Source organism: Klebsiella sp. HMSC25G12 (assembly GCF_001807705.1).
GTDB classification, from domain to species: domain Bacteria; phylum Pseudomonadota; class Gammaproteobacteria; order Enterobacterales; family Enterobacteriaceae; genus Klebsiella; species Klebsiella variicola.
The window spans coordinates 1-57,331 of sequence record NZ_KV789823.1 but is presented as its reverse complement, the minus strand read 5'-3'; the positions used below and the strand labels follow the sequence as shown (position 1 = coordinate 57,331).

Below are 57,331 nucleotides of genomic sequence, written 5' to 3'. Positions count from 1 at the left end.
CTTTGGTGGGTCAAGACAGATATCGCAGTTGCCGCACGGCTCCTGGCGCCCTTCGCCAAAGTAGTTCAGCAGCACCAGACGACGACAGGTTTGCGCTTCGGCAAACGCCCCCATCGCATTCAGCTTATGCCGCTCGATATCCTGTAGCGGTCCGGCGGGTTTTTCCTCCAGACAGCGGCGCAGCCACGCCATATCCGCCGGATCGTAAAACAGCATCGCTTCCGCCGGCAGGCCATCACGCCCGGCGCGGCCGGTTTCCTGGTAGTAGGATTCAATATTGCGCGGGATATCGAAGTGCACCACAAAGCGGACGTTCGGCTTGTTGATACCCATCCCGAAGGCCACCGTCGCCACCACGATCTGCAGATCGTCGCGCTGGAATTTCTCCTGCACGTCGGCGCGAACGGCGTTTTCCAGACCAGCATGGTAAGCCGCCGCGCTGATGCCGCGGCTCTGCAGACGCGCGGCGGTATCTTCCACTTTCGAGCGGCTGTTGCAGTAGATGATGCCCGATTTGCCGCGCTGATCCTGAACGTAGCGCATCAGCTGGTCGAGCGGTTTGAATTTCTCCATCAGCATATAGCGGATGTTCGGCCGGTCGAAGCTGCTGACCTGAATCAGCGGATCGTTAAGCCCCAGCAGACGGACGATATCACGGCGGGTGGTGTCATCGGCGGTGGCGGTCAACGCCATAAACGGGATCTGCGGCAACCGCTGACGCAGCTGGCCCAGCGCGGCATATTCCGGACGGAAGTCATGGCCCCACTGGGAGATACAGTGCGCTTCGTCTACCGCCAGCATCGCCAGGTTCCAGTTCGCCAGATGCTCAAGAAAGTTATCCAGCATCAACCGTTCCGGCGCGATATACAGCAGACGAACCTGCCCGCTGCGACAGCCGGCCATCACTTCCTGCTGCTGCTCGCGGCTTTGCGTCGAGTTCAGACAAGCCGCCGCCACGCCGTTGGCCAGCAGTTGATCGACCTGGTCTTTCATCAGCGAGATCAGGGGTGAGACCACGACTGTCAGACCGCCCATGACCAGCGCCGGCACCTGATAGCACAGCGACTTGCCGCCACCGGTCGGCATGACCACCAGGCAGTCCCGGCCCTCAAGCACCGTCTCGATAATCGTTTCCTGGCCAGGACGGAACTGCTGGTAGCCGAAGGTCTCTTGTAAAACCTGCTTCGCCAGCGATTCCTGATTTAATACTTCCGCCTGTGCCACGTTGACCCCATTTGCCTGAAAAGAAAACAGGCGCTATTTTCAGCGCCTGCGAGCCAGAGTGCAACGATTAAAACAGATCGTTGAGCATTAGCCCGACGCCGACGCGCGTTTGATTGAAGTTGTAGTCGATAAGCGATTCGCCGTAACCGCTGTAGATCTGCGTATAGGCGCGAACATGTTTGGTAATGGGATAGCTCACGCCGAGCTCCGCCCCGCCATAGCCGGTGTTCCAGTTATATTGCCCCTGCGCGCTGAGGATCGCCTCTCCCAGCTGGTAGCCCACCTTCAGCCGGTAATAGCCCATATATTTGGTGATATCCGGGTTATCATCGGTGTTGCCCACCACATACCAGGGCTTCACTTCCACCAGCCAGTTGCCGTTTTGCGCCATCAGGCGGGCGTAAAGCCGGTTCCAGCTGCGCGAGGTGGGGTCGGAACGACCATTCGAGTCGTGGTTATACCCCATCTCGATGTCACGCAGCGTCCAGCCGGCAAACTGGTAGTCGGTCGCAAAGCCCAAAAACAGCTGGGGTTCGTAATTGGTTTCGCGAAACGGCGCCGACTCTTTGCTGTTGGAGAGCTGCCACCAGGATTTCTGGGTGTACGATGCGCCGAGCAGCGAATTATCGCCCAGGATGCCGCGCCACAGCGGGAACGCCAGACTCAGCTGAAATTTCACTTCATCTTTACGGGCATTTTCGGCCCAGTCATAGCTGCGGATCGCCTCTTTATTGAGGTCGCTGGTCCATGTGTAGAGCAGATAGTTGCTCTCATAAGGGTAGAGCAGGAAAGGATTATCATGGTCCTGGAGCAGGTTGGCGATAATGCTGCCGCGCACTGCCGGTTTGTCGTGAACCGACGCATCCTGCGCCATAACACCGGCCGGTAGCGCGCACAGCGCCACCAGGCAGGCCAAAGAGATACGCATGCTGGTCTCCTGATAAATAGTTTTTATTTTTGTTTAACCTGAAGCCATTCTACCTGTTTATTAATCACCTGCCCCCTAATCCGCTCCGAAAGTGGAAATCAATATTTTAGAAGCATAAAATCAACATTTTGTTAACGAATGGAACCGGTGTTATGTCTGAACTTACTGCCGAAGCAGCGCTGAAACTGGTGGGGGAGATTTTCGTCTATCACATGCCGTTTAACCGTGCCCTCGGTCTCGAACTGGAGCGCTATGAAAAGGCGTTTGCCCAGCTCAGCTTTAATAATCAGCCGATGATGGTCGGCAACTGGGCGCAGAGTATTTTGCATGGCGGAGTGATCGCCTCCGCGCTGGACGTCGCCGCTGGCCTGGTCTGCGTCGGCAGCACCCTCACCCGCCATGACACCATCAACGAAGAAGAGCTGCGCCAACGCCTCTCCCGCATGGGAACCATCGACCTGCGCGTAGACTACCTGCGTCCGGGCCGCGGTGAACGGTTTACCGCCACCAGCAGCCTGCTGCGCGCCGGCAATAAAGTGGCGGTAGCCCGCGTGGAACTGCATAACGAAGCTCAGGTCTATATTGCCAGCGCAACGGCCACCTATATGGTGGGTTGATTGGCCAAAATCGAGTAACATCACTCTCTTTGGCAATGGATTTTACCGATGGATGCGAAACAGACGCGGTTGGGGATCATTCTGGCCCTCGCCGCCTACTTTATCTGGGGTATCGCGCCAGCGTACTTCAAACTTATCTACTATGTTCCCGCCGATGAAATTCTGACCCATCGCGTGATCTGGTCCTTCTTCTTCATGGTGGCGCTCATCAGCGTCAGCCGCCAGTGGCCGCAGGTGAAAAAGCTGCTGAAGACGCCGCGCAAGATCTTCCTGCTGGCGCTCTCGGCAGTGCTGGTCGGCGGTAACTGGCTGTTGTTCATCTGGGCGGTGAATAACCACCATATGCTGGAAGCCAGCCTCGGCTACTTTATCAACCCGCTGGTGAATATTCTGTTGGGAATGATTTTCCTCGGCGAACGCTTCCGTCGCCTGCAGTGGCTGGCGGTGATCCTCGCCTTTTGCGGCGTGCTGGTCCAGCTGTGGACCTTTGGTTCGCTGCCGATAATCGGCCTTGGGCTGGCCTTCAGTTTTGCCTTTTACGGCCTGGTGCGGAAGAAAATTGCTGTCGACGCGCAGACCGGCATGCTGGTGGAAACGCTGTGGCTACTGCCGGTGGCGGCAATCTGGCTGTTTGGCATCACTGATAGCCCGACCAGCCATATGGGGGAGAACCCCTGGTCGCTCAATCTGCTGCTGATGGCCGCGGGCGTGGTCACGACCATTCCCCTGCTGTGCTTCACTGGCGCGGCAACGCGCCTGCGGCTCTCCACGCTGGGCTTTTTCCAGTACATCGGCCCAACGCTGATGTTCCTGCTGGCGGTGACGTTCTACGGCGAAGTGCCGGGCAAGGATAAAATGGTGACCTTCGGCTTTATCTGGGTCGCGCTGGCAGTATTTATCGTCGATGCGCTGTATACCCAGCGCCGGCTGCGCAGAGGCTAAGCCGGCCTCAGCCAGTAAAAAAGGGAGCCGCCGCTCCCTTTTTTTACAGCCAGTTTTTACGCTTGAAGTAGAGATATGGCGCCAGGCCGGCCAGCATCATAAAGACGATCGCCCCCGGGTAGCCGAAGCTCCAGTGCAGCTCCGGCATAAATTCAAAGTTCATCCCGTAGCTGGACGCCACCAGGGTTGGCGGCAGGAACACCACCGACACCACGGAGAAGATCTTGATGATGCGGTTCTGCTCGATGTTGATGAAGCCCATCGCCGCCTGCATCAGGAAGTTCACCTTCTGGAACAGCGATTCGTTGTGCGGCAGCAGGGATTCGATATCGCGCAGGATCTCCCGCGCCTGTTCCAGCTGGCCCGCCGGCAGGCGCGCCTTACGCACCAGGAAGTTCAGCGCGCGCTGGGTATCCATCAGACAGAGGCGGACCTTCCAGCCGATATCTTCCAGTTCCGCCAGCGTCGACAGCGCTTCATCGTACTCGTCGCCCTGATGGCCTTCCATAATCACGCGGCTCAGCTTTTCCAGGTCGCTGTAGATATTTTCAATTTCATCCGCCAGCTGCTCGATTTTGGTTTCGAACAGGTCGAGCAGCAGTTCGTAGGCGTTACCGTCGACCAGCGTCTGGTTGCGCACGCGCATACGGTACAGGCGGAAAGCGGGCAGTTCGCGCTCGCGCAGCGTGAACAGGCGGCCTTCGCGGATGGTAAACGCCACGGTAGAGTTGCCGGCGTGATCTTCCGCATCTTCAAAAAAGAAGAAGGAATGGATGTGTAACCCATCTTCATCTTCAAAGAAACGCGCGGAGGCTTCGATATCTTCCAGTTCCGGGCGCGTCGCCAGGTTCTGACCCAGTTCCGTCTGCACGCGGCTTCGCTCATCGTCGTCAGGCTCGACCAGATCGACCCACACCGAGCTGGCGAGGTGCTTGATCTCATCGGCTTCCAGGCGCGTTAAACGATTGTTTTCCAGTTGAAATGCGCTCAGCATGACCGGGACTCCCAATGCAAAAAAATTATCGGACAGTTCGGTGGGCACACAGAAACAAATTGGGTTTCAGACCATTAAGCCTGACTCAGCGCGACGGGAATAGGGCAGGTCGCTGACAACCGCTAAGGCTATCAGCATAAGAGGATAGCCTTAGGAGTTGTTCCTGAATGACAGGAAGTTGAGCCAGCATCTACTGGGTGTGTCCAAGGCGAATGTCCTCTTAGCGTAATCGTGCGCGCATGTTACGCCAGCGCAAAATCGGCGTCAACACGCAACGGAACGCGAAAGCGCAAATCAGGCGCCTTAACGTATAAAGGTAGCAGAATATTACAAAATAATGATATTTTTCTTAAAGTTACACCGTCTCAAGCCGCGCGTAAGCCGCCACCAGCCATTTGATTCCCTGGCCCTGAAAAGCCACCTGCAGCCGGCTGTGCTCGCCGCTGCCTTCGAGGTTGACGATAGTGCCTTCGCCAAACTTCGGATGACGCACCCGCTGACCTAACTTGTAGCCGGTATCGCTCTCGGCAATCGGCGCCCCCAGTCGCTGGTGGTTTACCGGACGGCTCACCGTGGCCCGCAGACGCACTTCTTCTACGCACTCCTGCGGCAGTTCTCCAATAAAGCGCGACGGGCGATGGTAAACCTCTTTGCCGTACAGACGGCGGGTTTCGGCGTAGGTCAGCGTCAGCTTCTGCATGGCGCGCGTCACGCCAACGTAGGCCAGACGACGCTCTTCTTCCAGGCGGCCGCCTTCATCAAGCGCCATCTGGCTCGGGAACATCCCTTCTTCGACGCCGACGATAAACACCTGCGGGAATTCCAGCCCTTTCGCCGAGTGCAGGGTCATCAGTTGAACCGCGTCCTGCCAGGTGTCCGCCTGCCCCTCGCCCGCTTCCAGCGCGGCGTGGGAGAGGAACGCCTGCAGCGGCATCAGGTCTTCATCTTCTTCGTTGTAGCTGAACTGGCGCGTCGCCGTCACCAGTTCCTCTAAGTTTTCAATACGGGTCTGGCCCTTCTCGCCTTTCTCCTGCTCGTACATCGCGCGCAGCCCGGAGTCTTTAATCACCCGATCGGTCTGAACATGTAGCGGCATATCGGCGGTTTCCTGCGCCAGCGCGTCAATCAACTCCATAAATCGCTGCAGAGCGCTGGCGGCTCGGCCAGCCAGCACTTTCTCTTTCAGCAGCTCGCGGCAGGCCTGCCACAGCGTCAGCTGACGATCGCGCGACGTCTGGCGCACCACGTCCAGCGTGCGATCGCCGATGCCGCGGGTCGGCGTATTGACCACCCGCTCAAAGGCGGCATCGTCGTTACGGTTGGCAATCAGGCGCAGGTAAGAGAGCGCATCTTTGATTTCCTGACGTTCGAAGAAGCGCATACCGCCGTAGATACGGTACGGCATGCTGGCCTGCAGGAGCGCCTCTTCCAGCACGCGCGACTGGGCGTTACTGCGATAGAGAATGGCGCATTGCTCCAGCGCGCCGCCGTTCTCCTGCCAGGTTTTAATGCGGTTCACCACGAAGCGCGCTTCGTCGAGATCGTTGAAGGCGCAGTACAGCGAAATCGGCTCGCCGTCGGCACCGTCGGTCCACAGCTTTTTGCCCAGGCGCCCGTTGTTGTTTTCAATCAGGGCGTTGGCAGCGCTAAGAATATTGCTGGTTGAACGATAGTTCTGCTCCAGGCGAATAGTTTCCGCGCCGGGGAAGTCGTTGAGGAAGCGCTGAATGTTCTCGACCTGCGCGCCGCGCCAGCCATAAATCGACTGGTCATCATCGCCAACGATCATCACTTTGCCGGTATCACCTGCCAGCAGGCGGATCCAGGCGTACTGGATGTTGTTGGTGTCCTGGAATTCATCGACGAGGATATTGGTGAAACGCTCACGATAGTGCTGCAGGATATGCGGCTTGTTCAGCCACAGCTCGTGCGCGCGCAGCAGCAGCTCGGCGAAATCCACCAGCCCGGCGCGGTCGCAGGCCTCCTGGTAGGCCTGATAGACCTTCTGCCAGGTCTGCTCGACCGGGTTGCCGTAGCTCTGAATGTGATGCGGGCGCAGCCCTTCATCTTTCTGGCTGTTGATGTACCACATCGCCTGACGCGGCGGCCATTGCTTCTCATCGAGGTTCATCGCCTTAATCAGACGCTTCAGCAGACGGAGCTGGTCTTCGCTGTCGAGGATTTGGAAATCCTGCGGCAGGTTGGCGTCCAGATGATGCGCACGCAGCAGACGGTGCGCGAGGCCGTGGAAGGTGCCTACCCACATGCCGCCCTGGGTAGTGCCCATCAGCTGGCCGATACGGTGGCGCATCTCCGCCGCCGCTTTGTTGGTAAAGGTCACCGCCATAATCGAGTACGGCGAGCAGTTCTCCACGCTCAGCAGCCAGGCGATACGGTGCACCAGAACGCGCGTCTTACCACTGCCCGCCCCTGCCAGAACCAGCATATTGGTGCGCGAGGCCGCTACGGCTTCACGCTGTTTGTCATTAAGGCTGTCGAGCAGGTAAGAAACGTCCATTGGCACCGCCGGAAGAGAAGGGGTTCCATGAACCCCTGTTAATATATACAGAGTGACTGGTGATTATATCAGCGAGGTCAGAGATGCCAACCGTGAAATTTCAATATGCGGCAGCAGGCGGCTGTCCGCGGTGTGCATCAGGTCCGCGCCTTGCGGTTTGATCCAGCAGGCCTGCATCCCGCAGCGTAGCGAACCGGCGACGTCGGTCGTCAGATCATCGCCGACGTGCAGAATGTGCCCGAGCGGTAAATTCAGACGCGCCGCCGCCAGGTGATACATATCGGCAAACGGCTTGGAACGACCATCCGGACCCGCGCGCAGCACGAAGCGGAAATAGTCGCTCAGGCCGAACAGCTCGGGGCGGGCGTTGCCATTGGTAATGGCCACCAGCGGCCACTTCTGTGCCAGCTTCGCCAGCGTATCGTGGGTCTCCTGCGGAACATCGACCCGGCTGCGCCAGTGGGCGAAGTTTTCCATCGCCGCATCGGCGCCGGCTTTTGCCGCTTCGGCGGAGAGCCCAGCGTTACGCATGCCGAGCTCCAGCGCACGATGGCGCCAGACGGTCACGTCGTGGTAGATCTCCGGCTCAGATGCCAGCAGCGTCTGACGCAGTTGGTTAAGCTCATGGGCATCGAACTGGCTGAGCGACGGATGGTAATTGCGCACAAAGGCCAGCGACTCGTGCATCGTCCGGTCAATCACCGGGCGGTTATCATATAGGGTGTCGTCCAGGTCAAACGTCAGTGCGGAAATCTGGCCCAGAGGTCGGTAAAAACGCATTATTTCCCCCGTTTAGCGCGCGGATGCGCGGCATCGTACACCGAGGCAAGGTGTTGAAAGTCAAGATGGGTATAGATTTGAGTGGTGGAGAGGTTAGCATGGCCCAACAGCTCCTGCACGCCGCGCAGATCGCCGCTGGACTCCAGCATATGGGTGGCAAAGGAGTGGCGCAGCTTGTGCGGGTGCACATGGCTGTTCAGCCCCTGCTTAATCCCCCACTCGGCAAATCGCTTCTGCACGTTGCGCGCCGAAATGCGTTTACCCAGCTTCGACAAAAACAGCGCGTCGTCGTCAGTACCGAACAGGCCGCGCAAATCCAGCCAGTGCTCAATCCACGCCACCGCGTTACGACCGATCGGCAAACGGCGTTCTTTGCTGCCTTTGCCCATCACCCAAACCTCACCGCTTTCGAGGTCGAGGTGCTTAATATCAAGGTTGACCAGCTCAGACAGACGCAGACCTGCACCGTACATCACTTCCAGCATCGCCCGGTCGCGCACCGCGAGCGGATCGTTGAGGTCGATATCCAGCAGCCGATTTACATCATCGACATCGATATTTTTCGGCAAGTGGCGGGGAATTTTCGGCGCCGCAATCCCCTTCGCCGGGTTAGCGGCCAGTTCGCCCTGACTGACCATCCAGTCAAAGAAGCTGCGTAGCGCGGAAAGCCGCAGCGCCAGGCTCGCCGGGCCTAAACCCGCACGGCGGCTGCGTACCGCAAAGCTACGCACCTGAGCGGCATCGCACTGCTGCCAGCTTTTCAGCCCCGCCTCATCCGCCAGGGCGATCAACGCGTCCAGCTGACGCTGGTAGTTAGTCAGCGTAATCGGGCTAAGCTGACGCTCAACGCCGAGATAGCGCAGGAAGCGGTCGACGCAGGCGGAAAGCGGAGAGTCGGTCATGCGCGTTCAATCCAGCGCTCCAGCAGGCCAGGGAGCATCTGCGCAATTTCCTGCAGCAACTGCGTCCCCTGCCCTGACTGATAATGCTGCGCATCGCGGCTGCTAAAGAGCATCACGCCCGGAGCGTTATCGCCGCCCAGCATCGACATCGCCACGGATCCAATGGCCTTCGCTTCCGGTAGCACCACCAGCAGCTCCGGACCGTTCAGCGGCCCAAGATAGTGGCGCGCCTGGCCCAGACGTTGAATACGGATCGGCTCAAACGCCTGCCGGCTTAACGCCAAATGGGTAAACTTCGAGGGCGCGCCGAGGCGCCAGCAGTCAGGGAACAGGCGCACCGTGGCGCCAGCTAACCCCAGCTCGCGAGCCCAGCGATGAAGGCGGTTGAGCATATCATCGAGGCTCTCCGCGGCCGCCAGCCGCGTTTGCAGCTGCAGCAGGCGCTGGAACAGGCTTTCATTAGCGACCGCCTGCTCCATCAGCAGCGACATATTCTCTTCCAGCACATGAATATGGTTACGCGCCCGCATCATGTGCCACTCCACCAGCGAAATCGAACCGCGGACCGGATGCGGGACACGGATATGTTCAACCTGGGCGGCATTACGAATAAAAAATTCAGGATGTTGCAACAGATAGTCCACCACCGCCCGATCGTTCAACGCGCTGGTAACCTCCTGCTGTTCTTCCCCGATTGGTTTCATAAATGAATAAATCCATCATAGACATGGGCCGCCGGGCCGGTCATAAACAGCGGCTGGCCCGGGCCTTTCCAGGCGATATCAAGACGACCGCCGGGCAATTCCACGCGTACCGTTTCAGCGAGCAGCCCCTGCTGGATCCCCACCGCCACCGCGGCGCAGGCGCCGCTGCCGCAGGCCTGGGTTTCCCCCGCGCCGCGTTCGTAGACGCGCAGACGGATGTGGGACCGGCCGACCACCTGCATAAAGCCGATATTGGCGCGCTCCGGAAAACGCTCGTGGCTTTCCATCACCGGGCCGAGGGTTTCTACGGCCGCTGTATCCACGTCATCCACCTGGATGACGCAATGCGGATTCCCCATGGACACCACGCCGCACAATACTGTCTGCTCGGCGGCACGCATGATATAGGTCTTTTCCGCTTTGTTGGCGCGGAACGGCACCTGGGACGGCTCAAAGTTAGGCTCGCCCATATTCACCCGCACCAGATCGTCTTCCGTTACGCTTAATACCATACGCCCGTTGGCCGTACTCACGCGAATATCACGTTTATTGGTCAGGCCTTTCAGCCGGACAAAGCGGGCAAAACAGCGCGCGCCGTTGCCGCACTGCGACACTTCGCTGCCGTCGGCGTTAAAGATCCGGTAATGAAAATCCAGATCGGGATCGTAGGGCGGCTCGACGACCAACAGCTGATCGAACCCGACGCCAAGATGGCGATCTGCCAGGCGGCGAATCAACTCCGGCGAGAAAAAAACATTCTGCGTTACCGCGTCAACGACCATAAAATCGTTGCCAAGGCCATGCATTTTAGAGAACTGCATCATCTACTCCAGTTGCGCGGAACAGAACGTTATCGTTAGTAATTGACCTGGCTCGGACCACCGGTATCGCCACGATCGTTACGATCCGGCGTTGAGCTCTGAATACCAGGGTTAACCGGTTTGGTCGGCGGCGGCGCGGTTTTGTCCGCCGGCGGGAAATAGAGAGGCCCTTTCAGACCGCAGCCGGTCAGGCTGAAGATCGCAAACAAAACGGCAAGCGTAGGAAAAACGTTTTTCATTGATAGTTGCCCGTGATTCATTCTTTCTGCTTTCTATCATCGCAGGAGAAGACGTAAAAGCAAGCCTTTAGCATCCGACTGCGCGCGCTTTTGTTTCGCGCTATACTGCCGCCATCTTCAAAAAAGCAGGATAGAACCATGAACGACAGTGAATTCCATCGCCTGGCGGATAGCCTGTGGATGACCATCGAAGAACGCCTGGACGACTGGGACGGCGATAGCGACATCGACTGTGAAATCAACGGCGGCGTGCTGACCATCAGCTTTGAAAACGGCAGCAAAATCATTATTAACCGTCAGGAGCCGCTGCACCAGGTGTGGCTGGCCACCAAACAGGGCGGCTACCATTTTGATCTCAAAGGCGACGAGTGGATCTGCGATCGCAGCGGCGAGACCTTCTGGGATTTGCTGGAGCAGGCGGCGAGCCAGCAGGCCGGTGAGACGGTGAAATTCCGTTAATAACGTGTTTCCCGGATGGCGGCGCATCGCGCCTTATCCGGGCTACCCGACGACTTAGAACCGTAGCCCTGCTAAGCGCAGCGCCAGCAGGGAAGATCTCCGGATAGCGGCTCACGCCTTATCCGGGCCAAATCTACGAGTAGCGCTGCTGCAGCACCGGCGAAGCGGTAACGTCCTGGCTGGTGGGTATCGCGGCGGCAATCGCCTGGGTGCGGAAGGGGATCACCTGGGTGCGCCCGTCTACCTCGACAATCTGATAGAACTGCGGCAGGTTGAAGTTGATAAAGCTGGAGCCGTAGGTGAAACGATCGTGCGATGACGAATAGAAGCGGCTGACGTCGCGCACCAGCTCCTCTTTACTGCCCTCGCAGTGATGATAGACCTCGGCGCGGTTGCTCTCATCAAGAATATAGATGTTAAAGCCGCTGTCGTTGTTATCCGCATCTTCAAAGAAGAACTGAATAATCCCTTCGCTGGCGAAGCCATCCACCACCGCCGGCAGCTTAACGTGATTGGTTTCCACCTGCACCGACAACCCGTGAAGCTTGTTGTGCGAGATAGCGCCGTAGAACTCAATGGCGTTTTCCAGCTTCTGCACCGAAACGTTAAGACGCTCGAAGAACAGCCCCCACGTCTGGCCGGAGACGCGCAGCGCTTTGAAGCGCCCGGTATCCTGGCGGGTACTGGAGAGACGCAGTTCGATGCATTCGGAGATCATCTGCTGCACGCGGGTACGGATCAGGCCGCGCAGGTGCTGGCTATAGCAGAACACCTCCACGCTGTCCGGCGGCGCGGCGTCCTGATGCATTTTGCCGAGGATCGTCTTCAGCGCTTCGATCATCGCCTGCTCGCCGTTAAAGTGCAGCGTACGCACTTCGTTCCACGAGTTGCGATACAGCAGGTCGACGCTGCCGATCAGGCATTTTTGCTCTTCGCCGAAGCTGAAAACATCCAGTTTACGGAAGTCGAAGTGCACCACCTGATTGCGGAAGGCCGCGGTCGGGTCATATTCGAGGTTGACGATAATCGCCAGATGGCGGATTTCGCACGGGCTGTACAGCGCTTTTGGCGTCGGCGCCGGCAGGCGCAGCGGGAAGTGGTGCGACACGTCGGCCACCATCTCCTGCAGCTTCGCCAGATCGACGATGCCGTTGCCCTTAATAAACAGGCGGGTGCGTGAGGTCAGCAGGCCGTTAAACCAGGCCCAGGCCACCAGCTTATTAAGATAACGGTTATATTCCAGCGGCTGATGGCTGATGATCGATTCCATATCCGGCGCGCGGTTATACAGATACCAACCGGTACGATTGGCGCGGCCCGGCGGCACGTGGATAAAGGTCAGGTTCGGTTCCGACAGATCCGGCGAAATTTGCGGGTTCACCAGCGTCACTTTCCCCGGCAGCGCTTCAAAGGCCGCATACAGCTTACGGGTCAGCACGCCAATATCCTGAGGGCTGGCGGAGACGCTAAGGTTATTGCGCCGCGCGAAGCGGATCAGATTACGATAGCTCTGCATCATGGCGTCGAGCAGTTCGTTGTGCGCCTTGCGCACTTCATCAATTTTCCAGTTGGCGCGGTTGTCGAGCATCATCAGACGCTTTTCGTCCCAGCCCCAGGCATTCACCAACTGGCTGACGACTTCGCGACGCCAGCCGACGCAGGCGCGTTCGCGGCTGAGTTTTTCACAAACTTTCAGGTAGAAGCAGCGGCGCACCAGGTCGAGGCGGGTTTCATCTTCGATGGCCTGCAGATAGGTGGTCACGCGCTCCAGCATCATGCAGTACGGGTCGAGGCCGAAGGAGACAATCTCGCCGTCGTGCAGACGCTGTTTGATATCTTTCGCTAACAGGCGGTTATTGGGGTATTCCCAGGAGTAGGCTTCCAGCAGCAGCGTTTTCAGCACCGCTTTATAGGGGGAGTCGATACTCTTATACAGCTGCCACAGGCTGGCGCCGAAGTACTCTTCCGCCGACAGCGAACTGAGGCCGCCGAGATCGAGCCATTCGTTAGGCGTCAGCACGCCCTGAGCATACAGCCCCATGACGTAATCATCGTAATGCTCTTCTTCATCGCACGGCACCATATTCCACAGAATACGCTTGCCGGCGAGACGCACCGCGGTGCGATAGAACTCATCGAGCAACAGGATATGCTGAGTCGAACCGCAGTCTTCGCCGCCGAGGCTGCCGCTTTCATTATGACGGAAGCGGTTTTCGTCGATCAGGAAGAAGCTGACTTCCACGCCGAGCGAGGCCGCCCAGCTCTCAAGCAGGCTGCATTTTCGCTGCAGCAGCTGGCGCTCTTCGCTATCCAGCCAGGCCTGGTGACATACCCAGATATCCAGATCGGAAGAACAGCTTTGACCAACGGAGGAAGTACTGCCCATCGAGTAGACGCCGGTGATCGGTAGCTCGCCTTTCGGCGGCTCCTGGGTCTGCATGCCGCGATGCAGCTCCAGTTCTTCAAGATAGTGGCGTTGGGTTTCATCAGGCGTGTAGAGGCAAATGCCACGGGGAACGTTACCGTCAAGGTAACCCGGCATCAGCGGGTGATGATAATGTAGTAACGTTGGCAGTAGACTGTAAACCTGCTGGAAAGCGGGTCCCATGGCAGCAAGCGCGCGATCCACGCGCAATTGGTTGATGGCATCCAGTCTCTGTTTCAGTGTCTCAATATAGAGGTACAAGACATATCGCCTGATGTTCAAAAACCCGAAGTACAATAGTACGGAGGATTTCAGTATTTCAACAAAAACCGTCACCATTCGTCGTCGGTGTGGTTGTGATGAGCAGCGGACGGACAAATGGTTTAAAACGTGATCAATTTAACACCTTGCTCATTGACCGTAAAGAAAGATGCGCTACATACAAGTGTAGCACCGTTTATTACCTGTAAATTCCTCACTACGCCTCCGGCAACCGCCACGCGCATGAAAGGTTAAAAAAGAGAAGGCCGGAGCCATCTCCCACATAAACCGTGAAAACTAACATCCGTAAGACAACAATGTTAGGATGGATAGTGGTCGACAATGACGGTAACAAGCATGTTAGACAAAGTTTTGAAAATTGCCACACGGCAAAGCCCGCTTGCGCTATGGCAGGCGCAGTATGTTAAAGCGCGCCTGGAACAAGCGCATCCAGGACTGAACGTCGAGCTGGTGCCGATGGTTACGCGCGGTGATGTCATCCTTGATACGCCCCTGGCAAAGGTGGGCGGCAAGGGCTTATTTGTGAAAGAGTTAGAGCTCGCCATGCTCGAAGGGCGGGCCGATATCGCCGTCCATTCGATGAAAGATGTCCCGGTGGAATTCCCGGAGGGCCTGGGGTTGGTCACCATCTGCGAGCGCGACGATCCGCGCGACGCGTTTGTTTCCAATCACTATGCCTCAATTGACGAACTGCCGGCCGGCAGCGTCGTTGGCACGTCAAGTTTACGCCGTCAGTGCCAGCTGGCCGCCACCCGTCCAGACCTGGTGATCCGCTCTCTGCGCGGTAACGTTGGTACCCGGCTGAGTAAACTGGATAACGGTGAGTATGACGCCATTATCCTTGCCGCCGCCGGGTTGAAGCGCCTGAAACTGGAAGCGCGTATTCGCCAGCCGCTGTCGCCGGAGCAATCCCTGCCGGCCGTCGGCCAGGGCGCGGTGGGTATCGAATGCCGTCTTGACGATGCATGGACCCAGGCGCTGTTAGCGCCCCTCAACCATGCGGAAACCGCAGTACGCGTGCGCGCCGAACGGGCGATGAACACCCGCCTCGAAGGCGGTTGTCAGGTGCCAATTGGCAGCTATGCGGAACTCGTCAACGGCGAACTGTGGTTGCGGGCGCTGGTTGGCGCCCCGGATGGTTCGCAGATGGTACGCGGCGAACGGCGCGGGCCAGCAGAGCAGGCCGAAGCGCTCGGCATCTCGCTGGCGGAAGAGCTCCTGGATAATGGCGCCCGCGACATTCTCGCGGCAGTTTATGATGGAGAAGCCCCACGATGAGCATCCTGGTCACTCGTCCACTCCCGCAAGGGGAAGCGCTGGTCAGCCGTCTGCGGGCCATGGGACGCGTGGCCTGGAGCTTTCCGCTGATAGAATTTACGCCTGGCCGGGAGCTTCCCGTGCTGGGCGACCATCTTGCCCATCTGGGGTCCGACGACCTGCTGTTTGCGCTATCCCAACATGCGGTGGAATTCGCCCATGCCCGTCTGCAGCAGCAAGGCCTGCCCTGGCCCACTTCTCCGCACTATTTTGCCATTGGTCGAACGACGGCGCTGGCCCTGCATACGGTCAGCGGGCAGCACATCCGTTACCCGTTAGATCGGGAAATTAGCGAAGTCTTGCTACAATTACCTGAATTACAAAACATTGCCGGGAAAAATGCGCTGATCCTACGCGGCAATGGTGGGCGGGAACTCTTAGGCGCCACGCTGGCTGAACGCGGCGCCAGGGTCACATTTTGTGAATGTTATCAACGTAGTGCAAAACATTACGATGGCGCAGAAGAAGCGATGCGCTGGCAGTCTCGCGGGGTCACCACGCTGGTGGTCACCAGCGGTGAGATGCTGCAGCAGCTGTGGTCGCTCATACCGCAATGGTATCGCGAACAGTGGCTCCTGCACTGCCGCCTTGTCGTTGTCAGCGAACGTCTGGCCCTTCAGGCCCGGGAACTGGGCTGGCAGGAGATTCAGGTTGCCGATAACGCTGACAACGATGCGCTGCTACGCGCATTACAATAACTCTCAACATTGGAAGCCATAATGACGGAACAACAAAATCAATCCGCCGTGGTTGAAGAGACCAGGGAGGCCGTGGAAACCACACCACAGCCAGAGAACAACGATAAGAAGAAGGCGGGTAACAAAACCAGCCTGGCGCTCAGCGCGATCGCTATCGCCATTGCGATAGCCGCTGGCATCGGCCTGTATGGCCTGAACAAACAGCAGGCCACGCGGCAAAACGCAACCACCTCTGAATTATCAGGCCAGCTTGCGGCACTGCAAAAAGCGCAGGAGAGCCAAAAGAGCGAACTGGAAGGCATTATCAAACAGCAGGCCGACCAGTTGAGTCAGGCCAAACACGAGCAGGAAACCCTGACCAAACAGCTTGATGAGTTGCAGCAGAAAGTCGCCGTGATTTCGGGCAGCGATGCCAAAACCTGGCTGCTGGCCCAGGCCGATTTCCTCGTCAAGCTGGCGGGACGTAAGCTGTGGAGCGATCAGGATGTCACTACCGCCGCCGCGCTGCTAAAAAGCGCCGACGCCAGCCTCGCCGACATGAATGACCCCAGCCTGATCGGCGCCCGCCGGGCGATCACCGACGACATCGCCACCCTCTCCGCGGTAAGCCAGGTGGACTACGACGGCATGATCCTCAAGGTGAATCAGCTGGCGAACCAAATCGACAACCTGCGGCTGGCCGATAATAACGATGACGATTCGCCGATGGACTCTGATAGCGACGAGCTTTCCAGCTCTATCAGCGAATGGCGCGTCAATCTGCAGAAAAGCTGGCAGAACTTTATGGACAGCTTTATCACCGTGCGCCGCCGCGATGAAACCGCGGTCCCGCTGCTGGCGCCGAATCAGGATATCTATCTGCGGGAAAATATTCGCTCTCGCCTGCTGGTCGCCGCGCAGGCAGTGCCGCGCCATCAGGAAGAGACCTGGAAACAGTCGCTGGATAACGTCTCGACCTGGGTACGCGCCTATTACGATACTGATGACGCCACCACCAAAGCCTTCCTCGACGAGGTGGATAAGCTCAGTCAGCAAAGCATTACCATGACGGTGCCGGAAACGCTGCAGAGCCAGGCGTTGCTGGAAAAACTGATGCAGACCCGGGTGCGCAACCTGATGGCGCAGCCTGCCGTTACCGCGGGCGGCGCGCCCTCACCAGCCCCTGCTGCACCGGCCGCCCCTGCTGCGCCGCAAGGAGAGTAACGCATGCTGAAAATTCTTCTACTCTTCGCGCTGTTGATCGCCGGGATCGTGCTTGGCCCGATGATCGCCGGGCATCAGGGCTACGTCCTGATCCAGACCGATAATTACAATATCGAGACCAGCGTGACCGGGCTGGTGATCATTCTGATCCTCGCCATGGTGGTGCTGTTCGCCATCGAATGGCTGCTGCGCCGCATTTTCCGCACCGGAGCGCATACGCGCGGCTGGTTTGTCGGCCGTAAACGCCGTCGCGCGCGTAAGCAAACCGAGCAGGCGCTTCTCAAGCTGGCGGAAGGTGATTACCAGCAGGTTGAGAAGCTGATGGCGAAAAATGCCGATCACGCCGAACAACCGGTGGTGAACTATCTGCTGGCGGCGGAAGCGGCCCAGCAGCGCGGCGATGAAGCGCGGGCCAACCAGCATCTGGAGCGCGCCACCGAGCTGGCGGGCGATGACCTGATCCCGGTGGAAATCACCCGCGTTCGCCTGCAGCTGGCGCGTAATGAAAATCACGCCGCGCGCCATGGCATCGATAAGCTGCTGGAAATTACTCCGCGTCATCCTGAAGTGCTGCGCCTCGCCGAACAGGCATACACCCGCACCGGCGCCTGGCAGTCGCTGCTGGACATCATTCCGTCGATGGCGAAAGCTAACGTCGGCGATGAAGAGCACCGCGCTGCGCTGGAACAGCTGGCCTGGGTTGGCCTGATGGATAAAGCGCTGGCCGACGGCGGCAGCGAAGGGTTGCGCGAATGGTGGCGCAACCAGAGCCGTAAAACGCGGGCGCTGGTGCCGCTGCAGGTGGCGATGGCCGAGCGCCTCATCGAGAGCGACGATCACGATACCGCGCAGCAAATTATCATTGATGGTCTGAAGAAACAGTATGATGACCGTCTGGTGATGCCGATCCCGCGTCTGAAGACCAATAACCCGGAACAGCTGGAGAAAGTGCTGCGCCAGCAGATCAAAGCCGTTGGCGACCGTCCGCTGCTGTGGAGTACCCTGGGCCAGTCGCTGATGCGGCACGGCGAATGGCAGGAGGCCAGCATCGCCTTCCGCGCCGCGCTTAAGCAGCGTCCGGATGCCTTTGATTACGCCTGGCTGGCGGATGCCCTGGATCGCCTGCATCAGCCGGAAGAAGCCGCCGCTATGCGCCGCGATGGGCTGCTGCTGACGCTGCAGAATAATCCTCAGCCGTAACCTGCCATGGCTATCGCCTCCTGCGGGGCGATAGCCCTTCTCCCCCGCCTTCGCGTTGACGGATCCCTGAAAGAAAAAAACGCCTGCGCTGAAATCAGGGCAGGCGTTAAAACAGGTCTGTTTGACAACAAATTGGGTGCTTCACTCAACGTAATGTCCATGGTGTTTGATGAGGCATAAATGCGACATCTGTCAGTGGACGATAAGCACCGTAAGAACGGCTCTGCATCATTCCGGAGTTTATGAGGCACGAAGGCGAACATAAGAGATGGAATGAGCATCTACCCGGTTATTATCGCACAGGATCCGGGGAAATTGCATCTACCACAGTGATGAATTGAGAGTTTTCCTGACGCGTATTCTCAAGCAGAGAGGCGTTTTTTTATCAGCAAGATCAGGGGAATAAATAATGGCGGGCAGCGACAGAAAACAAAAAACCCCGCCGAAGCGGGGTTCAAAATTGGTCGGCGAGAGAGGATTCGAACCTCCGACCCACTGGTCCCAAACCAGTTGCGCTACCAAGCTGCGCTACTCGCCGAAATACTGCTTTTTGAATTTTTAGTTCAATTCGTTAAAGTCGTGGTGCGAGGGGGGGGACTTGAACCCCCACGTCCGTAAGGACACTAACACCTGAAGCTAGCGCGTCTACCAATTCCGCCACCTTCGCAAATTCACAACTCTATCAAATAATGGGGTGGCTAATGGGATTCGAACCCACGACAACTGGAATCACAATCCAGGGCTCTACCAACTGAGCTATAGCCACCACTGCAAACCTTTTACGCGGTATTAAAACCACCGCAGCTCCAGCACCGGGTTAATGGTGCGCCCGACAGGATTCGAACCTGAGACCTCTGCCTCCGGAGGGCAGCGCTCTATCCAGCTGAGCTACGGGCGCTTAGCGCCGTTGCGGGGTCGGATAATACGGACTTCCTACCCCGCTGTCTAGTGCCTTTTAAAAGAAAATTATCGTTTGCTCATGCTTTGTTCGTTTTGACGGTTATTCAGCCGTATTATTGACTTGCCCCTGTCTTCCGAGGCCAAACACCTTATAAATCAGGGTGACGGCGGCCAGGAAAATAATGCCGACAAACAGCGACATCCGGGTTTCATCATTCAGACCCATCCCTACCAGCACACAGATCAGGAAGGCCATGGTGAAATAGTTGGCCCACGGAAACAGCAGCGAACGGAACGGATGGCTGGCGATTGCCGCCCGATGCACGCGACGGAAACGCAGCTGGCTGATCAGGATCACAAACCATGGCACCATCCCTGGCAACACGCTGGCGCTGTAGACATAGACAAACACCCGCTGCGGATTAGGAATGATGTAATTCAGGCAGGAGCCCACCAGCAGGATCAGAATCGACAGCGCCACGCCGACGGCCGGAACGCCGTTGCGCGATACCTTACCGATCGCCGCCGGCAGTTGGCGGTTCTTCGCCAGGGCGTACAGCATACGTCCACAGCTGTACATTCCGCTGTTGCAGCCGGAAAGCGCCGCCGTCAGCACCACGAAGTTGATAATTCCCGCCGCCGCGGTAATCCCGATTTTGGCAAACGTCAGTACGAACGGGCTGCCGTTGGAGCCGATTTGATCCCACGGGAAGATGGTGACGATAACGAAAATCGCGCCCACGTAGAAAATCAGGATCCGCCACAGCACTTTGCCCACCGCGCTGCGCAGGGTCACCTGCGGATTTTTCGCTTCACCTGCGGTAATGCCGATGAGCTCCACCCCCTGATAGGACGCGACCACGATACACAGCGCCGTCAGGAAGCCCTTCCAGCCGCCGGCGAAGAAACCGCCATGTTCGGTGAGATTACCAAAACCAATGGAGTGGCCGCCGTTGCCAAAGCCGAAGAAAATGACGCCCAGCCCGACGACGATCATCACGATAATGGTGGTGACTTTAATCATGGCGAACCAGAACTCGATTTCACCGTACAGCCGGACCGCCGCCAGGTTCGCCAGCGCCACCAGCCCCACGGCAATTAACGCCGGGATCCACTGCGCCATCTCCGGGAACCAGAACTGCACATAGACCCCGATGGCGGTAATCTCCGAGATCCCCACCGCCATCCACATAAACCAGTAGGACCACGCGGTCAGGTAGCCGAAGAAGGGGCTCATATAGCGATGCGCATACACCGCGAAGGAGCCAGTGACAGGCTCAAGGAACAGCATTTCGCCCATTGAGCGCATAATGAAAAAGACGAACAGGCCAGCGATAATGTACGCCAGCAGCACGGAAGGCCCGGCCCATTTCAACGTACTGGCCGCCCCCATAAACAACCCCACGCCAATCGTCCCGCCAAGGGCGATCAGTTCAATATGCCGGGCCTCCAGTCCACGCTGGAGCTCCGCTTTTTTCTCAGTCATATATCCTCTTGTGTTTGCCGTATTCCGGGTACTCCCGGTTATTGTTATTAACTGAAACCATAGCCTTGCCGACGCGCAGGTCTCCCCCGCGCGTATGAAGCCTGCGAATGGTTAATTAATTTTACGGAAATGGCAAATAAAGTATCAGGCGAGTGAAGAGATTACACAGAATATGTATGCAAACTCGCCTGGTTGCAGTGGAATATCAGAGCTTGCCGGTATAATGCCAACGTAAATAGCGCAGCAGACGGAACTGTCTCTTGATGCGGCTCGGCTGCAAAAGCAGGCGATAGAACCACTCCAGCCCCAGATCCTGCCAGAACTTCGGCGCCCGATGGACGTGCCCAGTGAAGACATCGTAAGTGCCGCCGACGCCCATATACAGCGCGTGCGGATACAGGCGCCGGCAGTCGCGCATGAAGATCTCCTGGCGCGGCGACCCCATCGCGACGGTGACGATTTTCGCCCCGCTGTCGCGAATGCGTTCGAACAATGCCTGGCGCTGCTCAGGGGTAAAATAACCGTCCTGGCTGCCGACGATGTTCACTTGCCAGCGCTGACGCAGCCTGGACTCCGTTTGCGTCAGGACCTCAGGTTTACCACCAACCAAAAACACCGGTGTCCCTTCAGCGCCAGCGCGCTGCATTAACGCTTCCCAGAGATCGGCCCCGGCGACGCGGGATACCTGGGCCTGCGGGTATTTTTTGCGCAGCGAACGCACCACGCTGATGCCATCCGCATATTTAAACTCCGCCGCCTCAATCAGCGCCCGTACCTCCGGGTTATCTTCTACGGCCAGCATTTTCTCAGCATTAATGGCCACCAGCGTCCCCTCCCGGAGCGCGCCGTCGGCATACAAATAATCCAGAGCGTGCTGCATATCGCGCCAGCCTATGAGCTGCAGCCCTCTTAACAGATACAACGGCGCGGAAATGGTCCCAGTCATGTCTATCCTTCTCAGACTTGCGGTTGCGAAAGCGGTTTTACGCGCTTATGAATCAGTCCCACGCTATCCAGGAACCAGTACAGCAATTTCGCCGCCAGCAAGCAGATACCAAAGATCACGAGGAAAAACACCACGCGGGAGCCGAACGAATCCAGACCCTCGCGCGCCAGCACTATCATGTTGAAGATAGCGCCGAAACAGAAACTGTGCAGGATAGCCGCTTTGTAACGATTGCTCTCCCGGTTGCCCAGCTCATACAGCCAGTCGAACCATTTAATAATCAACCCTACCGCCACTGCGCCCAGCGGCACAAACCAGACGCCGCCCATCACCACCAGCGAGCCAATCAGCGTCGGCGAAATCGCCAGCCCCGAATGGTTGTTTAACACCTCCCAGGTGAAGTAGTTGGCGGTATTGAGCACCATCGTCGGACGACCGTGCCACATCCAGCTGGGGATGAAGACGTAGAAATCGCGGATCATCGGCGCCAGCCCCTGGAAATCGATCTTGTCGTAGTTCTGCAGCAGCAGCGCCAGGTTTTCCCACGGTGAGAAGGTGTCGCGCGTGAGATACAGGAAGGTATAAAACGCTTCATCGCCGCTGACGTTCATCCCGTAGCGCTTCAGCGCCAGCCAGAACATGCCGACAATACCCAGCACGCCCGCCGCCGCCAGCATCCACAAGCTGATCCAGCCGCGAATAATACCGATGAACAGAAAGATGGCGAAGGCGATGATGATATTGGCGCGGGTCCCGCCGACAATGGCGTAGGTCAGCAAACCAAAGGCCACGGTACTGACGAGGAAGAAGATCCACGCCTTATAATCCTGGCGCAGAAAATAAACCACCAGCATCGCCGGAATAAAGAAGTAAAAGAAGCGCTTCAACGCCACGCCGGACACTTCAGCAGAAAAAATCTGGCTGTAGGAGTTGAGCTTAAACAGCAGAAAGCCGTTGTGAGCGAAGAAGATGCCGACGCACAGCAGCGCCAGCCCCATCAGTATGCCCCACGCCAGATGGGTTTCCACCCGGTTCATGGTAAACAGCGGGCGATGCGCAACCTCGCGCGAGGCCGGGCGCAACCGCGTTTTATAGGTCACGTAGTAGATCGCGTAGAAGCACACCGCGATCAGCAGCGTCTGCAGCAAAATCTCCGGCGGCGCTACGCTGACGTCAAAGCGGAACACCAGAATACTGGTCAGCGGGAAGCCGAAGAAAAAGGTCAGCAGAAACAACAACGAGAAAAAGACGTTGAAGTTGAAGCGTACCCGACGGAACTCAAACCAGGTGGCGGTGGCGATAAACAGGGTCGACAGCAGCCAGACCACCAGCAGCCCGCTAAATTGCATTAACGTCATGCCTGCCCCTCCGCAGCTAACCGTAGCGCCCGCTGCCAGCCCGTCAGATAGTTCGGCCGGAAGAAGGCGATAGTAGATTTATCCACGCTCGCCAGCTGACGCTGCGCTTCACGCACCACGCTGACGTCCAGCGCGTCGCTGGTGAACAGCACCGGCACATGCTGCTCGGTCATATCCTGCCAGAACGGATTTTCGCGATTGAGCACGCAGGGGATGCCCGCCTGAATCAGCAGACACAGGGTGCCGATCCCCTGCTGGCGGGCAAACAGAAAATAGCCCAGATCGCAGCGGCGCAGCAGCGCCAGATAATCATTAAATTCAAGCTTCTCGCTGAGGATCTGCAGATGCGCACGGCTAAACAGCGCCGCCCCCGCCTCGCGCACCTCGTTGATATAGGCGTCGTTATTCGCCGGATAACCCATCGGCACGATGACATTCACCGTATCGCCAAACTGCTGATGGATAGCCTTCAGCGCGGCAATATGTTCATTGCTGCGATCCCCGGAGTTGCCGACCAGAATAGTCAGGGTATCACCGCGCGGGGCGTTATCGGCCAGGGTATTCAGCGCCGGATCCATACGGGTCGGGAAGTAGAGCAGCTCACCCGGCACACGCGGATGGCGGTTAGCGAACCAGCTGAGATCGCCGCGGGTGGCGAAAACGCGCCCTACTCGCCCCTGCGCCATGCGGCGTAGCGGATAGAACAGGCGAAACTTCAGGCTGGCAGAGTTTTCATACAGATCTGCCCCCCAGATATGCCAGTTAAACTGTGACGGGCGGATGCCGCCGCTCAACAGCGCCAGCCACAGCCCGGTATTAAACTGGCCGTGGAAGAAAAAGCGCTGCTGGCGGTTGGCTTTCGCGGTGGCAATCACTGCCTGCGCCAGCGCTTTCTTTCCTGGATAGCAGGTGATGTCCAGTGCCGGATATCCATCACGCACGCTGGCCTCATCACCGACGACCAAAAATCTCCGGGCCTGCGGGTCGGCGGCCAGTTCGTCGTTAAAGAACCGCAGTACGGTCTGGTTATGGTGCGGGATATCCGATCCCAGTACATGTATCAGTGCTGTCATGCCCGTTTACGCCAGAGTAAAAACACGCCACTACAGAGGGCGAAATAAACAATATACGTGGCCATATACGCCTGCGCCGCGCCAATTGCGCCGTGCGCCGGAATAAGCCAGTGTGAGAATGCGGTCAGCAGCGTGAACTGGCTGATTTCCGTCAGAATATAAAAACGTAGCGACGCTTTGGCGATCACCAGATAGCCGTAGACATAGGCGCCGACTTTTAAGACGTCGCCCACCAGCTGCCAGGCGAACAGGTCACGCATCGCGGTAAAGCGATCGGAAAACAGCAGCCAGATGGCAAAATCGCGCAGTAGCCAGACCGTCAGGCTTGCCGCCGCCACCGCCGGCAGAACGAATTTCAGCGATTTGGCAATCTCGCGGGTGATATCCGTTTTGGCGCTCAGCCGCGACAGCGTCGGCAGCAGATAGACGCTAAACGAGGCGGTAATAAACTGCAGGTAAGCATCGGAAATGCTGCTCACCCCCTGCCAAATCCCGACCGCCTCCCAGCCGTAATGCGCCGCCAGCAGATTACGCATCATCACATAGGCCACCGGCAGCGTCACCGAGGTTATGAGCGCCATCAGGGTAAATTTCGATAGCTGTCCCGCCAGACTGTTATCCCAGCGCGGGCGCAGGGCGCTCAGCGGTATATTACCCCGCCGCCAGAGCATGATGCCCGCCGGGATCACCACCAGCGCCGGCACTAACGCCAACCCCAACAGCGCCCCCTGGTAACCCCCGAAGTAGTAACAGGCATAATAGGCCGCGACGCCAATCAGGCTCCCGGCAATCAGCGAGAAGGCGTTACCCGCCGCATCGCGAAAGCCTTTCATCAGCGCCAGCAGGAAGTTCGCCCAGGCGATCCCCATCTGCACCAGCGCCACCAGGCGTACCAGCCCCTGATAGTGCGTATGGCCGAACAGCCCCTGGCTTATCGGCGCCGCCGCCAGTAAAAACACCAGTGCCAGCAGCGTGGAAAAGCCAAGCACCATAGCCGACGAGGTACCCACCACCTGTTTCAGACGTGGGGGATCGTCGTGATGCTGAGCCACCAGCTTCGTGACGCCGTTAAATATCCCGGCACCCGCCAGCACGCCGAGCACGGTGACCAGCTGCCGGAAGTTACCGGCCTGGCCAACGCCCGCCGGCCCAAACGAGACGGCCAGCAGCTTGACGACCAGCAGACCGGCGCCGATTTTGACCAGCGTCGATGCCGCCGTCCACAGTGAGGCTTTTGCTAACGACATATCAGGAGAAATAGCTCAGCAGCGAGTTAATCACCGTCCGCTGGTTCACCAGAGAGAGATTGTAAAACAGCGGCAGGCGCACCAGGCGCTCGCTCTCCAGGGTGGTGTAGCGGTCTTCACCGTGGAACTCGCCGAAGTGTTCTCCGGCCGGGCAGCTGTGCAACGGAATATAATGGAATACCGCGAGGATCTCCGCCTCTTTCAGCCAGGCGATCAGCCTGCTGCGATCCTCGATATCACGCAGCTTTATGTAGAACATGTGCGCATTTTGCCCACAGTCGGCCGGAACCGTCGGCAGTTCGATACGCCCCGCACGCGCCAGCGGCAGCAGCGCATCGTGATAGTTCTGCCACAGCGCCAGGCGCTGCTGGTTGATCCGCTCCGCCGCTTCCAGCTGCGCCCACAGATAGGCGGCCTGCAGGTCGGACATCAGATAGCTGGAGCCAATATCGCGCCAGGTATATTTATCCACCAGACCGCGAAAGAACTGGCTGCGGTTGGTACCTTTTTCACGAATGATCTCCGCGCGTTCCACCAGTGTGCGATCGTTGATAAGCGTCGCCCCGCCCTCACCGCCGGCGGTGTAGTTTTTGGTTTCATGGAAGCTGAAGCAGCCGATATGGCCGATGGTGCCCAGCGCACGCCCCTTATAGGTAGACATCACCCCCTGCGCGGCGTCTTCCACCACAAACAGGTTGTATTTGTCGGCAATGGCCATGATGGTGTCCATCTCGCAGGCTACGCCGGCATAGTGCACCGGGACAATCGCCCGGGTTTTATCGGTGATGGCGGCTTCGATAAGCGTTTCATCGATATTCATCGTATCGCGGCGGATATCAACGAAGACGATTTTCGCCCCGCGCAGCACAAAGGCGTTGGCGGTAGAGACAAAGGTATAGCTGGGCATAATCACTTCGTCGCCCGGCTGGATATCCAGCAGCAGCGCGGCCATCTCCAGCGAAGCCGTGCAGGAAGGCGTCAGCAGCGCTTTTGCCGTGCCAAATCGCTGCTCCATCCACTGCTGGCAGCGGCGCGTAAAACCGCCGTCGCCGCACAGCTTGCCGCTGTTCATCGCAGACTGCATGTAATCAAGCTCGGTTCCAACCACCGGCGGCGCGTTAAATGGGATCATGGGGTCACCTGTATAGCCAGTAGGCGGTGCTTTCCACGTTAGCACCGCTGAGAATATAACGTTTAAGCGCGGCGGTGTTGCCCATCTGGGTCGCCACCCGCAGTGTAGAAAGTCCGCGCGAGGCAGCCCAGTACTGCGCCGCCTGCATCAGTTGCGCCCCGGCGCCGCGCCCGGCCAGCAGGCCGATACGCGCTTCGGTCGCAGTGATCTGCCGCAGGGAGACAAAGGCGCGGATATCCCCCTCAGGATGGCGGTAAATCAGACATTGATGATCGAAGGTGCCACGCACCGCATTTTCAATCCACTGGGCATAGAAGCGGCCGCTGGCATCGGCAGCGTACCAGGGCGCGCGAAAGCGGCTCATGGCAAAGGCCTGCGCCGCCAGCTCGCGCAGCGGCGCAATATCCGCTTCCACGGCAACGTCGGCGCCCGCATCAGCAGGGTTGCCCACCGGTAGCGCCAGATCGACTTCGCCTTCCACCAGCTGAAAACCCAGCTGCTGTAGCGCGTCCAGCCGGACGGTGTCGCTGGCGGCCACCTTCGCCTGCACCCGCGACCACCCCGCCAGCGCCTCAGGCGTCAGCCGCGGCGCACGTTCATCAAAGTGAACGATGGCGCTGTTAACAGCAAAGAAGCGGTTCTCCCACTCCAGGGGATCAATACTGGCGCGGACGGGCACGGAGCAGATCCAGCAGGTATTGGCCGTAGCCGGTTTTTTCCAGCCGCTTCGCGGCGCGTTTGACGCCATCATCGTCCAGCCAGCCGTTACGCCAGCCGATCTCTTCCAGACAGGCGATTTTAAAGCCCTGGCGCTTCTCGACGGTCTGCACGAACATGCTGGCCTCGATCAGGCTATCGTGCGTGCCGGTGTCCAGCCAGGCAAAACCGCGCCCGAGGAGCTCGACGGTCAATGCGCCATCCTCAAGGTACATCTGGTTGATGGAGGTGATTTCCAGCTCGCCGCGCTCGGACGGCTTGACCCGTTTGGCATACTCCGTCACCTTGCCATCGTAGAAATAGAGACCGGTGACCGCCCAGTTCGACTTCGGCTGCTTCGGCTTCTCTTCCAGCGACAGCGCGCGGAAGTTGTCATCAAACTCCACCACGCCAAAGCGCTCAGGATCCATCACCTGATAGCCAAAAATCGTCGCCCCTTCCGTGCGAGCAGCCACGCTGCGCAGCTTCGGGCTAAAGCTCTGGCCGAAGAAAATATTGTCGCCTAGCACCAGACATGCCGGTTCGCCGTTAAGAAAGGCTTCGCCGATGATAAACGCCTGGGCTAAACCATCCGGCGTCGGCTGTACGGCATAGTGCAGCGCAATGCCAAACTCTGAGCCATCGCCGAGCAGGCGCTGGAAATCACGTAGGTCGTCCGGCGTGGTGATGATCAGGATCTCACGTATCCCGGCCAGCATTAATACCGACAGCGGGTAGTAGATCATCGGCTTGTCGTAGATCGGCAACAACTGCTTCGATACGCCGCGGGTGATGGGATGCAGTCGCGTTCCGGAACCGCCCGCCAGAATAATACCTTTCATCATTCCCCCCAGAGATGATTAGCCTTGCAGCCCAAGACGCTCGCCCTGATAGCTTCCATCCTGAACCTGGCGCCACCAGCTCTCGTTCGCCAGATACCACGCCACGGTCTTACGCATACCGGAAGTAAAGGTCTCTGCCGGCGTCCAGCCCAGCTCGCGGGCAATCTTCGAGGCATCAATGGCATAGCGCAGATCGTGGCCCGGACGATCGGCTACGAAGGTGATCAGATCGTGATAGTGCACCACGCTTTGCGGTTTATGCGGCGCCAGCTCTTCCAGCAGCTGACAAATGGTTTCCACCACCTCGATATTTTTACGTTCGTTATGACCGCCGATATTGTAAGTTTCGCCCGCTTCGCCGCGGGTCGCCACCAGATACAGCGCTCTGGCGTGATCTTCCACGTACAGCCAGTCGCGGATCTGCTGCCCATTGCCATACACCGGCAGCGGCTTGCCCGCCAGCGCATTGAGGATCGTCAGCGGGATCAGCTTCTCGGGGAAGTGATACGGGCCGTAGTTATTGGAGCAATTGGTGATAAGCGTCGGCAGGCCATAGGTCCGCAGCCAGGCGCGCACCAGGTGGTCGCTGCTGGCTTTCGAGGCCGAATAGGGGCTGCTTGGCGCATAGGGCGTGGTCTCGGTAAAGAAATCCTCGCTGCCGTGCAGATCGCCATACACTTCGTCGGTCGAGATATGGTGAAAACGGAACGCCGATTTTTTCTCCGTGGCCAGGGTATTCCACCAGCTGCGGGCCGCCTCCAGTAGCGTATAGGTGCCTACGATATTGGTTTCGATAAACGCCGCGGGGCCGTCAATCGAACGATCGACGTGGCTTTCCGCCGCCAGGTGCATCACCGTATCGGGTTGATGCTGACGGAAAATACGGTCCAGCTCGCCGCGGTCGCAGATATCCACCTGTTCAAAGGCGAAACGCGCATCCTGCGCCACTGGCGCCAGCGACATTAAATTGCCGGCATAGGTCAGTTTATCCACCACCACTACGCGATCGGCGGTGTGCTGGATAATCTCCCGCACCACCGCCGAACCAATAAAGCCCGCGCCGCCGGTGACCAGAATGGTTCTCACCGCCACACTCCTTTGGTGTCGATGATATACGCCTGGGTGACGCTATCGCCGCTAACGGCTTTGAATTCATTATGATCGACCAGCATCACCAGCACATCGGCGCTGGCCAGCGCCGCATCGAGGGTCGCCAGCGTACACAGTCCATCGAGTTTCTTCGGCAGCGCGTGAATGTTGGGCTCAACCACCTGCGTCGTGCCGCTGTGCCAGCGGGCAATCTGCGCGGCAATTTCCATCGCCGGGCTTTCGCGCAGGTCGTCAATATTCGGTTTAAAAGCGAGGCCAAAACAGGCGATCGTCAGTTCGCTGGCCCGTTTGTTGGTGGCATTCAGGCAGTCCGCGACCTGCGCTTTCACCTGTTCGATAACCCATTCCGGCTTATGGTCGTTGACCTCGCGAGCGGTGCGGATCAGACGCGCCTGCTGCGGGTTTTGCGCCACGATAAACCACGGGTCGACGGCGATGCAGTGGCCGCCGACGCCCGGGCCCGGCTGCAGGATATTGACGCGCGGATGGCGGTTTGCCAGGCGGATCAGCTCCCAGACGTTAATGCCCTGGTCGGCGCAAATCAGCGACAGTTCGTTGGCAAAGGCGATGTTGACGTCGCGGAAGCTGTTTTCCGTCAGCTTACACATCTCGGCGGTGCGCGAGTTGGTCACCACGCATTCGCCTTCGAGGAAGATTTTATACAGCTCGCTGGCGCGCGCCGAGCAGACCGGCGACATGCCGCCGATAACGCGATCGTTTTTAATCAGCTCGACCATCACCTGACCGGGCAATACCCGCTCCGGGCAGTAGGCGATATTCACGTCAGCGGCGTCGCCCGCCTGCTGAGGGAAGCTGAGATCCGGGCGCATCTCCGCCAGCCAGCCGGCCATCTGCTCAGTCGAACCCACCGGCGAGGTGGACTCCAGGATCACCAGTGACCCTTTCTTTAACGTCGGCGCAATGGATTTAGCGGCCGACTCGACAAACACCATATCCGGCTCGTGGCGATCTTTAAACGGCGTCGGCACGGCAATCAGGTAGGCATCCGCCTCCACCGGGGTGGTGGTGGCGCTTAAATAACCCTGTTCGACCGCGGTCTTCACCACGCTCGCCAGATCCGGCTCCACGATATGAATCTCTCCACGGTTAATGGTCTCCACGGCATGTTGATTAACATCAACGCCGACCACCCGCTTCTGCCGGGAGGCGAACGCGGCAGCGGTTGGCAGCCCGATATAGCCAAGGCCAATCACTGAAATGGTAGAAAAACTCATAACGTTACCTGATTATTTTTAAGTGCAGACAAAATTCGACGACATGCTTCACCATCGCCATAGGGATTATGCGCGCGGCTCATCGCCTGGTATGCGGCATCATCCTGCAGCAGTCGCGTGACTTCCGCCACGATGCGCTGGCTGTCGGTGCCGACCAGGCACACGGTGCCAGCGGCCACCGCTTCCGGACGTTCGGTCATATCGCGCATGACCAGTACCGGTTTCCCGAGAGAAGGGGCCTCTTCCTGAATGCCGCCGGAATCGGTCAGGATCAGCCAGGCCCGATCCATCAGCCAGACGAACGGCAGGTAGTCCTGCGGTTCAATCAACATCACATTGTCAATATGACCTAGAATACGATTCACCGGCTCGCTGACGTTAGGATTCAGGTGAACCGGATAGACAATCTGCACCTCAGGGTGGGTATGGGCTATCTCCGCCAGCGCCTGGCAGATCTGTTCAAAGCCGAGCCCAAAGCTTTCCCGCCGGTGGCCGGTAACCAGAATCATCTTTTTACCGTGGCTAATGAAAGGATAGCGCTGCAGCAGGGTCTCCCGTAGCGCTTCATCACCCAGAACCCGATCCCGCACCCAGAACAGGGCGTCAATGACCGTATTCCCGGTGACCGTGATGCGACTGTCGGCAATATTTTCCCGTAGCAGGTTCTGCCGCGAGGTTTCCGTGGGGGCGAAATGGTATGTCGCCAGATGGCCGGTCAACGTACGGTTGCCTTCTTCCGGCCACGGCGAACTTAAATCGCCAGTGCGCAGGCCGGCCTCTACGTGGCCCACCGGTATCCGCTGATAAAACGCCGCCAGGCTCGCCGCCATGGTGGTCGTGGTATCGCCATGCACCAGCACCACGTCGGGTTTAAACGACTCCAGCACCGGCTTCAGCCCCTCAAGGATGCGACAGGTGATCTCGGTCAGCCCCTGCCCCGGCTTCATGATGTTGAGATCGTAGTCCGGGACAATAGAGAAAAGTTTCAACACCTGATCGAGCATCTCCCGATGCTGCGCGGTCACGCATACTTTCGCCTCAAAATGAGGATCCTTTGCCAGCGCATGGACCAGAGGCGCCATCTTGATGGCTTCCGGCCTCGTGCCAAATACAGTTAGTACTTTCACATCGATTCTCTTCGATTAGGCGATGAAGGTCATCTGCCCTTCACCACAGGCCGCAATCACAGGACACGACGACGTGATAACGCCACGCCTGCGCCGATGAGCGCACCCACAATCCCCCACATCACCATCAGAAATACACGGCGCGGGCTATCGCGTTTTACAGGTTCTTCCGGCGTCCGCAAATACCGGTAAGTCTGAAAACGCGGATCTAACGTTGGACCGACGTTCAACGTGCTCAGCATGGCGCGGTTCTGGTCGTAATCGAGGTCATATTCCGGCCCGACGGCCTGCAGGTTTTCCAGCCTGGCCTGCAGCATCGGCCTGCCCAATAAAAATAGCTCTGAATCCGGCAACTGATCGGCAGGAACATCCGTTTCGCTGCGTGAAATATTGTGCTGCTGGGCCACCTTCAGCGCCTGCTCCACGCTGTGCGTCCGACGGTTGAAGATGGCCTCGGCCACCTCTTCCTGGCGCTTCACCTGCGCTTTCATTTGCACGGTCCGCGCCGCCCAGGCGCCTTTGAGTTCGTCATTAAGATGGCCTGCAGCCCGCTGGCTGGCGAAAGCCACATACTGACGCAACAGATTATTGGCATCCTGCCCGGTCTCGGCGGTCAGTTTGACGCTGTCGTTAATGCTCTTGGCCGCATCGCCTGGCATAAACTGGATATTGTTAATCAGGTCATCCAGCATCGCCGCATCCGCGCGGGCATTACCCGACTGACGCTGCTTGTAGTAGTCCGTTTGTAGCCAGAAATCGCGCCGGGTATCCCAGGAGGCCAGCTGCATGATGAACTCTTTATACGCTTCATCCATGGCGGAAGGCTGATCGACCGAGGCAAGGTCGGCTTTAATGTCCAGATTGCGTAAGAACTGCTGCTGGGAATAGTACCCCCCCAACATATTGACAGTAGGCCGATCGGTGATCGCCGTGGCGCTCCACTCCTGGCGAGCAAAAAAGGTATATACCAGCACGATGGCGGCGAAGAGTACGGCGCCGCCGACTATCCAGCCTTTTCCTGCCCATAAAGCGCGAAACAGCCCGCGAATATCCAGCTCGTTCTCAACGTTCACTGCTTGTGCTCCCGGTAATGGTTGAGTCATCACATCCCCAGCTTTACTTGGTTAGTTTCGGATTATTGCCGCTGTGTCGCCGAATTCTGCGTCTGATGCGCTTAACCAGGCGCGCCACTTTCCAGGCGCGCTTAATACAGTAGCCATAAAGGAAGAAGGCTACCAAAAAGAGAATTAACATCACCCATTCCGGCACAATGCGGGTGTATTCCGCCGCGACGCCAACCAGCGCCAGCAGGGCGGCGGCCAGGGTAATCAGGACGAACGCCTGACGGGAAGTAAAGCCGGCGCGCATGATCAAATGATGAATATGCTGACGGTCCGGAGAGAAAGGACTCATGCCTTTGCGCAGGCGGCGATACATAATCGCCACCATGTCCATCAACGGGATAGCGATAATCCACAGCGCGGTCACCGGGCTAATGGGATGTGTTTTACCTTGCGTGGTTTCCAGCAGGATCCAGATAATGGTGAAGCCAATCATCGTGCTGCCGGCGTCACCCATAAAGACTTTATAGCGGCGGCCGAGGGCGCCAAGATTGAGAAGAATATAGGGCAGAATGGCGGCGATCATCGCGAAACACCACATCGCCAGGCTGTACTGACCATCAAACCAGAGGATGATCCCAGTCGCCGCAAAGGAGACCGATGACAGACCGCCGAGCAGGCCGTCGATCCCGTCGACCATGTTAAACGCATTGATGGCAGCCCACACGGCAAACAGCGTCAGGAAGAAGCCGAAAGGCCCCAGCACCAGCTCCCACGAGCCAAAAATAAAGCCGAGACTACTCAGATGCAGATTCCCTGCCATCATCATAATCACGGCGATCGCAGCCTGTATGACTGCGCGAATTTTCACGCTGATATCGAAGCGATCGTCAAGCGCGCCAACCAGCACCAATACCCCCGCGCAGGCCAGATACAGCGAGGCGTGAGGAATATAATAATCGGCGATGGCGAAAGTAAAACAGATGCCTGCATAAACTGAGATACCACCGACCAACGGAATCAACCCCTGATGCCGTTTGCGATAGTTTGGTTTATCCACCAACCCGATCTTTTTTGCCACTTTCCGCGCGACAAAAATAAAGAGGGTCGTGAATAAGAAAATACTGATTAATTCAGTAATAGCAGTGAGTAAATTCACAACGCATGTGCTCTCAGCATAGTTAATCCGGGAAGTATAGCGATGATGCCCCAACTCCAGAAGGGGAAAAGCAGAACATTACAAATTTATTGTATAGATTTTAGTCTGTTAAAGCTGTCTCCGCCTGCTATCCGGCGCCATTATACGACAACTTTCGTCCCGCTTTCTCTGTCTCTGGATCATACAAACCCAAAAATGAAAACGCCACGCAAAGGCGTGGCGTTTTTGGCTTTTTTTACCTTACGAGCGCTTCATCATATCGAAGAAGTCATCATTCGTCTTGGTCATCGCCAGCTTGTTAATGAGGAATTCCATTGCATCGATCTCACCCATCGGATGAATAATTTTGCGCAGGATCCACATTTTCTGCAGCTCTTCCTGAGTGGTGAGCAGTTCTTCTTTACGGGTACCGGAACGGTTGTAATCGATAGCCGGGAAGACGCGTTTTTCGGCAATCTTACGAGAGAGGTGCAGCTCCATGTTACCGGTGCCTTTAAACTCTTCGTAGATCACTTCGTCCATTTTGGAACCGGTGTCGATCAGCGCCGTGGCGATGATGGTCAGGCTGCCGCCCTCTTCGACGTTACGTGCCGCACCGAAGAAACGCTTCGGACGGTGCAGGGCGTTGGCGTCCACACCACCGGTCAGGACTTTACCAGAAGCCGGTACCACGGTGTTGTAGGCTCGCGCCAGACGAGTAATGGAGTCGAGCAGGATGATAACGTCTTTCTTGTGTTCAACCAGACGTTTTGCTTTCTCGATAACCATCTCGGCAACCTGCACGTGGCGGGATGCCGGCTCGTCAAAGGTGGAAGCAACCACTTCACCTTTCACCAGACGCTGCATCTCGGTCACTTCTTCCGGACGTTCGTCGATCAGCAGCACCATCAGCACGCAGTCCGGGTGGTTGTAAGCGATGCTCTGCGCGATGTTCTGCAGCAGCATCGTTTTACCGGCTTTCGGCGGCGCGACGATCAGACCACGCTGGCCGCGGCCAATCGGGGAGGCCAGATCCAGTACGCGAGCGGTTAAGTCTTCGGTAGAACCGTTACCACGTTCCATACGCAGGCGAGAATTCGCGTGCAGCGGCGTTAAGTTCTCGAACAGGATCTTGTTACGCGCGTTTTCCGGCTTGTCGTAGTTAACTTCGTTAACTTTCAACAGTGCAAAGTAACGCTCACCCTCTTTCGGAGGACGAATCTTACCGGAAATGGTGTCACCAGTGCGAAGGTTGAAACGGCGGATTTGGCTGGGGGATACGTAGATGTCGTCAGGGCCGGCGAGGTAGGAGCTGTCTGCGGAGCGGAGGAATCCAAATCCATCCTGCAGTATCTCCAGTACGCCGTCGCCAAAGATATCTTCGCCACTCTTCGAATGCTGCTTGAGGATGGCAAAAATAATATCCTGCTTACGCATACGAGCCAGGTTTTCCAGCCCCATATTTTCGCCGAGAGTAATCAGCTCAGAAACCGGCGTATTCTTTAATTCGGTAAGATTCATAGTGGTGTGGGTTCTTAAACTCGGGGTAAATCTCGAACTTAATGTTGTGAATGGTATGGCAGGAACATCCATGCCTGTTAGCGGCTTCATCTCGTGTCTGTACGTTGCCTGGTCACAGGAAAGAACGCAGAACTGAAACGACAAGACGGAATGAGTGATAAGCCCGGAATTATTAGCCTCACGCGCATCGTCTGCGGGACGCTTTGGGTAAAACAAGATTCAAACAATAGGTATGTTTAAAACGAAGTCTGTGGATTAACTTAGCACGACTCCTGCCGGGCGTCCAGAGTTCCGCAAAAAATAGGAATCTGGACGCCGGACCAGCAATTCGCTTACGCCAGGTTGGCGTCGAGGAACTCTTTCAGCTGACCCTTGGACAGTGCGCCAACTTTAGTGGCCGCCACTTCGCCGTTTTTGAACAGCAGCAGGGTTGGGATACCGCGAATGCCGTATTTCGGCGCGGTGCCCGGGTTCTGGTCGATGTTCAGCTTAGCTACGGTCAGTTTGCCCTGATACTCTTCAGCGATCTCATCCAGAATCGGGGCGATCATTTTGCACGGACCACACCACTCTGCCCAGAAATCGACGAGGGTCAGCCCGTCAGCCTTGAGTACGTCCGTGTCAAAACTGTCGTCAGTCAGGTGAATAATTTTATCGCTCATATTTAACTCCACAGGAATAAGCCTGGTGTGTTGGTGTCGTAGCCATCAACGACGTGCTGCGGCTACGTTATGCACGCTATTCTTCAGGATACCTCAATTCTCTGGGCTGCCAACTGGCGCAATCCATCATGGACTCGCCTGTTGACGCCAGGGTGCCCGAACGCGAACTGCATGCTGCAGATTTATCGCTCCCGACTCGCTTAGTAGTCTAAGCTATCCTGGATTCGTTCAGTTACCGTAGACGTACCTTGAATAATTTCGTACACCGCCAACGAAAGGTTGACGTTATTTCACCGGATACGCTTTCTTAATGCAATAGTTAGCTGATATTCTACCACACTATGAGCAAAACACATTTAACAGAACAGAAGTTTTCCGACTTCGCCCTGCACCCGGCAGTCATTGAAGCCCTTGAAAAGAAAGGGTTTCATAATTGCACACCCATTCAGGCCCTCGCCCTTCCGCTGACGCTGGAAGGCCGCGATGTCGCCGGGCAGGCGCAAACCGGTACCGGTAAAACGATGGCGTTCCTGACGTCAACGTTTCATTATCTTCTCTCTCACCCGGCTATCGCCGATCGCCAGGTTAACCAACCGCGCGCGCTAATTATGGCACCAACGCGTGAACTGGCGGTACAGATCCACGCGGATGCTGAACCGCTGGCGCAGGCCACCGGTCTGAAGCTGGGTCTGGCTTACGGCGGCGACGGCTACGACAAGCAGCTGAAAGTGCTGGAAAGCGGTGTCGATATTCTGATCGGTACCACTGGTCGTCTGATCGATTACGCGAAACAGAACCACATTAACCTCGGCGCCATTCAGGTCGTCGTACTGGACGAAGCCGATCGCATGTACGATCTCGGCTTTATTAAAGATATCCGCTGGCTGTTCCGCCGCATGCCGCCGGCGACGCAGCGCCTGAACATGCTGTTCTCCGCGACTCTTTCTTATCGCGTTCGCGAACTGGCGTTCGAGCAGATGAACAACGCCGAATATGTCGAAGTGGAACCGGAACAGAAAACGGGCCACCGTATTAAAGAAGAGCTGTTCTACCCTTCCAACGAAGAAAAAATGCGCCTGCTGCAGACGCTGCTGGAAGAAGAGTGGCCCGATCGCGCCATCATCTTCGCCAACACCAAGCACCGTTGTGAAGATATCTGGGGTCATCTCGCCGCTGACGGCCATCGTGTAGGTCTGCTGACCGGCGACGTGGCGCAGAAAAAGCGTCTGCGTATTCTCGACGAATTTACTCGTGGCGATCTCGATATTCTGGTCGCAACTGACGTTGCTGCGCGCGGCTTACATATTCCGGCCGTGACCCACGTCTTTAACTACGATCTGCCGGACGACTGCGAAGATTACGTTCACCGCATCGGCCGCACCGGCCGCGCTGGCGCCAGCGGCAACTCTATCAGCCTCGCCTGCGAAGAGTACGCGCTGAACCTGCCGGCAATCGAAACCTATATTGGTCACTCGATCCCGGTCAGTAAGTACAACCCGGACGCGCTGATGACCGACCTGCCTAAGCCGCTGCGTCTGACCCGTGCGCGCCCAGGCAACGGCCCGCGCCGCAACGGTCCACCGCGCAATCGTCGTCGTTCAGGTTAAGAAATCTATGCCATACGCTCAATCATTCAGAATCAGCCAGGGCGACCTTCCTCTGGCAACCCGCTCAGTGATGTGGACCGGGCTTAAGCGCTCCGCCAACCAGGGAGCCTTCTGAACGATGAAGAGTATGAGCTCCACCTCGCTGTATGCCGCCATTGATTTGGGTTCCAATAGTTTCCATATGTTGGTGGTGCGCGAGGTGGCGGGCAGCATCCAGACGCTGAGCCGTATTAAGCGTAAGGTTCGTCTGGCCGCCGGTCTGAATAGCGACAACACGCTCTCCGCGGAAGCGATGGAGCGCGGCTGGCAGTGCTTACGCCTGTTTGCCGAACGCCTGCAGGATATTCCGCCGACGCAAATCCGCGTCGTGGCCACCGCCACGCTACGTCTTGCCGTCAATGCAGAGGAGTTTCTGGCGAAAGCGCAAGAGATCCTCGGCACGCCAGTGCAGGTGATCAGCGGCGAAGAAGAAGCGCGCCTGATTTACCAGGGTGTCGCCCACACCACCGGCGGCGCCGATCAGCGTCTGGTGGTCGATATCGGCGGCGCCAGCACCGAGCTGGTGACCGGCACCGGCGCGCAAACGACCTCGCTGTTCAGTCTGTCGATGGGGTGTGTGACCTGGCTTGAACGCTATTTTGCCGACCGTAGCCTGACGAAAGAGAATTTCGATCTCGCCGAAGCGGCCGCGCGCGAGGTGTTATTACCCATCGCCGATGTGCTGCGCTATCACGGATGGAAAGTGTGCGTCGGCGCTTCCGGCACCGTTCAGGCGCTGCAGGAAATTATGATGGCGCAGGGGATGGATGAACGCATCACCCTCGCTAAACTCCAGCAGCTTAAACAGCGCGCCATCCAGTGCGGACGTCTGGAAGAGCTGGAGATCGAAGGCTTAACCCTTGAGCGGGCGCTGGTGTTCCCGAGCGGGCTGGCGATCCTGATCGCTATCTTCAGCGAACTGAATATTCAGTGTATGACCCTGGCAGGCGGCGCGTTACGCGAAGGTCTGGTATACGGCATGCTGCATCTCTCTGTCGAACAGGACATCCGCAGCCGCACCCTGCGCAATATTCAGCGCCGTTTTATGATCGACACCGAGCAGGCCCAGCGCGTCGCCAGTCTGGCCAGCCATCTGCTCAGTCAGCTGGATGGCAGCTGGGAGCTGGACCCGCTGAGCCGCGATTTACTCCTCAGCGCCTGCTCGCTGCATGAAATTGGGCTGAGTGTGGATTTCAAGCGCGCGCCGCAGCACGCGGCTTATCTGGTCAATAACCTCGACCTGCCCGGCTTTACCCCGGCGCAGAAGAAGTTGATTGCCACGCTGCTCCTGAATCAGACCAACGCCATCGACCTGTCTTCGCTTCATCAGCAGAATGCGGTCCCGCCGCGAGTGGCCGAACATCTGTGTCGCCTGCTGCGACTGGCGATCCTGTTTGCCAGCCGGCGGCGCGACGATTTGTTGCCGGCCATTCAGTTGGCCGCTCACGACGACCAGTTAACGCTGACGCTGCCGGAGAACTGGCTGGCTGAACATCCGCTTGGCCGGGAAATGGTCGATCAGGAGTGTCAATGGCAAAGCTACGTCCACTGGACGCTACGGGTCACCAGCGGCGATACGCCAAGATAATATCCAGCCAGGAGGGCGGATGCGGGAAGAACTGGATTTCAAATCGCTACGCTTTTTCTCCGCGCTCTACCGGCTAGGCAATGTCTCCCCGGCGGCTGACGCGCTGAATATCAGCCAACCCACCGGCAGCCTTTTGCTGAAAAAACTACGGGATCATTTTGCTGACCCGTTGTTTGTCCGGGTGGGACAGCGGATGATGCCGACGCCGCGAGCGGACGCGATCGCCCCGACTGTATTTACCCTTCTCCAGCTTGCCGATAACGATTTAGCCGTCAAACCTGAATTTCTTCCCCAGCAGAGCCAGCGTAACTTCACGATCGGAATGACCGATATCAGTCAAATGACGCTGTTGCCTTTGCTGCAAATTGCGCTCCAGCAGCAGGCGGCAGACGGGATCACCTTTACGGTACAAAATCTGGATGAGCAGACCCTCAACGCCCTCGAATCCGGGAAATGTGATCTCGCGATCGGCTACCTGACGCAGCTTCCGGATAGCGTCTACCAGCAGCATCTCTTCGATCAATCGTATGTCTGCCTGGCGGCGGAAAATCACCCACGTATTCGAACCCAGCTTCGTGCCGAAGACTGGCGGCAGGAAAAGCATCTGGCGATCCGCGTGGAGGGGACTGCCCACGGCGATATGGATAAGCGGCTTGATGAGCACAGTATGCCCCGGCGGATCGCGCTGACATTACCGAGCTTTTTAGGTACCGGCGAGCTGGTGGCCGAAAGCGATATGATTGCCGTCGTCCCGGAACAGGTGGCGCGGCATATCACCCGCCGCTATCCCTGCCGCAGCTGGCCGCTACCTTTTACTCTCGCCAGGATCGCTATCCGTCAGGTCTGGCATCAGCGGCTGCACCGCGATCCCGGGCATATCTGGCTACGTTCGCTGATCGCCGCACTTGCCGATCCCGCTCAGCAGAGCGGATCTATTACGATCTAAACCGCGAAATATACCGCTGTATTAGTTTTACTGATAATCCCTATTACGTTTGGTTTATTGCTGGCAATACGAGAAAGCTTTTATTCTCATTGCATCGAGCCATACTGACAAATATCGCAAGGAATATATCATGCGCGGAAAAATCGCTTTAGAAGAACACGTCTCCACTCCTGAAAATAACCGTCTGTGGGATTCAACCGGTGAAGCCGGCCGTAACGGTACAGAATATATGAAAGACGTTGAACGTCGCCTGCTGGATCGCAGTATTCAGCTGGAAGAAATGGCGCAGCGTCATATTGACCACGTCATTCTTTCTCTAACTTCACCTGGCGCGCAATCTATTTTAGATAAAGCCAAAGCGGTCTCTTTTGCTCGTGATACTAACGATATTATCGTCGAGAATTATGTGAAGCCAAATCCGGATAAATTTAGCGCTTTCGCCACCCTGGCCTTGCAAAACCCGGAAGCCGCGGCGGAAGAGCTGGAGCGCGCCGTGAAGAAACTAGGCATGAAAGGCGCGCTGATCAACGGCTATACCAACGTTAAAGATAGCGAGCATGGCCTGTATCTTGATGACGAATCGATGCTGGTTTTCTGGGATAAGGTCAACGAGCTGAACGTACCGGTGTACCTGCATCCTCGCGAACCGCTGGAAGGGCCTGCGCGCGGCATCTACACCGGTTACGAAAGCCTGATCGGCTCCGCGTGGGGCTTTGCGCAGGAAACGGCAGTGCATGCTATCCGTCTGATGATGAGTGGTTTGTTCGATCGTTATCCTAACCTCAATCTGGTACTGGGCCACCTCGGCGAAGGGCTGGTTCATATGCTGCCGCGCACTCAGCACCGCCTCTATCGTCAGCGTTTCGGCTGCGGTCTGGGTAAAGCGGAAAAACCGTTAATGCACTACCTGCAGAATAACTTCATTGTTACCACCAGCGGCCATTTTAATACCCATTCGCTGAATAATGCCATTGAAGTCATGGGCGCCGATCGTGTGATGTTCTCTGTCGATTATCCGTATGAAGATATTCATCAGGCTTGTGACTGGTTTGATCCGTTAGAACTTGAAGCGGGCCTGAAAGATAAAATTGCCTGGGGCAATGCCAGCCGCGTCTTTAACATTCAATAATATTAAAGACAGACTTCAGGGCCTGAATATTCAGGCCCTGTTTTTATTAGGGAGAATAAATGATGGCAATAGGTATATTTGTCTGTAGCGGCTCGCTTCTCGTCGGTGCGCTGGCCGGCGCCTCGCTGAATCGCTTTATTCCGGAACACTTCAAGAAAACCTTGCCGCTAATTGCCGGTCTGATCTCCATCAGCATGGGCATCCACTTTGTCAATAAATTGCATAATCTGCCACCCATTGCCCTGGCCATTATTGTCGGCACGATTATCGGCGGTCTGCTGAATATTGAAAAATGGATTGAGCGGGCCGGGACAACGCTACGCACGCCCATTGAGCGCATTTTCCCGGCGCAGGCCAGCGCCAGCGTGAGTGCGGAAGATTTTATGAATCAGTTTATCGCCGTGCTGATCCTCTTCTGCGCCAGCGGCACCGGCATCTTCGGTGCTTTAACCGAAGGGATGACCGGCGACCCAACCATTCTGCTGACCAAGTCGATACTCGACTTTTTCACTGCCGCGATTTTCGCGTCCACGCTGGGCTACATCATCACTACGATTTTTATTCCTCAGCTGATCATCTTCGTGATTCTGTTCTTCGCCGCCACGTTTATTATGACGTTGATAAACCCATCGATGATTGCTGATTTCACTGCCTGCGGCGGCATCATTATGCTGGCGACCGGTTTTCGGCTTTGTGGTATTCGCCATTTCCCCACCGCCAACATGCTGCCCTCACTGCTGCTGGTAATGCCCTTCTCCGCCGCCTGGCAGCAGTTTGTCGCCTGAGGCGTTAGCCTTTTTTCGCCTTCGCCAGCATCGCTTTAATATTCGCGACGTTGGCCTGGCCTTTATGCATACGTTCTTCCGCAGAGATAACTTTTCGCTCCTGCTCCCATATCAGATCGTCCTGCGGGAGCTCGAGCAGGAAACGGCTTGGCTCCGGGCGCACCAGCTCACCATACTGTCGGCGTTCCTTACAGAGCGTAAAGGTCAGCTCTTTTTGCGCACGGGTGATGCCGACGTAGGCTAACCGGCGCTCTTCATCGACGTTATCTTCATCGATGCTGCTCTGGTGCGGCAGCAATCCCTCTTCCATTCCCACCAGGTAAACATACGGGAACTCCAGCCCTTTTGAGGCATGGAGGGTCATAAGCTGCACCTGATCGAGCTCTTCATCCGATTCGCCGCGCTCCATCATGTCCCGCAGGGTAAAGCGGGTGACCACCTGCGTTAGGGTCATCGGCTCATCGATTTCGCTGCCTTCCAGCATCTCGGTCATCCAGGTAAACAGCTGGTTGACGTTTTTCATCCGCATTTCCGCGGCTTTCGGGCTGGGCGAGGTTTCATACAGCCAGGATTCGTAGTCGATCCCGCGAATCAAATCGCGCACGGCGGCAACGGGCTCGCGTTCGGTCAGCTGCTGAATTTCCCGCAGCCAGTGGGTAAAGCGCGTGAGGGATTCGTAGCCGCGCCCGGTCAGCGTCTGGCTTAACCCCATATCAAAGCTGGCGGTGAATAAGCCTTTATTGCGGCTCATCGCCCACTCACCCAGCTTTTGCAGCGTCGCCGGGCCGATCTCGCGTTTCGGCGTGTTGACGATACGCAGGAAGGCGCTATCGTCATCCGGGTTGGTCAGCACGCGCAGATAGGCCAGCAGGTCTTTAATTTCCGGACGCGAGAAGAACGACGTGCCGCCGGAGATTTTGTACGGGATGCGGTTCTGCATCAGCATCTTTTCAAAGACCCGCGACTGGTGGTTGCCGCGGTAAAGGATCGCGTAGTCTTTGTAGTTGGTTTTATTAATAAAGTGGTGGGCGATCAGTTCCCCGGCCACGCGCTCCGCTTCATGATCTTCATTGTTGGCGGAGAGTACTTTCAGCTCGGTACCGTAGCCAAGTTCTGAGAACAGCCGCTTTTCAAAGACGTGCGGGTTATTAGCGATCAAAATGTTAGCAGCTTTCAGAATACGCCCGGAGGAGCGGTAGTTCTGTTCAAGCTTGATCACCTGCAGCGCCGGGAAGTCCTGGCTGAGCAGCACCAGGTTCTGCGGCCGCGCGCCACGCCACGAGTAGATCGACTGGTCATCGTCCCCCACCACGGTAAAACGCGCGCGCTGCCCCACCAGTAATTTCACCAGTTCATACTGGCTGGTGTTGGTATCCTGATACTCATCCACCAGCAGGTAACGGATTTTGTTCTGCCAGCGTTCGCGCACCTCTTCATTACGCTGCAGCAGCAGCGTCGGCAACAGGATCAGATCGTCAAAATCGAGGACGTTGCAGGCCTTCATGTGCGCATCGTACAGCCCATAGCAGTGGGCGAAAATGCGGTCCCGTTCGCCTTTCGCGCCAGCCGCCGCCTGCGCCGGGGTTTTCAGATCGTTTTTCCAGTTGGAGATCGTCGAGATCAGCTGCTGCAACACCACTTTGTCATCTTCGATCAACCCTTCGGTGAGCTCTTTCAGCAGCGCGACCTGGTCAGTATCATCGAACAAGGAAAAGTTAGACTTCATTCCCAGCGCGGCGTATTCACGTTTGATGATATCCAGCCCCAGGGTGTGGAAGGTGGAGATCATCAGCCCGCGCGCCTCTTTGCGCCCCAGCGTTTGCCCGACGCGCTCTTTCATTTCGCGCGCGGCCTTGTTGGTGAAGGTGACGGCCGCGATATGGCGCGCCTGATAGCCGCAGCCGCGGATCAGGTGGGCGATTTTATTCGTAATAACGCGGGTCTTACCGGAACCGGCGCCCGCCAGCACCAGGCACGGTCCGGTAACGAATTCGACGGCTTGTTGTTGGCCAGGGTTTAAACGCATGGGAATATTGCTCAATCTTCGAACGGGGTGTGGATTGTAGCAGAAAGCGAGGCCGAGATTTACCGGCTGATGGTAAAGTGTCAGCCACGCAATTCATCCTGAGGATCTGGTAATGGCAAAAAGCGCAGCGGCCCTGCATATTCTGGTTAAAGAAGAGAAACTGGCGCACGAGATCCTCGCCAAACTGGAACGGGGCATCAGCTTCGATCATCTGGCGAAGCGTTACTCAAAGTGTCCGTCCGGACGTCATGGCGGTGATTTAGGCGAATTCCCGCAGGGGACGATGGTCGGCCCGTTTGATCAAGCCGTTTTCAGCTGTCCGCTGCTCAAACCCTATGGCCCGGTGAAAACCAAATTCGGCTACCATATCATCAAGGTGCTGTATCGTCGGTAACGCGTGCTACTATGGCGCCCTGATTTATCCCAACTCAATCAAGGCGCAATCATGGCTAAAACCGCGGCAGCACTGCACATCCTGGTAAAAGAAGAGAAACTGGCGCTCGATCTGCTCGAGCAGCTCAAAGGCGGCGCCGATTTCGGCAAGCTGGCAAAGAAACACTCCATTTGTCCGTCAGGCAAACGCGGCGGCGATCTGGGTGAGTTCCGCCAGGGCCAGATGGTACCGGCCTTCGATAAAGTGGTCTTCTCCTGCCCGGAACTGGAGCCAACCGGCCCGCTGCATACCCAGTTCGGCTACCACATCATCAAAGTGCTATACCGGAAATAATAAAAAACCCGGGGATCTTAATCTCCGGGTTTTTGCCTGATGGCGCTTCGCTTATCAGGCCGACTAAACAAATCCATTCCTCTATGGATTTCGGCTTGCCGGAAGGCGGCAAGGAAGTACATCCCCAGGAACATAGATTACTATGTGACTGGGGTGTACGTACCGTAGCCAACGCATCGGCAAGTCGAAAGACGACGAGGAATTAGCCGGCTACCGCGATACGTTTCATATCAGTCATATAACCGCGCAGTTTCTTACCTACCTGCTCGATAGCGTGGCTGCGAATTGCTTCGTTCACATCGCGCAGCTGAGCGTTATCTACCGCGCCTTCAGCAATCGCTTTGCCCAAGTCGCCGGTCTGCAGGGTAGTCATAAACTCTTTCAGCAGCGGTACGCAAGCGTAAGAGAACAGGTAGTTACCGTACTCTGCAGTATCAGAGATAACCACGTTCATTTCATACAGACGCTTACGGGCGATAGTGTTCGCGATCAGCGGCAGCTCGTGCAGTGATTCATAGTAAGCGGACTCTTCGATGATGCCGGAATCAACCATGGTTTCGAACGCCAGCTCAACGCCCGCTTTCACCATCGCGATCATCAGCACGCCTTTATCGAAGTACTCCTGCTCGCCGATTTTGCCTTCATACTGCGGGGCGGTTTCGAACGCGGTTTTGCCGGTCTCTTCGCGCCAGGTCAGCAGTTTCTTATCATCGTTCGCCCAGTCTGCCATCATACCGGAGGAGAATTCGCCGGAGATGATGTCGTCCATGTGTTTCTGGAACAGCGGCGCCATGATCTCTTTCAGCTGTTCGGACAGCGCATAAGCGCGCAGTTTCGCCGGGTTAGAGAGGCGATCCATCATCAGGGTAATACCGCCCTGCTTCAGCGCTTCGGTGATGGTTTCCCAGCCGAACTGAATCAGTTTTTCCGCATACGCCGGATCGGTACCTTCCGCCACCAGCTTGTCGAAGCACAGCAGAGAACCCGCCTGCAGCATGCCGCAGAGGATGGTCTGCTCGCCCATCAGGTCAGATTTCACTTCCGCCACGAAGGAGGATTCCAGAACGCCCGCACGATGGCCGCCGGTCGCCGCTGCCCAGGCTTTGGCAATGGCCATGCCTTCGCCTTTCGGATCGTTTTCCGGGTGGACGGCGATAAGCGTCGGCACGCCGAAACCGCGTTTGTACTCTTCACGAACTTCGGTACCCGGGCACTTCGGCGCCACCATCACCACGGTGATGTCTTTGCGGATCTGCTCGCCCACTTCAACGATGTTGAAGCCGTGGGAGTAACCCAGCGCCGCGCCGTCTTTCATCAGCGGCTGTACGGAACGCACAACGTCAGAGTGCTGTTTGTCCGGCGTCAGGTTAACCACCAGGTCGGCCTGCGGGATCAGCTCTTCATAGGTACCGACTTTGAAGCCGTTTTCGGTCGCTTTACGCCAGGAAGCGCGCTTCTCGGCAATCGCTTCTTTACGCAACGCATAGGAGATATCCAGGCCGGAATCACGCATGTTCAGACCCTGGTTCAGGCCCTGCGCGCCACAGCCGACGATGACTACTTTTTTACCCTGAAGATAGCTTGCGCCATCGGCAAATTCATCGCGCCCCATAAAGCGGCATTTGCCCAGCTGTGCCAGCTGCTGGCGCAGATTCAGTGTGTTGAAGTAGTTAGCCATGGTGATACCTCGTGATGTTGTGTTGTCGTGCTTATTGTTCGGTTCGCTTTTGCGAGAATGAACTTACTATATGACAGGAATTTTATTGCGGAAATTGATATATTCACAACGTCACGTTGCAATTTATGAAATACAAAATCGGGGAGTACGCGCCGTGGATTTACGCGATCTGAAAACCTTTCTGCATCTGGCGGAAAGCCGCCATTTTGGCCGCAGCGCGCGGGCCATGCACGTCAGTCCTTCGACCCTTTCGCGGCAGATCCAACGCCTGGAAGAGGACCTCGGCCAGCCGCTGTTCGTGCGTGATAATCGCACGGTGACGCTCACCGAAGCCGGGGAAGAGTTACGCACCTTTGCCCAGCAGACCTTACTGCAGTATCAGCAGCTTCGCCACGCCATCGATCAGCAGGGACCGTCGCTCTCCGGCGAGCTGCATATCTTCTGCTCTGTCACCGCCGCTTATAGCCATCTGCCGCCGATCCTCGACCGCTTTCGCGCCGCGCATCCTTCGGTTGAGATAAAATTATCGACCGGCGATGCCGCTGACGCCATGGAGAAGGTCGTCACCGGTGAAGCCGACCTGGCGATTGCCGGTAAACCAGAGACCCTGCCGGGATCGGTGGCGTTTTCGATGCTGGAGAACCTCGCCGTGGTGTTAATTGCCCCGGCGCTTCCCTGCCCGGTGCGTAACCAGGTGACCGTCGAGCGTCCGGACTGGTCGACAGTGCCGTTTATCATGGCTGACCAGGGGCCGGTACGTCGGCGCATCGAGCTGTGGTTTCGACGCCATAAAATCAGCAACCCGTCGATCTATGCCACCGTCGGGGGACACGAAGCGATGGTGTCGATGGTCGCCCTCGGCTGCGGCGTGGCGCTGCTACCGGAGGTGGTACTGGAAAACAGCCCGGAACCGGTACGCAACCGGGTGATGATTCTGGAGCGCAGTGATGAGCAAACCCCGTTTGAGCTGGGCGTTTGCGCACAAAAAAAGCGGCTGCATGAGCCGCTTATTGATGCTTTCTGGAAAATCCTGCCTAACCACTAGCCCGCGAGGAAAAAGCGGAACGCCGGGTTATGCGTTTCATCGTGGCACTCATAGCCCAGTTCATTAAGGCGGGTTTCAAAGTCCGGCTCGTGCTCGCCCAGCTCAAAGGCCGCTAACACCCGACCATAGTCGGTGCCGTGGCTACGGTAGTGGAACAGCGAAATATTCCAGTGGGTGCCAAGGGTATGCAGGAACTTCAGCAGCGCCCCCGGCGATTCAGGGAACTCGAAGCTGAACAGCCGCTCCTGCAGCGCTTTGGACGGCCGGCCGCCGACCATATAGCGCACATGGAGCTTGGCCATTTCGTCATCGGAAAGGTCAACGACGCTGTAGCCGCCATCGTTCAGTAACTGGAGGATCTCTTTCCGCTCCTCCAGCCCGCGACTCAGGCGTACCCCGACAAAAATGCAGGCGTCTTTAGCATCAGCAAAGCGGTAGTTGAACTCCGTCACCGAGCGCCCGCCCAGCAGCTGGCAAAACTTCAGAAAGCTGCCCTTCTCTTCCGGGATCGTCACCGCCAGCAGCGCTTCGCGCTGTTCCCCGAGCTCGCAGCGCTCAGACACGTATCGCAGGCCGTGGAAGTTAACGTTGGCCCCGGACAGAATATGAGCCAGTCGCTCGCCGCGAATATTGTACTGGGCGACATATTTCTTCATCCCCGCCAACGCCAGCGCGCCGGAAGGCTCCGCCACCGCCCGCACATCTTCGAACAGATCTTTCATCGCCGCGCAAATAGCGTCGCTGTCGACAGTGATGATGTCGTCCAGATACTCCTGGCACAAACGGAAGGTTTCATCGCCGATGCGTTTGACCGCCACGCCTTCAGCAAACAAACCGACGCGCGGCAGATCCACCGGATGGCCGGCATCCAGCGCCGCTTTCAGACATGCCGAGTCTTCCGCTTCTACCGCTATCACTTTAATCTGCGGCATCAGCTGCTTGATCAGCACCGCCACGCCCGCCGCCAGACCGCCACCGCCCACCGGGACGAATACACGGTCGATGTGGGCATCCTGCTGCAGCAGCTCCAGCGCCAAGGTTCCCTGACCCGCGATCACCATCGGGTGATCAAACGGCGGCACCCAGGTGAAGCCCTGCTGCTGCGCCAGTTCAATCGCCCGAGCTTTCGCTTCGTCAAAGTTGGCGCCATGCAGCAGCACTTCGCCGCCAAAACCGCGAACGGCATCGACTTTGATATCGGCGGTCGCTACCGGCATCACGATCAGCGCCTTAACCCCAAGCCGGGAGGCTGAGAAAGCCACTCCCTGCGCATGGTTGCCTGCCGACGCCGTGATTACCCCATTCGATTTCTGTTCCGCCGTCAGGCTGGACATCATCGCGTAGGCGCCGCGCAGCTTAAAGCTGTGTACCGGCTGGCGATCTTCGCGTTTGACCAGAATAACGTTATCCAGCCGCGAAGAGAGCTTCTCCATTTTTTGCAGCGGCGTTTTCTGCACCGCTTCATAAACTGGCGCGCGCAGCACTGCTCTCAGGTATTCGGCGCCCTCAGGGGCACCGGACAGGGGTTGTGAGTCCGCCATAATTAGCCACCCAGTTTTGATTTATCGCGCACCGCGCCCTTGTCGGCGCTGGTCGCGAGGCTGGCATAAGCGCGCAGTGCAAAGGAGACCTGGCGCTCGCGGTCTTTCGGCGTCCACGCCTTATCGCCACGCGCTTCCTGTGCTTCGCGACGGGCGGCGATTTCTGCATCGCTGAGCTGCAGCTGAATACCGCGGTTCGGAATATCGATAGCAATCATGTCGCCATCTTCGATGATCGCGATGTTGCCGCCGCTCGCCGCTTCCGGCGATACGTGGCCGATGGAAAGCCCGGAGGTGCCGCCGGAGAAACGGCCATCGGTGATCAGCGCGCACGCTTTGCCAAGACCCATGGACTTCAGGAAGGTGGTCGGATAGAGCATTTCCTGCATCCCCGGCCCGCCTTTCGGCCCTTCATAGCGAATAACCACGACGTCGCCTTCCACGACTTTGCCGCCGAGGATGGCATCAACCGCTTCGTCCTGGCTTTCATAAACTTTCGCCGGGCCGGTAAATTTCAGGATGCTATCGTCCACACCGGCGGTTTTGACAATACAGCCGTTTTCAGCAAAGTTACCGTACAGGACCGCCAGGCCACCGTCTTTACTGTAGGCATGTTCCAGAGAACGGATACATCCCTCGGCGCGATCGTCATCCAGCGTATCCCAGCGGCAATCCTGCGAGAATGCCTGAGTGGTACGGATCCCGGCCGGGCCGGCGCGGAACATTTTTTTCACCGCGTCGTCCTGGGTCACCATCACATCGTACTGTTCCAGGGTCTGCGGCAGCGTCAGGCCAAGGACGTTTTTCACATCGCGGTTGAGTAAACCAGCGCGGTCCAGCTCGCCCAGAATGCCCAGAACGCCACCAGCCCGGTGCACGTCTTCCATATGGTATTTCTGCGTACTCGGCGCCACTTTACACAGCTGCGGGACCTTGCGGGACAGTTTGTCGATATCGCTCATGGTGAAGTCGATTTCGGCTTCCTGCGCCGCCGCCAGCAGGTGCAGTACGGTATTGGTTGAACCGCCCATCGCGATATCGAGGGTCATGGCGTTTTCAAATGCCGCCTTGCTGGCGATATTGCGCGGCAGGGCGGAAGCGTCATCCTGCTCGTAGTAGCGTTTGGTCAGCTCCACGATACGTTTACCGGCGTTCAGGAACAGCTCCTTACGATCGGCGTGGGTCGCCAGCAGCGAGCCGTTACCCGGCTGTGACAGGCCCAGCGCTTCGGTCAGGCAGTTCATGGAGTTCGCGGTGAACATCCCGGAACAGGAACCACAGGTCGGACAAGCGGAACGTTCCACCTGGTTACTCTGTTCGTCGGACACTTTCGGATCCGCCCCCTGGATCATCGCATCCACCAGGTCGAGCTTGATGATTTTATCTGACAGCTTGGTCTTCCCGGCTTCCATTGGGCCACCGGAAACAAAGATCACCGGAATGTTCAGGCGCAGAGAGGCCATCAGCATCCCCGGAGTGATTTTGTCGCAGTTGGAGATACAGACCATGGCATCGGCGCAGTGGGCGTTAACCATGTACTCGACCGAGTCAGCGATCAGCTCGCGGGATGGCAGTGAATAGAGCATACCCCCGTGGCCCATGGCGATCCCATCATCCACCGCGATGGTGTTAAATTCTTTGGCGACACCGCCTGCCGCTTCAATCTGCTCGGCAACCAGTTTACCGAGATCGCGCAGGTGCACGTGCCCGGGGACAAACTGGGTAAAGGAGTTGACGACGGCGATAATCGGTTTGCCGAAATCGGCATCGGTCATTCCGGTTGCGCGCCACAACGCGCGGGCGCCCGCCATGTTGCGGCCATGTGTGGTGGTGGCGGAACGGTACTTAGGCATGCTCTTTTTACTCCCATCTCTGTTTATTAAATGGGACGGTGCGTGCCGTCCCATTTTTAATTACTTACTTACCGGATCCAACCAGCCCCATTTATCTTCTGTTTCACCGGTGAAGAGGCCAAAGAAGGCTTCCTGAATGCGTTTGGTCACCGGCCCGCGGCGACCTGCGCCGACCTGGATGCCGTCAACGCTGCGTACCGGGGTGATTTCTGCCGCGGTGCCGGACATGAACACTTCATCCGCGAGGTACAGCGATTCACGGGACAGCACCTGCTCGCGCACTTCGATGCCAAGATCTTTCGCCAGTTTGATGATCGCGTCGCGGGTAATGCCCGGCAGCGCGGAAGAGGTGAACGGCGGAGTAAACAGCACGCCATCTTTTACCTCAAACAGGTTTTCGCCTGCACCTTCGGAGATATAACCGTTAACATCCAGCGCGATACCTTCCTGATAACCGTGACGACGCGCTTCGCTGCCGACCAGCAGAGAGGAGAGATAGTTGCCGCCCGCTTTCGCCGCGGTTGGGATGGTGTTAGGCGCCGCGCGGTTCCAGGAAGAAACCATCGCATCGATCCCCTGCTCCAGCGCTTCTGCGCCGAGGTAGGCGCCCCACGGGAACGCCGCGATGATAACGTCGGTTTTGTAACCGTCCGGCGGGTTAACGCCCATGCCAACATCGCCAACAAACACCAGCGGACGAATATAAGCGCTGGTCAGTTTATTGGTACGGATAACTTCGCGGCAGGCTTCCATCAGCTCATCAACGCTCTGCGAGACCGGGAAACGATAAATTTTGGCTGAGTCATGCAGACGCTGCATATGTTCGCGATGACGGAACACCACCGGGCCCTTGTGCGAGTCGTAGCAGCGGATGCCTTCGAATACCGAAGTCCCGTAGTGCAACGCATGGGACATGACGTGCACTTTCGCCTCGCCCCATGGGATCATCTCGCCATTGAACCAAATGTAATCAGCTTTCTTCGTCGTCATTTTTTTTATTCCTCTGCGCTCAGGCGCGGATTTGTTGTGATGTGGGTTGCTGGATCTCGACGCAGGCGACGTCGACCAGTTTACTTAATTGACTAAACAGTAATTCGACGGGCCGCGGGCTGGCAACGGTCAATTCGATATTTATATTTTGCGCATCCGACGCGGTTTCCATATTCATTGCGCAGATTTGAAAACCACGGTGGCGGACCACGCGCAGCACGCGCTCTAAGGTTTCCGGATTGAAACGCGCCTGCAAAGCGACCTGATGTTGCTTCATGATAATTTCTCCAGCATTTCTGCATTACTGGCGCCGGGCGGCACCAACGGCCAGACATTCTCAAGTTCGTCAATTGAGACATGAAGCAGGTATGGCCCCTGGCTCGAAAGCATGGTGTCGAGTGCCGCTTCAACCTGGTCTTTACGGGTGATGTGTTGGCCAGGAATACCGAAGGCGCTGGCCAGCGTGAGGAAATCAGGGTTATCAGTCAGAGTGGTTTCGCTATAACGTTCCTGGAAAAACAGCTGCTGCCATTGTCGAACCATCCCTAACCGCTGGTTGTCGAGTAACACGATCTTTAACGGTAATTGTTTGCGCTTGACGGTGCCCAGCTCCTGCACGTTCATCATGAAGGAACCGTCACCGGAGATACAGATCACCGTATCGTCCGGGCGCGCCACCTGGGCACCAACGGCGGCTGGCAGGCCAAAGCCCATCGTGCCTAAGCCGCTGGAGGTGATAAAGTTTTCCGGGCGGGTATAGGTCATATGTTGAGCCGACCACATCTGGTGCTGGCCAACGTCGGTTGTCACGACGCTATCCGCCGGCTTACGGTCGGAAAGCTGCTTCAGCAGCAGCGGCGCGTAGATCGCCTCGCCGGGATGATCGTAACGCCAGGCGTGCTCGGTACGCAGTGCGGCATTATGCTCGCGCCAGGCATCGATAGCTAACGGCTGCTGCAGCGCCGGCAGCAAGCGGTTCAGATCGCCGGTCAGACCGATGTGCGCCTGACGCAGCTTGTTCAGCTCCGCCGGATCGATGTCCATGTGGATCACTTTGGCATGCGGAGCGAAGGTATTGAGCTTACCGGTCACACGATCGTCAAAGCGCGCGCCGACAGCGATCAGCAGATCGCACTCCTGTACCGCCAGGTTGGCCGCCTTAGTGCCGTGCATGCCCAGCATACCGAGATAATACGGATAATCTGCGGCCACCACGCCCAGCCCTTTCAGCGTGCAGGTTGCCGGCATTCGGGTTACCGCCAGGAATTCACGCAAAGCCGGTACCGCCTGCGCCATACCCACCCCGCCGCCAACATACAGCATCGGCTTCTGTGACTGAGCCAGCATCTGCAGAGCCTGAGCAACCTCCGCCTGCGGGAACGCCATCTCATCGTCGACGGTAGAGAAATGAGGATCAAGCTCGCCCTGGGCCATCTGAATATCCTTAGGGATATCAACCAGCACCGGGCCCGGACGGCCTGAGTTTGCCACCTGGAAAGCTTCAGCGATAACCCGCGGCAGCTCATCCAGAGACTGCACGAGGAAACTGTGCTTAGTACAGGCCAGTGACAAACCAAGAACGTCTACTTCCTGGAACGCATCCGTGCCGATGAAGGGAGCGGCCACCTGGCCGGTGATAGCGACAATGGGAATGGAATCAAGCAGGGCGTCCGCCAGGCCAGTGATCAGGTTGGTCGCGCCCGGGCCGGACGTCGCTATGCACACCCCGGTTTTCCCGGTTGCTCGCGCATAGCCAATAGCCGCCATGGCTGCCCCTTGCTCATGCCGACACAGCAGGTGCTCCACGCCGCCGTCATACAGTGCATCGTAAACCGGCATAATTGCGCCACCCGGATAGCCAAAAACTGTGTCGACTCCCTGTGTCCGCAAAGCATGTACCACCCACTGCGCGCCATTCATAGTTAGTTCCCCGTCATAAATCGGGAGAAACAGAATTTTATGCTAAAAGTCATCATCTGCTCCTCGCTTAGGTTATTTCAGTTATAAAAAAACCCCCGGACCTTTCGGTGCGGGGGTCTTAGTTCGTTAAGGCTTGATTCTTAAGCCTTTCCTCGTCCAAGTGCAGCCCCGCACGGTGGGATAATAATCACCACCACGCTAATCACGACCAGGCTAATCACTCGTAGAAGGGCTGTCATTTTCTGTACTTTCTGGCTTCTTGTTCGAAGGAATACCTAAAGAGGTACCACAGACATCACATAAAACACAAGATTTTTTTATATCCTGGTTTCTGAGCAGCCTAACAGTTTCAGGAAAAATAATTGTTTTATATGAAGAAAATCAGAAATGAAAAAAATTCAGTTTTCTTTCACGCTGTACGCTCAGCGCCCATCTCTGTTTCGGATGCACCACCTTTTTCGATCACGCTTCCATTTTCGGCTAAATGTAACGAGATGGCGTGAAAATAATGGATTTATGCTTCTAACTTCGTGTTATTGCCGCTGCCGTTTCACGGCAGGCTCGTCATAATCCTTCTCTGTCCAGGAGGTTTTATGTCGCTCGCCATCGTTTACACACGCGCGGCGCTCGGTATCGAAGCGCCATTGATTACTATCGAGGTTCATCTCAGCAGCGGTCTGCCTGGCTTGACCATGGTCGGGCTACCGGAGACCACCGTGAAAGAGGCCCGCGACCGGGTACGCAGCGCCTTGATCAACAGCGGCTACGCTTTCCCTGCGAAGAAAATAACCATTAACCTGGCACCCGCGGATCTGCCCAAAGAGGGCGGGCGATATGACCTTCCCATCGCTCTCGCGCTTCTCGTCGCCTCAGAGCAGCTCAACACTACCCGATTGAATCAATATGAGTTTGTGGGCGAACTCGCCCTTACAGGCGGCTTACGCGGCGTTCCAGGGGCGATCCCCAGCGCAATGGAAGCCATCAAAGCCGGCCGGCGCATTGTCGTCTCCTCTGACAATGCGGCTGAGGTGGGTCTGATCGGCGGCAGCGATTGCCTGGTCGCCGACCATCTGCAACAGGTGTGCGCGTTTCTCGCAGGGCAAGCATCGCTCTCGCCGCCTCTCGCCGACGTGCCCGCCGTTGATGAACGCTGTGAAGATCTACGTGATGTTATCGGCCAACAACAAGGCAAGCGAGCGCTGGAGATTGTGGCGGCCGGTGGCCACAACCTGCTGCTGATTGGCCCGCCCGGTACCGGCAAAACAATGCTTGCCTGCCGACTCCCCGGCCTTTTACCGCCATTAAGCAACCAGGAAGCGCTGGAGAGCACGGCCATTCAAAGTCTGGTCAACCTCCAGACTGCGAAGACCCGGTGGCGTCAGAGGCCGTTTCGCGCCCCTCACCATAGCGCCTCGCTGGCAGCGATGGTAGGCGGAGGCTCAATACCTGTCCCCGGCGAGATTTCACTGGCCCATAATGGCGTCCTATTTCTTGATGAACTGCCAGAGTTTGAACGACGGGTGCTGGACGCGCTGCGTGAACCCATTGAGTCAGGCAAGATCCACATATCACGATCGCGCGCCAAGATTCACTATCCGGCGCGTTTTCAGCTTATCGCGGCAATGAACCCAAGCCCTACCGGGCATTATCAGGGCAAACATAATCGCGCGTCGCCTGAGCAGACATTGCGCTACCTTGGGCGCCTGTCCGGCCCTTTTCTCGACCGCTTCGATCTTTCTTTAGAGATCCCGCTCCCGCCGCCGGGGATACTGAGCCAGGGCACGCAGGGCGAAGAATCGAGTGCGACGGTCCGTCAGCGTGTGCTGGCGGCACGTGAACGTCAAATGCTCAGGCAAAATAAGCTGAATGCGCATCTTGAGAATCGTGAAATGAAGAGTTGCTGTCACTTGCGCCAGGAGGATGCGCTTTGGCTGGAACAGACGTTAACGCAGCTGGGGCTTTCTATACGGGCCTGGCAGCGTCTGTTAAAGGTGGCAAGAACCATTGCCGATCTGGCAGAAGCTGAAGAGATTGAACGCCGCCATTTGCAGGAGGCGCTCAGCTATCGGGCAATAGACCGGATGCTAAACCATCTGCAGAAAATGATGGCGTAAAAAAAGGGCTTACGCCCTTTTTTCTTAGTCATCGCTTTCGGTGTAATCGTCAGCGCCTTCCATCTGCGGTTTGCCGCCGGAAAGAGTATGGAAACGCTTCGGCCGCTTAATGCGTGCCATATACTTAATCCATACGCGTTCTGCTTCCGTTACCGGCTCACGTTCACCACGGCACACCGAGACAAATTGTTTTTCATCATCGGTAACAGGTTCGCGTTTACCCAGTTCCAGTTCGTTAAAGGCATAACCATGACGTTCCAGCAGTTGCGCCTCTTTGATGGTGAAATCACCATGACGGGAGAACCCGCGTGGATAATTTTTATTGTCGAAAAAACGATTAGTCGTCGTAAAGCTTTCCGCCATCCTACACGCTCCTGATTCTTTGGCCGAGCTATTTATGGCGCGGAGTATTAGTTACGCTTGACAGAGCGTCAAACAAAACATTTAAATCATGACGACAAATAATTTTGTGGAGAACGGTGTGGATACGGAATTGCTCAAGACTTTCCTGGAAGTGAGCAGAACTCGTCACTTTGGGCGGGCAGCAGAGGCACTTTACCTGACGCAGTCAGCGGTCAGCTTTCGTATTCGTCAGCTGGAGAATCAACTTGGCGTGAACCTGTTCACCCGCCATCGTAATAACATTCGTCTGACGACCGCCGGAGAAAAGCTACTGCCCTACGCCGAAACGTTGATGAACACCTGGCAGGCCGCGCGCAAGGAGGTCGCTCACTCTTCGCGACATAACGAATTCTCCATCGGGGCCAGCGCGTCGCTGTGGGAATGTCTACTGAACGGCTGGCTGGGGACTCTCTACAAAGATCCCTATAACCTGCAATTCGAGGCGCGGATCGCCCAACGTCAGTCATTAGTTAAACAGTTGCATGAACGCCAGCTCGATCTCCTGATCACAACTGAATCACCGAAGATGGATGAATTAAGCTGCCAGTTGCTGGGTAATTTCACCCTGGCGCTCTATTGTGCCGCCCCAGGGAAAAATAAGAATGATTTGAACTACCTGCGTCTGGAATGGGGGCCGGATTTCCAGCAAAACGAAGTGGGGCTGATTGGTAGCGATGATGTGCCACTGTTAACAACGAGCTCCGCAGAACTGGCTTATCAGCAACTCAGTACCTTGAATGGCTGTACCTGGTTACCCGTCAGTTGGGCGCAGCAGAAAAGTGGTCTGCATACGGTGACCGATAGCGTAACGCTCTCACGTCCTCTGTATGCCATTTGGCTACAAAATAGTGATAAACAAGCGCATATTCGCGAGATCCTGAAAAGCAGCATACTGGAATAAAGATCTGACTCCATGGATGGAGTGCTCAGAAAGCAAGGAAGAGAGAGGAATGGAAAAATTACAAGCAAAAAAAATCCTTTGCCTAAGCAAAGGATTATATATGGCAGGGGCGGAGAGACTCGAACTCGCGACACCCGGTTTTGGAGACCGGTGCTCTACCAACTGAGCTACGCCCCTAAATCTTTCTCGCTATTAAGCCCGCTAATATAGCAGGCTTAATTTTAATAAGTGGCGGAACGGACGGGACTCGAAC

54 protein-coding genes and 5 tRNA genes (1 of these 59 cut by a window edge) are annotated in these 57,331 nt (G+C 57.1%); 17 read left to right on the top strand and 42 right to left on the bottom strand.

Annotated features, from left to right (window positions below; genetic code table 11):
* Together recQ and pldA are read right to left on the bottom strand one after the other, a co-directional pair.
* Window positions 1–1,224, bottom strand: the 5' portion of a protein-coding gene (gene recQ / locus HMPREF3096_RS05060) for an ATP-dependent DNA helicase RecQ (RefSeq protein WP_070544322.1). It extends 603 nt beyond the left edge of the window; the window shows 1,224 of its 1,827 coding nt (coding positions 1–1,224); it begins with the start codon at window positions 1,222–1,224; the stop codon falls past the left edge of the window.
* A gap of 67 nt (window positions 1,225–1,291) precedes the next feature.
* On the bottom strand, window positions 1,292–2,152 hold the full coding sequence (gene pldA / locus HMPREF3096_RS05055; protein ID WP_002883408.1) for a phospholipase A: 861 nt from the start codon (window positions 2,150–2,152) through the stop codon (window positions 1,292–1,294).
* Between the two features lie 152 nt (window positions 2,153–2,304).
* Here pldA and yigI point away from each other — a divergent pair, with 152 nt between their 5' ends.
* Window positions 2,305–2,769 carry an acyl-CoA thioesterase YigI gene (gene yigI / locus HMPREF3096_RS05050; RefSeq protein ID WP_008807947.1) on the top strand — a complete coding sequence of 155 codons (465 nt, stop codon included), beginning with the start codon at window positions 2,305–2,307 and terminating at the stop codon, window positions 2,767–2,769.
* Window positions 2,770–2,817: 48 nt separating this feature from the next.
* The gene (gene rarD, locus HMPREF3096_RS05045; RefSeq protein ID WP_002883402.1) at window positions 2,818–3,711 is read left to right on the top strand and encodes an EamA family transporter RarD; all 894 of its coding nucleotides are present in this window, start codon (window positions 2,818–2,820) and stop codon (window positions 3,709–3,711) included.
* A 43-nt stretch (window positions 3,712–3,754) separates the two neighbouring features.
* Here the strand turns inward: rarD and corA are convergent, their stop codons facing one another.
* From corA to lptM, 8 genes are all read right to left on the bottom strand, one after another.
* A complete protein-coding gene (gene corA, locus HMPREF3096_RS05040) occupies window positions 3,755–4,705 on the bottom strand; it encodes a magnesium/cobalt transporter CorA (RefSeq protein WP_012543234.1) in 951 nt (316 codons plus the stop codon).
* 150 nt (window positions 4,706–4,855) lie between these two features.
* Window positions 4,856–4,912, bottom strand: a complete 57-nt coding sequence (ysgD, locus tag HMPREF3096_RS31855; protein WP_349815745.1) for a YsgD/CorL family protein — start codon at window positions 4,910–4,912, stop codon at window positions 4,856–4,858.
* Window positions 4,913–5,060: 148 nt separating this feature from the next.
* Window positions 5,061–7,223: a DNA helicase II gene (gene uvrD / locus HMPREF3096_RS05035; protein ID WP_012543235.1), complete on the bottom strand. Its 2,163-nt coding sequence runs from the start codon at window positions 7,221–7,223 to the stop codon at window positions 5,061–5,063.
* A gap of 63 nt (window positions 7,224–7,286) precedes the next feature.
* A complete protein-coding gene (yigB, locus tag HMPREF3096_RS05030; RefSeq protein WP_012969191.1) occupies window positions 7,287–8,003 on the bottom strand; it encodes a 5-amino-6-(5-phospho-D-ribitylamino)uracil phosphatase YigB in 717 nt (238 codons plus the stop codon).
* Complete coding sequence (gene xerC, locus HMPREF3096_RS05025) at window positions 8,003–8,905, bottom strand: tyrosine recombinase XerC (protein ID WP_023296872.1); 903 nt, start codon at window positions 8,903–8,905, stop codon at window positions 8,003–8,005. The genes yigB and xerC overlap by 1 nt, the downstream gene beginning before the upstream one ends.
* Window positions 8,902–9,609, bottom strand: coding sequence for a DUF484 domain-containing protein (locus tag HMPREF3096_RS05020; protein ID WP_008807952.1), 708 nt, complete (start codon window positions 9,607–9,609; stop codon window positions 8,902–8,904). The genes xerC and HMPREF3096_RS05020 overlap by 4 nt, the downstream gene beginning before the upstream one ends.
* Complete coding sequence (gene dapF, locus HMPREF3096_RS05015) at window positions 9,606–10,430, bottom strand: diaminopimelate epimerase (protein ID WP_002883394.1); 825 nt, start codon at window positions 10,428–10,430, stop codon at window positions 9,606–9,608. Before dapF ends, HMPREF3096_RS05020 begins: the two co-directional genes overlap by 4 nt.
* A gap of 35 nt (window positions 10,431–10,465) precedes the next feature.
* Window positions 10,466–10,669: an LPS translocon maturation chaperone LptM gene (gene lptM / locus HMPREF3096_RS05010; RefSeq protein ID WP_004886794.1), complete on the bottom strand. Its 204-nt coding sequence runs from the start codon at window positions 10,667–10,669 to the stop codon at window positions 10,466–10,468.
* Window positions 10,670–10,807: 138 nt separating this feature from the next.
* On the opposite strand from lptM, the gene cyaY reads away from it, so the two are divergent.
* A complete protein-coding gene (gene cyaY / locus HMPREF3096_RS05005; protein ID WP_002883389.1) occupies window positions 10,808–11,128 on the top strand; it encodes an iron donor protein CyaY in 321 nt (106 codons plus the stop codon).
* A gap of 133 nt (window positions 11,129–11,261) precedes the next feature.
* Here the strand turns inward: cyaY and cyaA are convergent, their stop codons facing one another.
* A complete protein-coding gene (cyaA, locus tag HMPREF3096_RS05000) occupies window positions 11,262–13,814 on the bottom strand; it encodes a class I adenylate cyclase (protein ID WP_002883383.1) in 2,553 nt (850 codons plus the stop codon).
* Window positions 13,815–14,171: 357 nt separating this feature from the next.
* Here cyaA and hemC point away from each other — a divergent pair, with 357 nt between their 5' ends.
* From hemC to hemY, 4 genes are read left to right on the top strand one after another with little or no spacing between them, the layout of a single operon-like run.
* Window positions 14,172–15,113: a hydroxymethylbilane synthase gene (gene hemC, locus HMPREF3096_RS04995; RefSeq protein WP_008807953.1), complete on the top strand. Its 942-nt coding sequence runs from the start codon at window positions 14,172–14,174 to the stop codon at window positions 15,111–15,113.
* Entirely contained in the window at window positions 15,110–15,850 is a 741-nt protein-coding gene (gene hemD / locus HMPREF3096_RS04990) for a uroporphyrinogen-III synthase (protein ID WP_008807954.1), read from the top strand. The genes hemC and hemD overlap by 4 nt, the downstream gene beginning before the upstream one ends.
* Before the next feature lie 21 nt (window positions 15,851–15,871).
* The gene (hemX, locus tag HMPREF3096_RS04985) at window positions 15,872–17,053 is read left to right on the top strand and encodes a uroporphyrinogen-III C-methyltransferase (RefSeq protein ID WP_008807955.1); all 1,182 of its coding nucleotides are present in this window, start codon (window positions 15,872–15,874) and stop codon (window positions 17,051–17,053) included.
* A gap of 3 nt (window positions 17,054–17,056) precedes the next feature.
* Entirely contained in the window at window positions 17,057–18,253 is a 1,197-nt protein-coding gene (gene hemY, locus HMPREF3096_RS04980; protein WP_008807956.1) for a protoheme IX biogenesis protein HemY, read from the top strand.
* Window positions 18,254–18,714: 461 nt separating this feature from the next.
* On the opposite strand, the gene HMPREF3096_RS04975 is transcribed toward hemY, so the two are convergent.
* The 20 genes from HMPREF3096_RS04975 to trxA form a co-directional block, all read right to left on the bottom strand.
* A tRNA-Pro gene (locus tag HMPREF3096_RS04975) sits at window positions 18,715–18,791 on the bottom strand.
* A gap of 42 nt (window positions 18,792–18,833) precedes the next feature.
* Window positions 18,834–18,920: transfer RNA gene (locus tag HMPREF3096_RS04970), tRNA-Leu, on the bottom strand.
* Between the two features lie 23 nt (window positions 18,921–18,943).
* Window positions 18,944–19,019: transfer RNA gene (locus HMPREF3096_RS04965), tRNA-His, on the bottom strand.
* A gap of 55 nt (window positions 19,020–19,074) precedes the next feature.
* Window positions 19,075–19,151: transfer RNA gene (locus HMPREF3096_RS04960), tRNA-Arg, on the bottom strand.
* A gap of 102 nt (window positions 19,152–19,253) precedes the next feature.
* Window positions 19,254–20,639: a bifunctional threonine/serine APC transporter ThrP gene (gene thrP, locus HMPREF3096_RS04955; protein ID WP_012969196.1), complete on the bottom strand. Its 1,386-nt coding sequence runs from the start codon at window positions 20,637–20,639 to the stop codon at window positions 19,254–19,256.
* Between the two features lie 205 nt (window positions 20,640–20,844).
* Entirely contained in the window at window positions 20,845–21,585 is a 741-nt protein-coding gene (wecG, locus tag HMPREF3096_RS04950; RefSeq protein WP_012969197.1) for a lipopolysaccharide N-acetylmannosaminouronosyltransferase, read from the bottom strand.
* 11 nt (window positions 21,586–21,596) lie between these two features.
* Window positions 21,597–22,943, bottom strand: coding sequence for an ECA oligosaccharide polymerase (wzyE, locus tag HMPREF3096_RS04945; protein ID WP_004886822.1), 1,347 nt, complete (start codon window positions 22,941–22,943; stop codon window positions 21,597–21,599).
* Entirely contained in the window at window positions 22,940–24,016 is a 1,077-nt protein-coding gene (locus HMPREF3096_RS04940) for a TDP-N-acetylfucosamine:lipid II N-acetylfucosaminyltransferase (RefSeq protein ID WP_008807960.1), read from the bottom strand. Before HMPREF3096_RS04940 ends, wzyE begins: the two co-directional genes overlap by 4 nt.
* Window positions 24,013–25,263: a lipid III flippase WzxE gene (wzxE, locus tag HMPREF3096_RS04935; RefSeq protein ID WP_008807961.1), complete on the bottom strand. Its 1,251-nt coding sequence runs from the start codon at window positions 25,261–25,263 to the stop codon at window positions 24,013–24,015. The genes HMPREF3096_RS04940 and wzxE overlap by 4 nt, the downstream gene beginning before the upstream one ends.
* A 1-nt stretch (window position 25,264) precedes the next feature.
* On the bottom strand, window positions 25,265–26,395 hold the full coding sequence (gene rffA / locus HMPREF3096_RS04930; RefSeq protein ID WP_022065886.1) for a dTDP-4-amino-4,6-dideoxygalactose transaminase: 1,131 nt from the start codon (window positions 26,393–26,395) through the stop codon (window positions 25,265–25,267).
* A 4-nt stretch (window positions 26,396–26,399) separates the two neighbouring features.
* A complete protein-coding gene (gene rffC, locus HMPREF3096_RS04925) occupies window positions 26,400–27,074 on the bottom strand; it encodes a dTDP-4-amino-4,6-dideoxy-D-galactose acyltransferase (protein WP_032732160.1) in 675 nt (224 codons plus the stop codon).
* A complete protein-coding gene (rfbA, locus tag HMPREF3096_RS04920; protein WP_002883307.1) occupies window positions 27,052–27,933 on the bottom strand; it encodes a glucose-1-phosphate thymidylyltransferase RfbA in 882 nt (293 codons plus the stop codon). The genes rffC and rfbA overlap by 23 nt, the downstream gene beginning before the upstream one ends.
* 18 nt (window positions 27,934–27,951) lie before the next feature.
* Window positions 27,952–29,019, bottom strand: a complete 1,068-nt coding sequence (gene rffG / locus HMPREF3096_RS04915) for a dTDP-glucose 4,6-dehydratase (protein ID WP_032732156.1) — start codon at window positions 29,017–29,019, stop codon at window positions 27,952–27,954.
* Window positions 29,016–30,278: a UDP-N-acetyl-D-mannosamine dehydrogenase gene (gene wecC, locus HMPREF3096_RS04910; RefSeq protein ID WP_008807965.1), complete on the bottom strand. Its 1,263-nt coding sequence runs from the start codon at window positions 30,276–30,278 to the stop codon at window positions 29,016–29,018. Before wecC ends, rffG begins: the two co-directional genes overlap by 4 nt.
* A complete protein-coding gene (gene wecB, locus HMPREF3096_RS04905; protein WP_008807966.1) occupies window positions 30,275–31,405 on the bottom strand; it encodes a non-hydrolyzing UDP-N-acetylglucosamine 2-epimerase in 1,131 nt (376 codons plus the stop codon). Before wecB ends, wecC begins: the two co-directional genes overlap by 4 nt.
* Window positions 31,406–31,461: 56 nt before the next feature.
* Complete coding sequence (gene wzzE / locus HMPREF3096_RS04900; RefSeq protein ID WP_002883296.1) at window positions 31,462–32,508, bottom strand: ECA polysaccharide chain length modulation protein; 1,047 nt, start codon at window positions 32,506–32,508, stop codon at window positions 31,462–31,464.
* Window positions 32,509–32,521: 13 nt separating this feature from the next.
* Window positions 32,522–33,625 (bottom strand): UDP-N-acetylglucosamine--undecaprenyl-phosphate N-acetylglucosaminephosphotransferase, encoded by a 1,104-nt coding sequence (gene wecA / locus HMPREF3096_RS04895; RefSeq protein ID WP_004886849.1) that lies wholly within the window; start codon window positions 33,623–33,625, stop codon window positions 32,522–32,524.
* Between the two features lie 240 nt (window positions 33,626–33,865).
* Window positions 33,866–35,125: a transcription termination factor Rho gene (gene rho, locus HMPREF3096_RS04890; RefSeq protein ID WP_002883293.1), complete on the bottom strand. Its 1,260-nt coding sequence runs from the start codon at window positions 35,123–35,125 to the stop codon at window positions 33,866–33,868.
* A gap of 86 nt (window positions 35,126–35,211) precedes the next feature.
* Window positions 35,212–35,313: a rho operon leader peptide gene (locus HMPREF3096_RS31850; RefSeq protein WP_049245627.1), complete on the bottom strand. Its 102-nt coding sequence runs from the start codon at window positions 35,311–35,313 to the stop codon at window positions 35,212–35,214.
* A 144-nt stretch (window positions 35,314–35,457) separates the two neighbouring features.
* A complete protein-coding gene (gene trxA / locus HMPREF3096_RS04885; RefSeq protein WP_002883224.1) occupies window positions 35,458–35,787 on the bottom strand; it encodes a thioredoxin TrxA in 330 nt (109 codons plus the stop codon).
* Between the two features lie 341 nt (window positions 35,788–36,128).
* Between trxA and rhlB the strand changes: the two genes are divergently transcribed.
* From rhlB to HMPREF3096_RS04860, 5 genes are all read left to right on the top strand, one after another.
* A complete protein-coding gene (gene rhlB, locus HMPREF3096_RS04880; protein WP_008807968.1) occupies window positions 36,129–37,394 on the top strand; it encodes an ATP-dependent RNA helicase RhlB in 1,266 nt (421 codons plus the stop codon).
* 118 nt (window positions 37,395–37,512) lie between these two features.
* A complete protein-coding gene (gene gppA / locus HMPREF3096_RS04875; RefSeq protein ID WP_012969202.1) occupies window positions 37,513–39,021 on the top strand; it encodes a guanosine-5'-triphosphate,3'-diphosphate diphosphatase in 1,509 nt (502 codons plus the stop codon).
* Window positions 39,022–39,040: 19 nt separating this feature from the next.
* Window positions 39,041–39,967 (top strand): LysR family transcriptional regulator, encoded by a 927-nt coding sequence (locus HMPREF3096_RS04870; RefSeq protein WP_032732154.1) that lies wholly within the window; start codon window positions 39,041–39,043, stop codon window positions 39,965–39,967.
* A 130-nt stretch (window positions 39,968–40,097) separates the two neighbouring features.
* Window positions 40,098–41,096, top strand: a complete 999-nt coding sequence (locus HMPREF3096_RS04865) for an amidohydrolase family protein (RefSeq protein ID WP_032732152.1) — start codon at window positions 40,098–40,100, stop codon at window positions 41,094–41,096.
* A gap of 62 nt (window positions 41,097–41,158) precedes the next feature.
* On the top strand, window positions 41,159–41,881 hold the full coding sequence (locus tag HMPREF3096_RS04860) for a DUF554 domain-containing protein (protein WP_032732167.1): 723 nt from the start codon (window positions 41,159–41,161) through the stop codon (window positions 41,879–41,881).
* 4 nt (window positions 41,882–41,885) lie between these two features.
* On the opposite strand, the gene rep is transcribed toward HMPREF3096_RS04860, so the two are convergent.
* On the bottom strand, window positions 41,886–43,907 hold the full coding sequence (gene rep, locus HMPREF3096_RS04855) for a DNA helicase Rep (RefSeq protein ID WP_012543251.1): 2,022 nt from the start codon (window positions 43,905–43,907) through the stop codon (window positions 41,886–41,888).
* A 112-nt stretch (window positions 43,908–44,019) separates the two neighbouring features.
* Here rep and ppiC (HMPREF3096_RS04850) point away from each other — a divergent pair, with 112 nt between their 5' ends.
* Both ppiC (HMPREF3096_RS04850) and ppiC (HMPREF3096_RS04845) read left to right on the top strand, forming a co-directional pair.
* Window positions 44,020–44,301, top strand: a complete 282-nt coding sequence (gene ppiC, locus HMPREF3096_RS04850) for a peptidylprolyl isomerase PpiC (protein WP_008807974.1) — start codon at window positions 44,020–44,022, stop codon at window positions 44,299–44,301.
* A gap of 51 nt (window positions 44,302–44,352) precedes the next feature.
* Complete coding sequence (ppiC, locus tag HMPREF3096_RS04845) at window positions 44,353–44,634, top strand: peptidylprolyl isomerase PpiC (RefSeq protein WP_008807975.1); 282 nt, start codon at window positions 44,353–44,355, stop codon at window positions 44,632–44,634.
* Window positions 44,635–44,836: 202 nt separating this feature from the next.
* On the opposite strand, the gene ilvC is transcribed toward ppiC (HMPREF3096_RS04845), so the two are convergent.
* Window positions 44,837–46,312: a ketol-acid reductoisomerase gene (gene ilvC / locus HMPREF3096_RS04840; RefSeq protein WP_008807976.1), complete on the bottom strand. Its 1,476-nt coding sequence runs from the start codon at window positions 46,310–46,312 to the stop codon at window positions 44,837–44,839.
* 154 nt (window positions 46,313–46,466) lie between these two features.
* Here ilvC and ilvY point away from each other — a divergent pair, with 154 nt between their 5' ends.
* Window positions 46,467–47,357, top strand: coding sequence for an HTH-type transcriptional activator IlvY (ilvY, locus tag HMPREF3096_RS04835; protein ID WP_012543253.1), 891 nt, complete (start codon window positions 46,467–46,469; stop codon window positions 47,355–47,357).
* On the opposite strand, the gene ilvA is transcribed toward ilvY, so the two are convergent.
* The 7 genes from ilvA to ilvL all read right to left on the bottom strand — a co-directional run bounded on the left by ilvA (window position 47,354) and on the right by ilvL (window position 53,900).
* Complete coding sequence (gene ilvA / locus HMPREF3096_RS04830; protein ID WP_023296862.1) at window positions 47,354–48,898, bottom strand: threonine ammonia-lyase, biosynthetic; 1,545 nt, start codon at window positions 48,896–48,898, stop codon at window positions 47,354–47,356. The genes ilvY and ilvA overlap by 4 nt on opposite strands.
* A 2-nt stretch (window positions 48,899–48,900) precedes the next feature.
* Complete coding sequence (gene ilvD / locus HMPREF3096_RS04825; RefSeq protein ID WP_008807979.1) at window positions 48,901–50,751, bottom strand: dihydroxy-acid dehydratase; 1,851 nt, start codon at window positions 50,749–50,751, stop codon at window positions 48,901–48,903.
* Window positions 50,752–50,811: 60 nt separating this feature from the next.
* Entirely contained in the window at window positions 50,812–51,741 is a 930-nt protein-coding gene (locus HMPREF3096_RS04820; RefSeq protein WP_032732150.1) for a branched-chain amino acid transaminase, read from the bottom strand.
* 19 nt (window positions 51,742–51,760) lie between these two features.
* Window positions 51,761–52,018, bottom strand: coding sequence for an acetolactate synthase 2 small subunit (ilvM, locus tag HMPREF3096_RS04815; RefSeq protein ID WP_008807981.1), 258 nt, complete (start codon window positions 52,016–52,018; stop codon window positions 51,761–51,763).
* Complete coding sequence (gene ilvG / locus HMPREF3096_RS04810) at window positions 52,015–53,661, bottom strand: acetolactate synthase 2 catalytic subunit (RefSeq protein WP_008807982.1); 1,647 nt, start codon at window positions 53,659–53,661, stop codon at window positions 52,015–52,017. The genes ilvM and ilvG overlap by 4 nt, the downstream gene beginning before the upstream one ends.
* Window positions 53,662–53,663: 2 nt before the next feature.
* Entirely contained in the window at window positions 53,664–53,714 is a 51-nt protein-coding gene (gene ilvX / locus HMPREF3096_RS31845) for a peptide IlvX (RefSeq protein WP_175426296.1), read from the bottom strand.
* Window positions 53,715–53,801: 87 nt separating this feature from the next.
* Window positions 53,802–53,900 (bottom strand): ilv operon leader peptide, encoded by a 99-nt coding sequence (gene ilvL, locus HMPREF3096_RS28700; protein WP_001311244.1) that lies wholly within the window; start codon window positions 53,898–53,900, stop codon window positions 53,802–53,804.
* 354 nt (window positions 53,901–54,254) lie between these two features.
* Between ilvL and HMPREF3096_RS04805 the strand changes: the two genes are divergently transcribed.
* Window positions 54,255–55,775, top strand: a complete 1,521-nt coding sequence (locus tag HMPREF3096_RS04805; protein WP_032732148.1) for a YifB family Mg chelatase-like AAA ATPase — start codon at window positions 54,255–54,257, stop codon at window positions 55,773–55,775.
* Between the two features lie 24 nt (window positions 55,776–55,799).
* Here HMPREF3096_RS04805 and HMPREF3096_RS04800 read toward each other — a convergent pair whose 3' ends face one another.
* The gene (locus HMPREF3096_RS04800; protein WP_004886877.1) at window positions 55,800–56,138 is read right to left on the bottom strand and encodes a MaoP family protein; all 339 of its coding nucleotides are present in this window, start codon (window positions 56,136–56,138) and stop codon (window positions 55,800–55,802) included.
* Between the two features lie 118 nt (window positions 56,139–56,256).
* On the opposite strand from HMPREF3096_RS04800, the gene hdfR reads away from it, so the two are divergent.
* Entirely contained in the window at window positions 56,257–57,078 is an 822-nt protein-coding gene (gene hdfR, locus HMPREF3096_RS04795; RefSeq protein WP_012543255.1) for an HTH-type transcriptional regulator HdfR, read from the top strand.
* A gap of 101 nt (window positions 57,079–57,179) precedes the next feature.
* Here hdfR and HMPREF3096_RS04790 read toward each other — a convergent pair.
* Window positions 57,180–57,255 (bottom strand) — tRNA-Trp (locus HMPREF3096_RS04790).
* Window positions 57,256–57,331 lie beyond the last annotated feature (76 nt).

Coding starts and splice junctions, on each gene's coding strand:
- pldA (WP_002883408.1), bottom strand. CDS start 2,152: ATGCGTATCTCTTTGGCCTGCCTGGTGGCGCTGTGCGCGCTACCGGCC.
- yigI (WP_008807947.1), top strand. CDS start 2,305: ATGTCTGAACTTACTGCCGAAGCAGCGCTGAAACTGGTGGGGGAGATT.
- rarD (WP_002883402.1), top strand. CDS start 2,818: ATGGATGCGAAACAGACGCGGTTGGGGATCATTCTGGCCCTCGCCGCC.
- corA (WP_012543234.1), bottom strand. CDS start 4,705: ATGCTGAGCGCATTTCAACTGGAAAACAATCGTTTAACGCGCCTGGAA.
- uvrD (WP_012543235.1), bottom strand. CDS start 7,223: ATGGACGTTTCTTACCTGCTCGACAGCCTTAATGACAAACAGCGTGAA.
- yigB (WP_012969191.1), bottom strand. CDS start 8,003: ATGCGTTTTTACCGACCTCTGGGCCAGATTTCCGCACTGACGTTTGAC.
- xerC (WP_023296872.1), bottom strand. CDS start 8,905: ATGACCGACTCTCCGCTTTCCGCCTGCGTCGACCGCTTCCTGCGCTAT.
- HMPREF3096_RS05020 (WP_008807952.1), bottom strand. CDS start 9,609: ATGAAACCAATCGGGGAAGAACAGCAGGAGGTTACCAGCGCGTTGAAC.
- dapF (WP_002883394.1), bottom strand. CDS start 10,430: ATGCAGTTCTCTAAAATGCATGGCCTTGGCAACGATTTTATGGTCGTT.
- lptM (WP_004886794.1), bottom strand. CDS start 10,669: ATGAAAAACGTTTTTCCTACGCTTGCCGTTTTGTTTGCGATCTTCAGC.
- cyaY (WP_002883389.1), top strand. CDS start 10,808: ATGAACGACAGTGAATTCCATCGCCTGGCGGATAGCCTGTGGATGACC.
- hemC (WP_008807953.1), top strand. CDS start 14,172: ATGTTAGACAAAGTTTTGAAAATTGCCACACGGCAAAGCCCGCTTGCG.
- hemD (WP_008807954.1), top strand. CDS start 15,110: ATGAGCATCCTGGTCACTCGTCCACTCCCGCAAGGGGAAGCGCTGGTC.
- hemX (WP_008807955.1), top strand. CDS start 15,872: ATGACGGAACAACAAAATCAATCCGCCGTGGTTGAAGAGACCAGGGAG.
- hemY (WP_008807956.1), top strand. CDS start 17,057: ATGCTGAAAATTCTTCTACTCTTCGCGCTGTTGATCGCCGGGATCGTG.
- thrP (WP_012969196.1), bottom strand. CDS start 20,639: ATGACTGAGAAAAAAGCGGAGCTCCAGCGTGGACTGGAGGCCCGGCAT.
- wecG (WP_012969197.1), bottom strand. CDS start 21,585: ATGACTGGGACCATTTCCGCGCCGTTGTATCTGTTAAGAGGGCTGCAG.
- wzyE (WP_004886822.1), bottom strand. CDS start 22,943: ATGACGTTAATGCAATTTAGCGGGCTGCTGGTGGTCTGGCTGCTGTCG.
- HMPREF3096_RS04940 (WP_008807960.1), bottom strand. CDS start 24,016: ATGACAGCACTGATACATGTACTGGGATCGGATATCCCGCACCATAAC.
- wzxE (WP_008807961.1), bottom strand. CDS start 25,263: ATGTCGTTAGCAAAAGCCTCACTGTGGACGGCGGCATCGACGCTGGTC.
- rffA (WP_022065886.1), bottom strand. CDS start 26,395: ATGATCCCATTTAACGCGCCGCCGGTGGTTGGAACCGAGCTTGATTAC.
- rfbA (WP_002883307.1), bottom strand. CDS start 27,933: ATGAAAGGTATTATTCTGGCGGGCGGTTCCGGAACGCGACTGCATCCC.
- wecC (WP_008807965.1), bottom strand. CDS start 30,278: ATGAGTTTTTCTACCATTTCAGTGATTGGCCTTGGCTATATCGGGCTG.
- wzzE (WP_002883296.1), bottom strand. CDS start 32,508: ATGACTCAACCATTACCGGGAGCACAAGCAGTGAACGTTGAGAACGAG.
- rho (WP_002883293.1), bottom strand. CDS start 35,125: ATGAATCTTACCGAATTAAAGAATACGCCGGTTTCTGAGCTGATTACT.
- HMPREF3096_RS31850 (WP_049245627.1), bottom strand. CDS start 35,313: ATGCGCGTGAGGCTAATAATTCCGGGCTTATCACTCATTCCGTCTTGT.
- trxA (WP_002883224.1), bottom strand. CDS start 35,787: ATGAGCGATAAAATTATTCACCTGACTGACGACAGTTTTGACACGGAC.
- rhlB (WP_008807968.1), top strand. CDS start 36,129: ATGAGCAAAACACATTTAACAGAACAGAAGTTTTCCGACTTCGCCCTG.
- gppA (WP_012969202.1), top strand. CDS start 37,513: ATGAAGAGTATGAGCTCCACCTCGCTGTATGCCGCCATTGATTTGGGT.
- HMPREF3096_RS04870 (WP_032732154.1), top strand. CDS start 39,041: ATGCGGGAAGAACTGGATTTCAAATCGCTACGCTTTTTCTCCGCGCTC.
- HMPREF3096_RS04865 (WP_032732152.1), top strand. CDS start 40,098: ATGCGCGGAAAAATCGCTTTAGAAGAACACGTCTCCACTCCTGAAAAT.
- HMPREF3096_RS04860 (WP_032732167.1), top strand. CDS start 41,159: ATGGCAATAGGTATATTTGTCTGTAGCGGCTCGCTTCTCGTCGGTGCG.
- rep (WP_012543251.1), bottom strand. CDS start 43,907: ATGCGTTTAAACCCTGGCCAACAACAAGCCGTCGAATTCGTTACCGGA.
- ppiC (WP_008807974.1), top strand. CDS start 44,020: ATGGCAAAAAGCGCAGCGGCCCTGCATATTCTGGTTAAAGAAGAGAAA.
- ppiC (WP_008807975.1), top strand. CDS start 44,353: ATGGCTAAAACCGCGGCAGCACTGCACATCCTGGTAAAAGAAGAGAAA.
- ilvC (WP_008807976.1), bottom strand. CDS start 46,312: ATGGCTAACTACTTCAACACACTGAATCTGCGCCAGCAGCTGGCACAG.
- ilvA (WP_023296862.1), bottom strand. CDS start 48,898: ATGGCGGACTCACAACCCCTGTCCGGTGCCCCTGAGGGCGCCGAATAC.
- ilvD (WP_008807979.1), bottom strand. CDS start 50,751: ATGCCTAAGTACCGTTCCGCCACCACCACACATGGCCGCAACATGGCG.
- HMPREF3096_RS04820 (WP_032732150.1), bottom strand. CDS start 51,741: ATGACGACGAAGAAAGCTGATTACATTTGGTTCAATGGCGAGATGATC.
- ilvM (WP_008807981.1), bottom strand. CDS start 52,018: ATGAAGCAACATCAGGTCGCTTTGCAGGCGCGTTTCAATCCGGAAACC.
- ilvG (WP_008807982.1), bottom strand. CDS start 53,661: ATGAATGGCGCGCAGTGGGTGGTACATGCTTTGCGGACACAGGGAGTC.
- ilvL (WP_001311244.1), bottom strand. CDS start 53,900: ATGACAGCCCTTCTACGAGTGATTAGCCTGGTCGTGATTAGCGTGGTG.
- HMPREF3096_RS04805 (WP_032732148.1), top strand. CDS start 54,255: ATGTCGCTCGCCATCGTTTACACACGCGCGGCGCTCGGTATCGAAGCG.
- HMPREF3096_RS04800 (WP_004886877.1), bottom strand. CDS start 56,138: ATGGCGGAAAGCTTTACGACGACTAATCGTTTTTTCGACAATAAAAAT.